The following is a 57,671-nucleotide window of genomic DNA, read 5'->3' on the forward strand; positions in this document are numbered from 1 at the left end:
CGGCCGATACCGTGTTCGCCACCAATGCGGTTCAGGGTCGCCAGCACGGTAGCCGGGGTCATTTCGACACCGTCCAGCGCGACGATATCGCCGTTGCGGTAGGTCAGTTCCAGGTACTGCGCCTTGTCAGGAGCCTTCTCCGGGGAGACGGTCCATTTCCACATGTCTTCTTCGTGCTCGGTCCAGGTGTCTTCCAGCACGCCGCCTTCATAGGAGATGTGCAGCAGGTTGGCATCCATCGAGTACGGGGATTTTTTCTTGCCGTGACGCTCGATCGGGATGTTGTGCTTTTCAGCGTAATCCATCAGCTTTTCACGGGACAGCAGGTCCCATTCGCGCCACGGAGCGATGACCTTCACGCCTGGCTTCAGGGCGTAGGCGCCCAGTTCGAAACGCACCTGGTCGTTACCCTTGCCGGTCGCGCCATGGGAAATGGCGTCAGCGCCGGTTTCGTTGGCGATTTCGATCAGGCGCTTGGCGATCAACGGACGAGCGATGGAAGTACCCAGCAGGTACTCGCCTTCATAAACGGTGTTGGCGCGGAACATCGGGAACACGAAATCACGCACGAATTCTTCGCGCAGATCGTCGATGTAGATTTCTTTTACGCCCATGGCCTGAGCCTTGGCGCGGGCCGGCTCGACCTCTTCGCCCTGACCCAGGTCAGCGGTGAAGGTCACGACTTCACAGTTATAAGTATCCTGCAGCCACTTGAGGATCACCGAAGTGTCCAGGCCGCCGGAATACGCCAGAACGACCTTGTTTACGTCCGCCATGCCATCACTCCACGGGGTTCTACGGAAAGCCGTCAAGTCTACCGGTCATGCAGAATAATTTACAGAGGCGCGACAGCTTATGACGACGAAGCGACAGATTATGTCAAGCGAGCGACGATCACAGCCCGTTCAGGACGTCGATGCCGCGCTCGCCGTCGCCGTGGCGCGGGGGGACGGTTTTTCGGTCGGCGCCACCCGCGCGAGATGGACATTGACCCGACGGTTCTTCGCCCGGTTGGCGGCCGAGGTGTTGGGCGCCAATGGATAACGTTCGCCGTGGAAGCGCAGGGTAATCTGCGACGCCTGAACACCGTTGGCCTTGAAGAACTCCATGACCGCCAGGGCCCGGCGCCGCGAGAGGTCCCGGTTGGTCAGGCGGTTGCCGCTGTTGTCGGAATGACCATCGAGCTCGATGTGATTGACTGTCGGGTCGGCCTTCATGAACGCCAGCATCATTTGCAATTGTGCCTTGGCCTGCGCGTCGAGATCGATGCCTTCGCCGGGGAAGCCGATCCGGGATTGCCTGACCTGCTCGAAATTCTTCGGCAGCAGCTTCGCTACACAGCCCTGGTATTCGTTGAAGGCCTTGCTGAACTTGACCGGCAACAGACGCACTTCCGATACCCGGCCATCGCCCGAATAATGCCGCACCACCGGACTGCGGCCGTCCATCAAGCCATTGATCAAGCGCCCGGCCTGTACGTGCGAGCTGTTGAACAGCACATTGCCACTGCCGATTTGCACGGCACCGAGGTTGATGTCGCCACGCCCCGGCTGCCATGGCGCCGCAGCCGCCAGCAAGGTCGCTGAACCGCCGCCGATCATCGCGATATCAGCCTTCAGCCGAAACGTCGCCTGCTCACCGGCGCGGCGCACGAACTCACCCGAACCAAAATCGGTGATCGGCTGAGTCAGGCGGCATTCGAACTTGTCACCTTCCACCGTCCACTCGATGCTCTCCAGGCGAGTCTGGAACGTGAGCGCCATCGCAGGAAGGCTGGCGAACACACTGAGCAAGACTAAATAACGCTGGCGCACGGGAGGCTCCACTGGCTTCTACAACAAAAAGACCGACACACAAATGTTCACGGCAGACCTGTTGGATATCGGAAGCTTCCCGCAAAACTTGATAGCGAGTGCCTGGAAGAGTCTTTTCCGGTAGCATTCCCCAGAGTTTGACCCGCCTGGAATCCCCTCATGTCCGACCGCCTGACCCTGCTGCGTCCCGACGACTGGCACATTCATCTTCGCGATGGTGCCGTGTTGACCAATACCGTTGCGGATGTCGCGCGCACCTTTGGTCGCGCCATCATCATGCCCAACCTGGTACCTCCGGTGCGCAACGCCGCTGAAGCCGACGGCTATCGCCAGCGGATTCTCGCTGCACGCCCGGCCGGCAGTCGTTTCGAACCGTTGATGGTGCTGTACCTGACCGACCGTACCCAGCCCGAAGAAATTCGCGAGGCCAAGGCCAGCGGTTTCATTCACGCCGCCAAACTGTACCCGGCCGGCGCGACCACCAATTCGGACTCTGGCGTCACCAGCATCGACAAGATTTTCCCTGCACTCGAGGCCATGGCCGAAGTCGGGATGCCCCTGCTGGTCCACGGTGAAGTCACCCGTGGCGATGTCGACGTGTTCGATCGCGAAAAAATCTTCATCGATGAGCACATGCGTCGTGTGGTCGAGCGTTTCCCGACGCTCAAGGTGGTGTTCGAACACATCACCACCGCTGACGCCGTGCAGTTCGTCAATGAGGCCTCGGCCAACGTCGGCGCGACCATCACCGCCCATCACCTGCTGTACAACCGCAACCATATGTTGGTGGGCGGGATTCGGCCGCACTTCTACTGCCTGCCGATCCTCAAGCGCAACACGCACCAGGAAGCGCTGCTCGACGCCGCCACCAGCGGCAGCGACAAGTTCTTCCTCGGCACCGACTCGGCGCCCCATGCCCAGCACGCCAAGGAAGCCGCATGCGGCTGTGCCGGCTGCTACACCGCTTATGCCGCGATCGAGATGTACGCCGAAGCCTTCGAACAGCGTAACGCGCTGGACAAGCTCGAAGCCTTTGCCAGCCTCAACGGCCCGCGCTTCTACGGCCTGCCGGTGAACACCGATCGCATCACCCTGGTCCGCGAAGAGTGGACCGCCCCGACCAGCCTGCCATTTGGCGAGTTGACTGTAATCCCGCTGCGCGCCGGTGAAAAACTGCGCTGGCGCCTGCTGGAGGAACACGCGTGAGTGAAGACCATTTCGACGACGAACAGGACGGTCAAGGCGGCGGAGGTGGCTCGCGCCACCCGATGGCTGAGCGCTTCCGTGGATACCTGCCCGTTGTTGTCGACGTTGAAACCGGGGGTTTCAACTCTGCCACTGACGCCTTGCTGGAAATTGCCGCCACCACCATCGCCATGGATGAAAAAGGGTTTGTTTACCCTGATCACACCTACTTCTTTCGCGTCGAGCCGTTTGAAGGCGCGAACATCGAAGCAGCCGCCCTGGAATTCACCGGGATCAAACTCGATCACCCGCTGCGCATGGCCGTGAGTGAAGAAGCGGCGCTGACCGATATCTTCCGCGGTATCCGCAAGGCCCTGAAGGCCAACGGTTGCAAACGGGCGATTCTGGTCGGGCACAACAGCAGTTTCGACCTGGGTTTTCTTAACGCAGCGGTTGCGCGTCTGGACATGAAGCGCAACCCGTTTCATCCGTTCTCCAGTTTCGATACCGCCACCCTCGCAGGCCTGGCTTACGGTCAAACCGTTCTGGCCAAGGCCTGCCAGGCCGCCGACATCGACTTCGACGGTCGCGAGGCTCACTCGGCTCGTTATGACACTGAGAAGACGGCCGAGCTGTTCTGCGGCATCGTCAATCGCTGGAAACAAATGGGCGGCTGGGAAGATTTCAACGACTGATTACACCCCCCCCTGTAGGAGCTGGCTTGCCAGCGAAGGTCGTCAACGATAACGCTGGATGTCTGACACCCCGCGGCGGTCTTGAGTCCATCGCGAGCAAGCTCGCTCCTACAGGGGGCGACTTCCTTTATCCAGCCCCATAAAAAAACCGGCCACCAGGGCCGGTTTTTTTATGCCTCGAACCTGCCTTACAGCGCAGCAGCGTTCTCGGTCAGGTAAGCCGCGACGCCTTCGGTCGAAGCGGTCATGCCTTTGTCGCCTTTTTTCCAGTTGGCAGGGCAAACTTCGCCGTGCTCTTCGTGGAATTGCAGAGCGTCGACCAGACGGATCAGCTCTTCGATGTTACGGCCCAGCGGCAGGTCGTTGATGATCTGCGAGCGGACAACGCCTTTGTCGTCGATCAGGAACGCGCCACGGAACGCCACGCCGCCTTCGGACTCAACGTCGTAGGCCTTGGCGATTTCGTGCTTCAGGTCGGCCGCCATGGTGTAGCGGACTTCGCCGATGCCACCATTGTTGACCGGGGTGTTGCGCCAGGCGTTGTGGGTGAAGTGCGAGTCGATCGAAACCGCGATCACTTCAACGTTGCGTGCCTTGAAATCGGACATGCGGTTGTCCAGAGCGATCAGCTCGGACGGGCAAACGAAGGTGAAGTCCAGTGGGTAGAAGAACACCAGGCCGTATTTGCCTTTGATGGCCGACGACAGGGTGAAGCTGTCTACGATTTCGCCATTGCCGAGTACGGCCGGTACGGTGAAGTCAGGGGCTTGCTTGCCTACGAGTACGCTCATTGGATATCTCCTGGTGTAAAAACGTGAAGTTCCGGGTTTGCGCCAGCCTGCCACCTTCAGGCGACAGCCCTGTGACACGCACCCGCTTCATAAGGACCGGCCATCATACACTGCGCGTTTGAGCTGTCCTTAACGGTTTTTCGCAGACAGGTTAAAAATGCTTCGTGGCGCTTACTGGCACATTGCTTTGGAAAAAACCGTTCGTCAGTCGCGCCCACTTATAACGCGAAGCTGTCAGAAACCACTTTGACAATCATTCTCGTTAACATTAAGATCCATCGCAATTGAGTCACAACCAGCGACGGTTTTCACTTATGTATGTCTGCCTCTGCACTGGCGTCACCGACGGCCAAATCCGCGATGCAATCTATGAAGGATGCTGCAGCTACAAGGAAGTCCGCCAGGCTACCGGTGTTGCCAGCCAATGTGGCAAATGCGCCTGCCTTGCCAAGGAAGTGGTCCGCGAAACCCTGACCAAAATACAATCGGCCCAGGCTGCGATTCCCTATCCTGTAGAATTTACCGCTGCATAAATACCGTATTTCAAAGAACCGGACTGATGTCCGGTTTTTTTATGCCTGAAAATCAATCGTTTACGCTCTAGACGCGGAACACAAACATTCTTATTCCGATTAATTTTCATTTAACTTTCAATAACTTAGGTTTGACACTCTTAAGTACGCGGCTCAAACTCTGCCTTATAGACAGCTAATACAGGGCAGGACCCCATCATGAAAGGCGACATTACAGTCATCCAGCATCTCAACAAGATCCTTGCCAATGAGCTGGTCGCGATCAATCAATACTTTTTGCATGCGCGCATGTACGAAGATTGGGGTCTGAACAAGCTCGGCAAGCACGAGTACCACGAATCCATCGACGAGATGAAGCACGCGGACAAGCTGATCAAGCGCATCCTGTTCCTCGAAGGCCTGCCTAACGTCCAGGACCTGGGCAAGCTGCAGATCGGCGAACACACCCAGGAAATGCTGGAGTGCGACCTGCGTATTGAAAAAACCGGGCATGCCGATCTCAAGGTGGCGATCGCGCATTGCGAAACCGTTGGCGACTTCGGTAGCCGTGAATTGCTCGAAGACATCCTTGAGTCCGAAGAAGAACATATCGACTGGCTGGAAACCCAACTGGGCCTGATCGATAAGGTTGGTCTTGAGAACTATCTGCAATCGCAGATGGGCGAAGAGTAAGAACTGTGTAGGCGCCGGGTTGCGCCGTGTAGGGGCTGTGTAGGAGCTGTCGAGTGCAACGAGGCTGCGATCTTGGCGATGATGGCAGCGTCGCCATCGACATCGACGTCCACACCGGCATCCACATAACTTATCAAGCGCAATAAAAAGCCCCGCTCCTCTTTCGAGGGGCGGGGCTTTTTAGTTGCTGAAGATCAAAAGATCGCAGCCTCGTTGCACTCGACAGCTCCTACACAGCTCCTACACAGCTCCTACGCAGCGCCTACACAGCGCGCCGACGGGAGGAGCCAAGCGGATCAGGCTTCGGTCTTGTTCGCAGCAGCAGCAGCTTCGACAGCAGCCTTGATGGTAGTTTGCAGCGAACCGTCGGCAGACATCTCAGTCATGATGTCACTACCACCGACCAGCTCACCACCGACCCACAGTTGCGGGAAGGTTGGCCAGTTGGCGTATTTTGGCAGGTTGGCGCGGATTTCCGGGTTCTGCAGGATGTCCACATAAGCAAACTTTTCACCACATGCCATCACGGCCTGCGCAGCTTTCGCGGAGAAGCCACACTGCGGGGCATTTGGCGAACCTTTCATGTAAAGCAGAATGGTGTTGTTGGCAATCTGCTCTTTAATCGTTTCGATGATATCCATGGAGCACCTCGGCTGAACTTTCCGACTCAAGGGTCGGCACGGTAGCGCATTGTAACGGAAACCCGAGCGCCATGCTCGGCCTCCCCACAGACTTGATCAAGCCGCCGCTACAGTGACCGGCACTCCGTTCAACGCTGCATTGCCCGACAACTCATCGAGCTGACATTCATCCGTCAGGTCGTTGGCACTGGCGCCCGGCTGGCCACTGGCAATCGTCATCTGCACACCCGGCCGCGCATGGCCCCAACCGTGAGGCAGGCTGACCACGCCTTTCATCATGTCCAGGCTGCTTAGCACTTCAACTTCGATTACGCCGACCCGCGAACTGACCCGCACTCGCTGCCCGTCGTTGAGCCCCCGACTGGCCAGATCGTCCGGGTGCATCAACAATTGATGGCGCGGCTTGCCCTTCACCAGGCGGTGATAGTTATGCATCCACGAGTTGTTGCTGCGTACATGACGGCGGCCGATCATCAGCAACTCATCCAGGGCCGGGGCTCGCAGGGCGGCGAAACGCGCCAGGTCGGCAAGCAGCGCCGCCGGTGCGGCCTGAACTCGCTGGTTGGCGGTTTTCAGACGTGGCGCCAGGTTGGCTTTCAGCGCCCCGAGATCGACCCCGTGCGGGTGATCGAACAAAGTCGCCAGCGACAGCTGGTGTTCCGACGCATCGCCATACAACCCCGCCCGCAAGCCGCGATCAATCATCTGCGCTGGCGGGACCGTCGGCTTCAATTCCTTGCCGGTCTTCGCGGCAAAGGCCTTGGCCAGCCCCACGAAAATTTCCCAGTCATGCAATGCACCTTCCGGTTTGGCCAGAATCGCGCGATTGAAACGCGTCACGTTACGTACCGCGAACATATTGAAGGTGGTGTCGTAGTGATCGTTTTCCAGCGCCGAGGTCGACGGCAGGATCAGGTCGGCATAACGCGTGGTTTCATTGATGTACAGGTCGACGCTGACCATGAACTCCAACCCGTCCAGCGCCTGTTCCAGCTGGCGACCATTGGGAGTGGAGAGTACCGGATTGCCAGCCACGGTGATCAGCGCCCGGACCTGCCCTTCCCCTTCGGTGAGCATCTCTTCGGCCAGCGTCGACACCGGCAGTTCGCCTGCGTACTCGGGACGCCTGGACACCCGGCTCTGCCACAGATTGAAGTGCCCGCCCGACGTCGACGCCACCAGGTCCACTGCAGGTTCGGTGCACAACGCCCCGCCCACGCGATCGAGGTTGCCCGTGACCAGATTGATCAGTTGCACCACCCAATGGCACAAGGTGCCGAACGCCTGGGTCGAAACACCCATGCGCCCGTAGCAAACCGCTGCCTGCGCAGCCGCGAAGTCCCGCGCCAGTTGGCGGATCTGTTCGGCCGGCACGGCGCACAGCGGGCTCATGGCCTCGGCAGTGAAACTCGCGACGGCGGCACGCACTTCATCCACACCGTCCACAGGCAAATGACTGCCTGTGGTCAGCCCTTCAGCGAACAGGGTATTGAGCAGCCCGAACAACAAGGCCGCATCGCCACCCGGACGCACGAACAGATGCTGGTCGGCCATCGCCGCCGTTTCGCTGCGGCGCGGATCCACCACCACCACTTTGCCGCCCCGGGCCTGAATGGCCTTAAGGCGTTTTTCCACGTCCGGCACGGTCATGATGCTGCCATTGGAGGCCAGTGGATTGCCGCCCAGGATCAGCATGAAATCGGTGTGATCGATGTCCGGGATCGGCAACAGCAAACCGTGGCCGTACATCAGATGGCTGGTCAGGTGATGGGGCAACTGGTCGACCGATGTCGCGGAAAACCGGTTGCGGGTTTTCAGCAGGCCGAGAAAGTAGTTGCTGTGGGTCATCAGCCCGTAGTTGTGCACGCTTGGATTGCCTTGATAGACCGCCACCGCGTTCGGGCCGTGATGTTCCTGAATCGCTGCCAGGCGTTCGGCGACCAGGCTGAAGGCCTCTTCCCACTCGATAGGCAGCCATTCACTGCCGACCCGCCGCATCGGCTGGCGCAGGCGATCCGGATCATTCTGAATATCCTGCAGCGCAACGGCCTTGGGACAGATATGCCCGCGGCTGAAACTATCCTGGGCATCCCCCTTGATCGAGGTGATCTGCACGCGGCCTTCGGCCTCGGTGGTTTCGATGGTCAGGCCACAGATGGCTTCACACAGGTGGCACGCACGGTGATGGAGAGTCTTGGTCATGGCCAGTCTCTGTCTTGTTCTGGGCGGGCAATATCAGCCGCGGGAACAAAACTATGGCGCGTGACCCGGCGTCGCGCCAGCGAGGTTCGTCTTGTGAATCGGTGACCATCAGGCCAGCCGATGGCAACCCGCAATCAGTTTGGCGGCAGGCCGGGCGGCGCCTGCAACTGAATCTCCTGGACGGTTTCGATCTGTTCCTGTGCGAGATGCACGCCGGTGAGTTCGCCGATCAGTCGCCAGTGCTCGTCGAGACCGGTGCTGATGGTCGCCATGCGGTCGATCATCCGCCGGCCGGCTGCCTTGGTGACCTCGTCGTTACTGCGCATCAGCTCGAAGGACATCGAGGTCATGGACGCGGTGAGATGAGTCAGAGAGCGGGCCGTGAGGCTGAGTAATTCCGTTAACTGCTGTTCTTTCGATTCCATTCCAAAGGCTCCCTGCGTCGCTTGAATCTTAGTTATAACCCAGCCCCCTGCTTTATCAAATGTTTCAGTCCGCAAAAGCGGCCAATGGCCAGCAGAAAACCGACCGTCGCCATGCCCTCCCCGCCCTGTTTTATTGCAAAGCCCTGCGGGCCCAGTGTACAAATGACCGGCTGCTGTCAGGAAACAGGCTTCAAAAGCGCTACTGCGGTCACCCCGTAGCCCCTCTGGAATCCCCTAAAACCGTAGCCCCTATTGGTAAGACGCGACATTTAATTATAAGATCGCGCCTTCCCCTATTTCGTCGCCCCGTGCGGCTTACGCCGCAGGTCTCGCCCGTTTTTCAGTTAAACAAGGCTTTGAGTATCTGCGGTCTGTTGCAAAAAGGTAGTCAATGATGAGCGCAAGGCACTTTCTCTCCCTGATGGATTGCACGCCCGAAGAGCTGGTCAGCGTGATCCGTCGAGGCGTTGAGCTCAAAGACCTGCGTAACCGCGGCGTACTGTTCGAGCCCCTGAAAAACCGCGTGCTCGGGATGATTTTCGAGAAGTCCTCGACCCGCACCCGTATTTCGTTCGAAGCCGGCATGATCCAGCTCGGTGGCCAGGCGATCTTCCTGTCGCCGCGCGACACCCAGCTGGGCCGTGGCGAGCCGATCGGCGACTGCGCCATCGTGATGTCGAGCATGCTCGACGCGGTGATGATCCGTACCTTCGCCCACAGCACCCTGACCGAATTCGCCGCCAACTCCCGCGTACCGGTGATCAACGGCCTGTCCGATGACCTGCACCCGTGCCAGTTGCTGGCCGACATGCAGACGTTCCTCGAACACCGCGGCTCGATCCAGGGCAAGACTGTGGCCTGGATCGGCGACGGCAACAACATGTGCAACAGCTATATAGAGGCGGCGATCCAGTTCGACTTCCAGTTGCGCATTGCCTGCCCCGAAGGCTTTGAGCCCAACCCTGAATTCGTGGCCAAGGCCGGCGATCGGGTGACCATCGTCCGCGATCCGAAGGAAGCCGTACGCGGCGCCCACCTGGTGAGCACCGACGTCTGGACCTCCATGGGCCAGGAAGAAGAAACCGCCAAGCGCCTCAAGCTGTTCGCGCCGTTCCAGGTCAATCGGGCCCTGCTCGATCTGGCCGCGGACGATGTGCTGTTCATGCATTGCCTGCCCGCCCACCGTGGCGAGGAAATCAGCCTCGACCTGCTGGACGACGAGCGCTCCGTCGCCTGGGATCAAGCGGAGAACCGTCTGCACGCACAAAAGGCCCTGCTCGAGTTTCTGGTCGAGCCGGCGTACCACCACGCATGAGCCATTCCTTACTGCTTAACCTGCGCAACCTCGCCTGCGGCTATCAAGACCAGCGGGTGGTACAGAACCTCAACCTGCATTTGAATGCCGGCGATATCGGTTGCCTGCTGGGCTCTTCGGGCTGCGGCAAGACCACCACCCTGCGGGCGATTGCCGGTTTCGAACCGGTGCACGAAGGTGAAATCCAGCTGGCCGGGGAAACAATCTCCCGCGCCGGCTTCACCCTCGCTCCGGAGAAGCGCCGGATCGGCATGGTGTTCCAGGACTATGCGCTGTTCCCGCATTTGAGCGTGGCCGAAAACATTGCCTTCGGGATCCGCAAACATCCGCAGAAGAATCGCGTCACCGAAGAGCTGCTGGAACTGGTCAACCTGAAAAACCTCGGCAAGCGCTTCCCCCATGAGCTGTCCGGTGGCCAACAGCAGCGTGTCGCCCTGGCCCGGGCCCTGGCGCCGGAGCCGCAATTGCTGCTGCTCGACGAACCCTTCTCCAACCTCGATGGCGAACTGCGACGCAAGCTCAGTCACGAAGTGCGCGACATCCTCAAGGCTCGCGGCACCAGTGCGATTCTGGTGACCCATGACCAGGAAGAAGCGTTCGCGGTGAGTGACCATGTGGGGGTTTTCAAGGAGGGTCGCCTGGAACAGTGGGACACGCCCTACAACCTGTATCACGAACCGCTGACACCCTTTGTGGCCAGTTTCATCGGCCAGGGTTACTTCATTCGCGGCCTCCTGAACAGCCCGGAGTCGGTGCAGACCGAGCTGGGTGAGTTGCGCGGCAACCGGGCTTACACCTGGCCGATCGGTGGCGCAGTGGACGTGCTGCTGCGTCCGGATGACATCGTTTATGCGCCGGACAACGGTTTGAAGGCGAAGATTGTCGGCAAATCTTTCCAGGGGGCGTCGACCTTGTATCGCCTGCAGTTGCCGACGGGCGCGCAGCTGGAGTCGATTTTTCCGAGCCATGCCGATCATCAGGTGGGTGCAGAAGTCGGCATTCGTGTTGCGGCTGAACATCTGGTGCTGTTCCAGGCATCCGGCAGTACCGCGGCGCAGATTCCGGTGGTCGAGCCCGGTGTCCGCCGCTACAGCACTGCCAGCTGATACACACGGACCAAATGTAGGAGCGAGCTTGCTCGCGATGGTGTGTCAGCTGACGTCAATGTAGCTGATACACCATCGCGAGCAAGCTCGCTCCTACAGTGGATTGGGGTCAACCAACATCAGCGTTCCGCTCGCAACGAGCGTCGCACTCCCGCCCAGCGTCACCCGATCCCCTCCAGCTTCCCCCCACAACCGGCAGAACAACTCCCCGCGCCGACCCCTTTGTAGACCGTCAGGCGCGACCGATCTCGGCGAACTGCGCCTGGGTGTGCTCGGCCAGCACGGCAGGTGCCAACTCGACTTCCAGACCACGACGACCGGCACTGACAAAAATGCTGGCAAAAGGCTGGGCCGATTTATCGATAAAGGTGCGCAAGCGTTTTTTCTGTCCCAGCGGGCTGATGCCGCCCAACAGGTAACCGGTGGAGCGCTGCGCAGCCGCCGGGTCGGCCATTTCGACTTTTTTCACGCCCGCCGCGTGAGCCAGGCCCTTCAAGTCGAGACTTCCGACGACCGGCACCACCGCCACCAACAATTCACCCTTTTCACTGGACGCCAGCAAGGTCTTGAACACCTGCGCCGGGTCCAGTCCCAGTTTCTCCGCGGCCTCCAGCCCATAGGACGCTGCCTTGGGATCATGTTCGTAACTGTGCACTCGATGTTCGGCACGAACTTTTTTCAACAAATCCAATGCGGGGGTCATGGCAGCTCCAGACTGGGCGACAGAAGAAAAATCCTGCGCTGGATTTTAGGACATTGATCGACAAATGGCTCTATTGCGGTGGCGTTTCAATGACTTGGCGCTGCCTTGCGCCGTTCGTCCATGTTCAGCCCGCAGCGTGAACGAAGTGGTCATTGACGTGACTAATAGTTCGATTGTGACTGACGGTTCACTTTCGACCTTTGACAGCAGCGTTTCTTGTCTATATTTTTTCGAATACGAATATAGTACAAATGTCTCACCGCAGTACCCGGCAGTAAACCGAGGATCAGGATGGGGATTCTGCCTCGGTGAAAATCGCGCTTTGAAAAAGCGCCATACAACAACAATAAACGAGGTTTTCAATGACAACTGCTTTACAACAACCGTCGCTCTCGAGCCAATGCATGGCCGAATTCCTGGGTACTGCGCTGCTGATATTTTTTGGTACCGGCTGCGTTGCCGCGCTCAAGGTTGCGGGTGCCAGCTTTGGCCTGTGGGAAATCAGCATCATCTGGGGCGTCGGCGTGAGCATGGCAATCTATCTCACCGCAGGCGTTTCCGGGGCGCATCTTAATCCCGCCGTCAGCATCGCCCTGAGCATTTTTGCCGATTTCGAAAAGCGCAAACTGCCCTTTTATATTCTCGCCCAGGTTGCCGGTGCGTTCTGTGGAGCGTTGCTGGTGTACACGCTGTACAGCAATTTATTCTTCGATTACGAACAAACTCACCATATGGTTCGTGGCACTCAGGCCAGCCTCGAATTGGCGTCGGTGTTCTCCACCTTTCCCCACCCGGTCTTGTCCACCGCCCAGGCCTTCCTGGTTGAAGTCATCATCACTGCCATCCTGATGGGCGTGATCATGTCCCTGACCGACGACAACAATGGCCTGCCGAAAGGCCCGCTGGCGCCATTGCTGATCGGCTTGCTGATTGCCGTGATCGGCAGCTCGATGGGCCCGTTGACCGGTTTCGCGATGAACCCGGCACGTGACTTCGGTCCCAAACTGATGACTTTCTTTGCCGGCTGGGGTGAAATTTCCCTCACCGGCGGGCGCGATATCCCGTATTTCCTGATTCCGATTTTTGCACCGATTGTCGGTGCCTGCCTCGGTGCTGGTGCCTATCGCGGGCTGATTGCCCGTCATCTGCCCAGCCCCCTACCTGCTACAACGGACGCAGCACCGGCCATTGACGGCAAACCAAGAACTTCTTGATAGCGTTGGCGTGCGATCCTGCCCATTCGATCCCGCGCCTGATCCCACTCCCTTATTTCGTCCAAGGCAATCGACATGACCGACATTCAGAATAAGAACTACATCATTGCCCTCGATCAGGGTACGACCAGCTCCCGCGCGATCATTTTCGACCGCGACGCCAACGTGGTCTGCACCGCACAGCGCGAATTCGTCCAGCATTACCCGCAACCCGGCTGGGTCGAACATGACCCGATGGAAATCTTCGCCACCCAAAGCGCGGTGATGGTCGAGGCCCTGGCTCAAGCCGGCCTGCATCACGACCAGGTGGCAGCCATCGGCATCACCAACCAGCGCGAGACCACCGTGGTCTGGGACAAGATCACCGGCCGCCCGATCTACAACGCGATCGTCTGGCAGTGCCGGCGCAGCACCGAAATCTGCCAGCAGCTCAAACGCGATGGCCACGAGCAATACATCAGCGACACCACCGGCCTGGTCACTGACCCATACTTCTCCGGCACCAAGCTCAAGTGGATCCTCGACAACGTCGAAGGCAGCCGCGAGCGCGCACGCAAGGGCGAACTGCTGTTCGGCACCGTCGACAGCTGGCTGATCTGGAAATTCACCGGCGGCAAGGTGCACGTCACCGACTACACCAACGCCTCGCGCACCCTGCTCTTCAACATCCACACGCTTGAGTGGGACGCGAAGATGCTGGAGGTGCTGGATATCCCGCGCGAAATGCTGCCGGAGGTTAAGTCGTCATCAGAAATTTATGGCCACACTAAAAGCGGCATCGCCATCGGCGGTATCGCCGGCGACCAGCAGGCGGCGCTGTTCGGCCAGATGTGCGTCGAACCCGGCCAGGCAAAAAACACCTACGGCACCGGCTGCTTCCTGCTGATGAACACCGGCGACAAAGCCGTGAAGTCCAAGCACGGCATGCTCACCACTATCGCTTGCGGCCCGCGCGGCGAAGTGGCTTACGCGCTGGAAGGTGCCGTGTTCAACGGCGGCTCTACTGTCCAGTGGCTGCGCGACGAACTGAAGATCATCAACGACGCCCACGACACCGAGTACTTCGCCAACAAGGTCAAGGACAGCAACGGCGTGTACCTGGTACCAGCCTTTACCGGCCTTGGCGCTCCGTATTGGGACCCGTATGCCCGTGGCGCGCTGTTCGGCCTGACCCGCGGCGTGCGTGTGGACCACATCATTCGTGCCGCCCTGGAGTCGATTGCCTACCAGACCCGCGATGTACTCGACGCCATGCAACAGGACTCCGGCGAACGCCTCAAGTCCCTGCGTGTGGACGGCGGCGCGGTGGCGAACAACTTCCTGATGCAGTTCCAGGCCGACATCCTTGGCACTCAGGTCGAGCGTCCGCAAATGCGCGAAACCACGGCTTTGGGCGCCGCTTACCTGGCCGGCCTGGCCTGTGGCTTCTGGGGCAGCCTGGACGAGTTGCGCGGCAAGGCGGTGATCGAGCGCGAGTTCGAACCGACCCTGGAAGAAAGCGCCAAGGAAAAACTCTACGCCGGCTGGAAAAAAGCCGTCAGCCGCACTCGCGATTGGGAACCGCACGAAGGCGCCGAATAAGCCAAGCCCGGTACTCGTATCGGTATGTCCAACCAGCGTGAAGCGTAGCGAGCGAAGGCAAGACAAGGCAAAAACAGGCGAGGACCGGCTGGGGTCGCACCCGACTTTACGAGGTTGTAAATGAGCAGTCCGAGCCTGTTTTTAACGCAGGATTGCTTGCGTAACGCCGAAGGCGTCCAGCACGAAGTAGCTTTCACGTTGGTTGGAAACTGGTAGGGAGCAGATTCCTGCGTCATCATGGGCAAATTTTGCACGGCAGCCCAAAGGACGCCCCATGAATCTGCCTCCCCGTCAGCAGCAAATCCTCGAACTGGTCCGCGAACGCGGCTATGTCAGCATCGAGGAAATGGCTACGCTGTTCGTCGTTACACCGCAAACCATCCGCCGCGATATCAATCAGCTCGCGGAAGCCAATTTATTGCGGCGCTACCATGGCGGCGCAGCCTACGATTCCAGCGTCGAAAACACCGCCTATGCCATGCGCGCCGACCAGATGCGCGATGAAAAACAGCGGATTGGCGAAGCCATTGCCGCGCAGATTCCCGATCACGCCTCGTTATTCATCAATATAGGCACCACGACCGAATCGATCGCCCGCGCGCTGCTCAACCACAATCACCTGAAGATCATCACCAACAACCTGCACGTGGCTTCCATGCTCAGCGCCAAGGACGACTTCGACGTGCTGCTGACCGGCGGCAACGTGCGGCGCGACGGCGGTGTGGTGGGCCAGGCCAGTGTCGACTTCATCAACCAGTTCAAGGTCGACTTCGCCCTCGTGGGCATCAGTGGTATCGACGAAGACGGCAGCCTGCTGGATTTCGATTATCAGGAAGTGCGGGTGTCCCAGGCGATCATCGCCAACGCTCGGCAGGTGATCCTCGCTGCCGACTCCAGCAAGTTCGGGCGCAATGCCATGATTCGCCTGGGGCCGATCAGCCTGATTGATTGCCTGGTTACGGATCAGCAGCCTGTGCCGGCCCTGGCGCAGTTATTGAGTCAGCACAAGATAAGGCTCGAAGTCGTCTAACCCGCCCCCCATCTTCGGCGCCTGTCCTGCCGCCATCGCGGGCAAGCCCGCTCCCACAGGGAATTGAGTCGACCACAGAATTTGTGCACGCCAAATATCACTGTGGGAGCGGCGGTGCGACGATTCGGCTTGCCCGCGATGGCGGCAGTACTGACAACACACCTCTCGCGCTCTTGCGCGCCTTTGAATGTTCGAAAATTTTCCTTTCCTAGCCCTTCGATCAGTATTTTCAATCGAAGTTAGCTGGCTGTGGGCGCGTTTATGGGCTACCATTTTCGCAAATGAACATTAATGTTCGAAATCCAATACAGAACATCAAAAAAGCCCGAGGCCAGCCGATGCCCACTTCTACCTTGCCTACGCCCCCTCTCGCCGAGGTCTACGATATCGCCGTCATCGGTGGTGGGATCAATGGCGTGGGGATCGCAGCGGATGCCGCCGGTCGCGGTCTTTCGGTGTTCCTTTGCGAAAAGGATGACCTGGCCAGCCACACCTCGTCGGCCAGCAGCAAGCTGATCCACGGCGGCCTGCGCTACCTCGAACATTACGAATTCCGCCTGGTGCGCGAAGCCCTGGCCGAGCGCGAAGTGCTGTTGGCCAAGGCGCCGCATATCGTCAAGCAGATGCGCTTCGTGCTGCCCCACCGCCCGCACCTGCGTCCAGCCTGGATGATCCGTGCCGGCCTGTTCCTTTATGACCATCTGGGCAAAAGGGAAAAACTCGAAGGCTCGAAGAGTCTCAAGTTCGGCCCGGACAGCCCGCTGAAAAGCGAAATCAGCAAAGGCTTCGAATACTCCGATTGCTGGGTCGATGACGCGCGTCTTGTCGTACTCAACGCCATGGCCGCCCGCGAGAAAGGCGCCCACGTTCACACCCAGACCCGCTGTGTCAGTGCTCGTCGCACCAAGGGTCTGTGGCACCTGCATCTGGAACGCGCCGATGGCAGCCTGTTTTCGATCCGTGCCAGGGCGCTGGTCAATGCGGCAGGTCCGTGGGTCGCCAAGTTCATCCGTGACGACTTGAAAATGGAATCGCCGTACGGTATCCGCCTGATCCAGGGCAGCCACCTGATCGTGCCGAAAATGTATGAAGGCGAACACGCGCACATTCTGCAAAACGAAGATCAGCGTATCGTGTTCACCATTCCGTACCTGAACCACTTCACCCTGATCGGCACCACCGACCGCGAGTACACCGGCGACCCGGCCAAGGTGGCGATTACCGAAGGCGAAACCGATTACCTGCTCAAAGTGGTCAACGCCCACTTCAAGAAGCGCATCAGCCGCGACGACATCCTGCACAGTTATTCCGGCGTTCGTCCGCTGTGCAACGACGAATCCGACAACCCGTCGGCCGTCACCCGCGACTACACCCTGGCATTGTCGGGCACTGGCGAAGAAGCGCCGCTGCTGTCGGTGTTCGGCGGCAAGCTGACCACCTACCGCAAACTGGCCGAGTCGGCGCTGGCGCAACTGGCGCCGTATTTCAAGGACATCAAGCCACGCTGGACGGCCACGGCGACCCTGCCGGGCGGTGAAGACATGACCACCCCGCAAGCCTTGTGCGCGAAAATCCGCGACACGTTCGACTGGGTGCCAACCGAGATCGCCCGCCGCTGGGCCACCACCTACGGTAGTCGCACCTGGCGCATGCTTGAAGGTGTGCAGAACCTGAGCGATCTGGGCGAACACATCGGTGGCGGTCTCTATACCCGCGAAGTCGATTACCTGTGCAGCGAGGAGTGGGCGACCACGGCGCACGACATTCTGTGGCGTCGCAGTAAGCTGGGGTTGTTCACCACTCCGGCAGAGCAGCAGAAGCTGGCGGACTATCTGAGCAAGGTCGAGCAGAACCGCAGCAAGATTGAAGCGGCCTGATCGGGAAACCGGTTAAACGAAAGCCCCTGATTCTCACGATTCAGGGGCTTTTTTGCATTCTGGACAACACCACCGCCCCCTGTAGGAGCTGGCTTGCCAGCGAAGAGGCCCTTGAATTTTGAATTGATCTCGGGGACGCCTTCGCTGGGTAGGAGCTGGCTTGCCAGCGAAGAGGCCCTTGGATTTTGCATTGATCTCGGGGACGCCTTCGCTGGCAAGCCAGCTCCTACAGGGATTTGTGGAGATCGTCGGATTGCATTCGGTTTTCCGAACGCGACCTGTCGGTCAATTCGGTTTACCGGATATTTCGTTACAAAAAACCAGGCCATAAATAATTAATACGCTTATAAATCAATGGCTTGACCTATACGGCCTGGCCTGGCACGAGTCATGCTCTACACTCTTGGACGAATGCCTGTTGCGCGGACACTTCAGTAGCCGACAGCCATTCGAAGCACAAAAGGGCCGATGAACTGGCTCCATAAAAAAAACAATGTCGAGGAAAATTTGATGCGCATCGTTCCCCATATCCTGGGCGCAGCCATTGCTGCCGCTCTGATTAGCACTCCAGTTTTCGCTGCCGAACTCACCGGCACACTGAAGAAGATCAAAGAGTCCGGCGTCATCACCCTCGGGCATCGTGACGCATCCATTCCGTTTTCCTACATCGCGGACGCTTCCGGCAAACCGGTTGGCTACTCCCACGATATCCAGCTGAAAATCGTCGAAGCCATCAAGAAAGACCTGGACTTGCCGAACCTTCAGGTCAAATACAACCTGGTCACTTCGCAAACCCGTATCCCGCTGGTGCAGAATGGCACCGTGGACGTCGAGTGCGGTTCCACCACCAACAACGTCGAGCGTCAGCAGCAAGTTGCCTTCTCCGTCGGCATCTTCGAAATCGGTACCCGCCTGCTGTCCAAGAAAGGCTCCGCGTACAAGGATTTCGACGACCTTAAAGGCAAGAACGTCGTAACCACCGCGGGCACCACGTCCGAGCGCATCCTCAAGTCGATGAACGCCGACAAGCAAATGGGCATGAACGTCATCTCCGCCAAAGACCACGGCGAGTCGTTCCAGATGCTGGAAACCGGCCGCGCTGTTGCCTTCATGATGGACGACGCCCTGCTGGCCGGTGAAGCAGCCAAGGCCAAGAAGGCCGACGACTGGGCCGTTACCGGTACTCCGCAGTCCTACGAAATCTACGGCTGCATGGTCCGCAAGGGCGACGAGCCGTTCAAGAAGGCGGTCGACGACGCTATCGTGGCGACCTACAAGTCGGGCGAGATCAACAAGATCTACGAAAAATGGTTCATGGCGCCAATCCCGCCAAAGGGCTTGAACCTGAACTTCCCGATGAGCGACGAGCTCAAGGCCCTGATCGCCAATCCGACCGACAAAGCGGCTGACGACAAGAAGTCCTGATTTCTGACTAACCTTATCTCCTGAGAGGGCCTCTGCCCTTTCAGGGATGGTCACTCCCTGCTGGCATTTTTGGAAACACTCGAACCGGTGGCTGTCGAGCCGCTCGTGTGTGCCTGATCTTCAATCGGGCGGGAACGGAGTTTCCCCAGGCGGGCATTTGTACATCGAACGATCTGAGGGGAGACCCTAATGAATTACAACTGGGACTGGGGCGTATTCTTCAAGTCCACCGGCGTGGGCAGCGAGATTTATTTCGACTGGTACCTCTCCGGTTTGGGCTGGACCATCGCCATCGCCGTCGCTGCCTGGATCATCGCGCTGCTACTGGGCTCGGTTCTGGGTGTCATGCGTACGGTGCCGAATCGCATCGTATCGGGCATCGCGACCTGCTACGTCGAGCTCTTCCGTAACGTGCCGCTGCTGGTGCAACTGTTCATCTGGTACTTCCTGGTACCCGACCTGCTGCCGCAAAACCTGCAGGACTGGTACAAACAGGACCTGAACCCGACCACCTCGGCCTTCCTCAGCGTCGTCGTGTGCCTGGGCCTGTTCACCAGCGCACGGGTTTGCGAACAAGTGCGTACCGGTATCCAGGCGCTGCCCCGCGGCCAGGAATCTGCCGCTCGTGCCATGGGCTTCAAGCTGCCGCAGATCTACTGGAACGTGCTGCTGCCCCAGGCTTACCGGATCATCATTCCGCCGCTCACCTCGGAATTCCTGAACGTGTTCAAGAACTCCTCCGTGGCCTCGCTGATCGGCCTGATGGAGCTGCTGGCGCAGACCAAGCAGACCGCCGAGTTCTCCGCCAACCTGTTCGAAGCGTTCACCCTGGCCACGCTGATCTACTTCACCCTGAACATGGGCCTGATGCTGCTGATGCGCGGCGTCGAGAAGAAAGTTGCCGTGCCGGGCCTGATCTCCGTAGGGGGTAAATGATGGAATTCGACTTCTCGGGCATCATCCCGGCCCTGCCGGGCCTGTGGAACGGCATGGTCATGACCCTGCAACTGATGGCGCTGGGCGTCATCGGCGGGATCATCCTCGGCACGATCCTGGCCCTGATGCGCCTGTCCCACAGCAAGCTGCTGTCGAACATCGCCGGCGCCTACGTCAACTACTTCCGCTCGATCCCGCTGCTGCTGGTCATCACCTGGTTCTACCTGGCGGTGCCGTTCGTACTGCGCTGGATCACCGGCGAAGACACGCCGATCGGCGCATTCGCCTCGTGCATCGTGGCGTTCATGATGTTTGAAGCGGCGTACTTCTGCGAAATCGTCCGGGCCGGCGTGCAGTCGATTCCCAAGGGCCAGATGGGTGCGGCCCAAGCCCTGGGCATGAACTACAGCCAGATGATGCGCTTGATCATCCTGCCGCAAGCGTTCCGCAAGATGACCCCGCTGTTGCTGCAACAGAGCATCATCCTGTTTCAGGACACCTCGCTGGTCTACGCGGTCGGCCTGGTGGACTTCCTCAATGCCTCGCGGGCCAGTGGCGATATCATCGGCCGCTCCAACGAGTTCCTGATCTTCGCCGGTTTCACCTACTTCATCATCAGCTTTGCCGCCTCGCAGCTGGTCAAGCGTCTGCAAAAAAGGTTCGCCGTATGATCTCTATCAAGAACGTCAACAAGTGGTATGGGGACTTCCAGGTACTGACTGATTGCAGCACCGAGGTCAAAAAAGGCGAGGTGATCGTGGTGTGCGGGCCGTCCGGCTCAGGCAAATCCACCCTGATCAAATGCGTCAACGCCCTGGAACCCTTCCAGAAAGGCGACGTGGTGGTCGATGGCACTTCCATCGCCGACCCGAAGACCGACCTGCCAAAACTGCGCTCGCGCGTGGGCATGGTGTTCCAGCATTTCGAACTGTTCCCGCACCTGAGCATCATGGACAACCTGACCATCGCACAGGTCAAGGTGTTGGGTCGCAGCAAGGAAGAGGCCTCCAAAAAAGCCCTGCAACTGCTCGAGCGCGTCGGTCTTTCCGCCCACGCCAAAAAGCATCCCGGGCAACTTTCCGGCGGTCAGCAACAGCGCGTGGCGATTGCCCGTGCGCTGGCGATGGACCCGATCGTCATGCTGTTCGACGAACCGACCTCGGCGCTCGACCCTGAAATGGTCAACGAGGTGCTGGACGTGATGGTGCAACTGGCCCACGAAGGCATGACCATGATGTGCGTGACCCACGAAATGGGCTTCGCTCGCAAAGTGGCAGACCGGGTGATCTTCATGGACCAGGGCAAGATCATCGAAGACTGCAAGAAAGAGGAGTTCTTCGGCGATATCAGCGCCCGCGCCGAACGGACACAGCATTTCCTCGCCAAGATTCTGCAGCACTAAGAACGGGCACCGCTCCCCCCTGTAGGAGCTGGCTTGCCAGCGAAGGCGGTCTGTCTGATACACCGCGTCGCCTGGTTCGCCAGCAAGCCGGCTCCTACAGAAGCGGAAGCGGTCTGTCTGATACACCGCGTCGCCTGGTTCGCCAGCAAGCCGGCTCCTACAGGGGCCGGCGGCGATTCACAAGCAAGTGTTGTGGTTGACCCAAGGCATCTGTGATGAAATGCGACCCCACTCGTTACCGCGCCGCGCCGCCATCACTCGCCGTGAAACCTCGTCTGATTCGCCATCTGTTCCTGCCGCCGCTGGTCATCGCCTTGATGATCGGGTTGGGTTACCTCGGCTTCTGGATCAGTGAGCACTACGGGATTCGCAGCCTCAGCGAGAACGGCCAGCGTCAGCTGGAACTGCACGCCCGCGCCGTCGAGAGCGAGATCAGCAAGTACACCTACCTGCCCAGCCTCCTGGAACTCGAATCCAGTGTTTCCAGGCTGCTGGACGACCCGTCGCCGGAACACCGGCAGGCGGTCAATGAATACCTCGAGGGCCTGAACCGGCGCAGCCGCAGTCGGGCTATCTACGTGATGGACACCACTGGCCGCGTCATGGCCACCAGCAACTGGCGCGACGTCGACAGTTACCTGGGCGAAGACCTGTCCTTTCGCGCTTACTTCCAGAACGCCGTTCGTGGCGAGCCGGGACGCTTCTATGGCATCGGCAGCACCAACGGCGAGCCGGGTTACTACCTGGCCCACGGCCTGGAAGAACGCGGCAAGATCATCGGTGTGGCGGTGGTCAAGGTCCGCCTCGAAGCCATGGAAGAACGTTGGCAGCGGGCGCGCCTGGAGGCCTTCGTCAGCGACGAGAACGGCATCATCATCCTTTCCAGCGATCCGGCGCGGCGCCTGAAGTCGGTGATACCGCTCAGCGAAGAGACCAAGGAAAAACTGGCCCGCAGCCTGCAGTACTACTGGTTCCCGCTGAACGAACTGCAACCGCTGGCCCGGGAAAAACTGGCTGAAGGCGAGGAAAAACTGACCTTCCCGGCCAACAGCGAGCTGGAGTCCGAAGAAGAAAACATCAGTTACCTGTCGCAAACCCGACCGCTGAGCGACACCCCATGGCATTTCACCCTGCTCACCCCCCTCCAGGATTTGCGGCGTGAAGCGATCAATCAGGGGATTCTGGTAGCGGTGGCGTTTGCCCTGGTGGCGTTCCTGCTGATCGCCTGGAACGAGCGGCGCAAAGTGATCGCCACCCGCCTCGCCGCCCGGGAAGCCTTGCAGGAAGCCAACAATCAACTGGAGCGTCGGATTACCGAACGCACCACCGACCTGCGCGCCAGCAACGAACGGCTCAAGGGCCAGATCCGCGAACGCCGGCAGGCCGAAGAGACCTTGCGCCGCGCCCAGGATGAACTGGTGCAGGCCGGCAAACTCGCCGCCATTGGTCAAATGTCCACCAGCATCGCCCACGAACTGAACCAGCCGCTCGCCGCCCTGCGGACCTTGTCCGGCAACACCGTGCGTTTTCTCGAGCGCGGTCAGCTGGACGTCGCCAGCACCAACCTCAAGACCATCAACGAACTGATCGACCGCATGGGCCGGATCACCGCCAGCCTGCGCTCCTTCGCCCGACGGGGCGACGACAAAGGCCAGGCCAGCCTCGGCAAGGCCGTGGACGCCGCGCTGCAAGTGCTCGGCAGTCGAGTGGAAGGCGCGCACCTGCAACTGCATCGCGACTTCGCCGACCTGCAGGTGCAGATCGACCAGACCCGACTGGAGCAGATCCTGGTCAACCTGATCGGCAATGCCCTCGATGCCATGCAGGCACAACCGTTGCCAGCGCTGTGGCTCGAAGGCGAGGTGTTCGACGGCAAATATCGCCTGCGAGTGCGCGATAATGGCCATGGCATCGACGTCGAGACGCGCAAGCATCTGTTCGAACCGTTCTTCACCACCAAACCCGGCGAACAGGGCCTGGGCCTTGGCCTGACGCTGTCGGCGAGCCTGGCCGCGGCCACCGGCGGACACCTGGGCGTCGAACACCCGGCCAGCGGTGGTACCTCCTTCGTCCTCAGTTTACCGTTGGTAAGCCCCCTTTACGCCGAGCCAATATGAACAACGACCTTAGTGTGCTGATCGTCGAAGACGATCCCCATGTCCTGCTCGGCTGCCAACAGGCGCTGACCCTGGAAGACATTCCCTGTGTGGGCGTGGGCAGCGCCGAAGAAGCGCTGGAGCGCGTCGGTGACAACTTTGCCGGGATCGTCATCAGCGACATCCGCCTGCCGGGGATCGACGGCCTGGAACTGCTGACCCGACTCAAGGCCCGGGATCGCAGCCTGCCGGTGGTGCTGATCACTGGTCACGGCGACATCTCGATGGCGGTCGGCGCCATGCAGAAAGGCGCCTACGACTTCATGGAGAAACCCTTCTCTCCCGAGCGTCTGGTGGATGTGGCCCGTCGTGCGCTTGAACAACGCAGCCTGGCGCGGGAAGTCTCCTCGCTGCGCCGACAACTGGCCGAACGAGATTCCCTCGAAGGACGGATCATCGGCCGCTCGCCGGCCATGCAGAAACTGCGGGAATTGATCGCCAACGTCGCCGATACCTCGGCCAACGTGTTGATCGAAGGCGAAACCGGTACCGGCAAGGAACTGGTCGCGCGCTGCCTGCACGATTTCAGTCGTCGCCATACCCGACAATTCGTCGCGTTGAACTGTGGCGGCCTGCCGGAAAACCTGTTCGAGAGCGAGATCTTCGGCCATGAAGCCAACGCCTTTACCGGTGCCGGCAAACGGCGGATCGGCAAGATCGAACACGCCGACGGTGGCACGCTGTTCCTCGACGAAGTGGAAAGCATGCCCCTGCCCTTGCAGATCAAACTGCTGCGGGTGCTGCAGGAACGCACCCTCGAACGCCTCGGTTCGAACCAGAGCGTGGCCGTGGATTGCCGGGTGATCGCGGCGACCAAGTCCGACCTGAACGAATCGAGCAAGGCCGGCGAATTCCGCAGCGACCTGTATTACCGCCTGAACGTGGTGACCCTGGAATTGCCGCCGCTGCGCGAGCGGCGTGAAGACATCCTGCAACTGTTCGAACACTTCCTGCAGCAGTCGTCCCTGCGTTTCGACCGCGCGGTGCCGGAGCTGGACAACCAGACCCTGTCGAACCTGATGAGCCATGACTGGCCAGGCAACGTGCGTGAACTGCGCAACGTCGCCGAACGTTTCGCGCTCGGCCTGCCGGCCTTCAAGAAGTCCGGTACCAGCAGCAACAATCAGGGGCTGGCCTTCGCCGAAGCCGTCGAAGCCTTCGAACGCAACCTGCTCAACGACGCCTTGCAACGCAGCGGCGGCAACCTGACCCAGGCCAGCCACGAACTGGGGATGGCCAAGACCACGCTGTTCGACAAGGTGAAGAAGTACGGGCTGAGTCACTGAGGGATCGGGGTGTAAGCAAATCCTGTGCCCGGCGAAGTTCAACTGTAGGAGCTGGCTTGCCAGCGAAGAGGGCGTGTCAGGCAATAATGATATTGAATGTGCCGGCCCCTTCGCTGCGGTGCGGCGACCCGACAAGCCAGCTCCTACAGGGGGTTCCGGGGTTACAGGAGATTTGGTGCCGGCAGCGGATCGATCTGCGCCCAATGCGAAGTATCTTCGCGATGGGCCTGCAAGTACGGCAACACCGCCGCCAGCAACGGCGTCTTGAACGCTTCCTGAAAGCGATGGGCCAGGCCTGGAATCAGCTTCAACTGGCTGCCGCGGATATGCGCCGCCAGGTGCACGCCATGCATGACCGGCAACAACGGATCGGCAGTGCCATGCACCACCAGCGTCGGCAAGCGCAATTGGTTGAGCAGCGCCACCCGGCTCTGCTCGGCGAGGATCGCCATGATCTGGCGCTTTACGCCCTCGGGGTTGAACGCCCGGTCGTAGGATTGAGCGGCCTGCTGCAGCAAGGCCTGCCGATCATCGCTGACCGCCGGGCTGCCCAACGCTGCCAGCAAGTCGGCCTGCTGCTCGAGCGCCACCTCGCGATTCGGCGCCCCCCGGCGCGACAGGAGCTGCACCAGCGCCGCGCTCGGCGCCGGCAAGCCTTCGGCACCGGAGCTGGTCATGATCAGGGTCAGGCTCTCGACCCGTTGCGGCGCCATGGCCGCCATATGCTGGGCGATCATTCCGCCCATGCTCGCGCCCAGCACGTGGAATTGCTCGACGTGCAAGGCATCCATCAGCCCAAAGGCATCGTCAGCCATGTCGGTCAGGGTGTAGGGCGCCGCCACCGGCAGACCGAGTTTGTAGCGCAGCACTTCGAAGGTCAGGTTGGCATCGACAGGCGGTTGCCGCCAGGTGGACAGACCGACATCGCGATTGTCATAACGGATTACCCGAAAACCCTGCTGACACAGGGCAACCACCACCTCGTCCGGCCAATGAATCAACTGCCCGCCCAGGCCCATCACCAGCAGTAACGCCGGATCCGATGCGCGGCCGATGCTCTGGTACACCAGGCTCACCTGCGCCAGATCGACCCGTTCGGTCGGAACATTCACTTCACAACGAGATGCCGCCACGGACGGCAGGCTGAACAGCGCGACCAGAAAAATGGCCGCTGATAAAAACAAAGCACGCATGAAAAAACACCAAAACGCAGAACCCCAGTAGAGCGCGAGTCTGATGATATTTGTTCAAGCGCGCTGCCACAGTTGCGTGACAGTTTGATGAAGATCGCTGAATGGTGGGTGCGGTAACTATGTAGTGCCAATGCCCCGCCGGAGTTTCCTTAAATGGCTCACCCAAGGAGTAGATCCACTGCTCCCCCGCACACCGAGCCATTCTGCCATGACCCATAGACCTCCCTTCGACCTCCCCTTCCCGGAGCCGACTGTCATACCACCCGCATCCCCATTGCCCCCCGCCCACGACACAAGCCTGTTTCTGACGGCATCGGCACGCTGGAGCGAAAGCATCCAGGGCCTGCGCCAACTGGCTAAAGCCAGTCCGGGCGTGCGCGACACACTCAATCAACTCCTGAAAAAGGAACTGGATCTGGACGGGGAACAAGCCGGCTTGCTCTTCGCCGCCAAGGATGAGCATCCGGAACGTTTTGTCAGCTTCACCGATGCCTGCGCCTTCGTCCTGCAACATCCAACGCTGGAGACAACGCTTGACCAACAATGTCGAGTGACGGGCCTGAGCCAGGCCCATCCGCTGTCCACTCTGACACCGCTGCAAATGCTCCAACGACTCAAGACACTCAACCCGGAACAGGCGCACGGCGAGCGCTGGCTAACCTTTTGGGACTCGCGGGCCCCCGGCACTGCGGTATCGCGCCAAGAGCGAGTGAAACAGCTTTACCGCAATCATTTCGAGGCTGCGGCCCAGCTGGCATTGGCCCAGAAAACCCTCACGGCAGATCAGCTCAAACCCTTGCAGCTGATCATCGATCCACCCAATGGGGCACTGGCCCTGAACGACCAGCCCATCAACACCGAGCAACTGGCGCTGGTGTTGAGCAACCAGGCCAGGGTCAAACTCACAGGCGCGTGGGTCATTACCCTGGGAGACGCGGCCAGCGCCAGCCAATTGCTGTATCTGCCCAGCCGGCCCGTCGCAATCCAGGTGTTCAGTCAGCGCAGCGACATGCAAGACTGGCTGTCTAAACAGGGACTGGTACCGACCGGTTTGCCCTCTGATAACGTGCGCGTTGAGTACACCGCCAAAACCGACCCGTTGTTTGTCGGCGCAAGCGAGTTGTTTGCGGCTCACCAGCAGTCTCAGATCACCGCATTACGCTACGCAACCCGCGGCAAGCACGGGTTGGCGGAGCATGGTGCGCAATCCCTGGTCCAGGCCGACCAGGTGGATAAACAGCGCAGCAACGCCATTGTTTTCGCTTCTCCACCCAGGCTGGAAGCCGCCGATGGCGACGCCGAGACCGATGCACCGTCACTGTTCGGCAACCTGTATGCCGATATCCCCTTGTCCTCGCGCCAGGCTGCGCTGACCACACAGCGCAATGCGCTTGAAACACTGGTAAAAGAAGTTGGCGAGGGCGAGGGTCTGCAACCGTTCAAGGACTCGCTCAAGGCCCTGGAAACCGCGGAAGAAGCCGCCGACAAGGCTGCCTCTGGCTTGCTGAACCGCTCGCGAACCCTGGATATTGTAATTTTCCAGCAAGAGTTTACCGCGCTGCACAGTGCCCACGCAGCCGGACTGGGTGCCGAGGCTGCGCTGCAACTGGCCCTCAAGCAACTGAATGACGATGAGTGCGGTCTGCTCAAATCCCTGCTGGATACTCCCCACGCCCCCGGCCCCGACGCGGTGGCGGCCAGCCTGACCCTGTCGATGACTGAACAGGACGGTGACACATCCACGGTCACCGTCCAGGAGCTCAAAGGCGCATTAATCATGACCCACGCGGATGCGCTCGCCGACGCCGACTCGCCGCACAGCGTGCTGCTCTACTGGCTCGGCACGGGTGGTGGCCTGCAACGGTTCGCCAACCGTCGCGAGCTGGAACACCAGCTATTCAAGGTTCACGATCGGAGCGAAGGGCTGTCGGTACAGCTGAAAAAAATCACTGGCGACGCGCTCCTGTATGGCTTGAACCAACTGACCAGCGACTTCGAAGAACAGGCCGGCGCGATACGCCAGCGTCACGCCGACCCTGGCGAAGCTGCGCAACGTGCCGAACAGCTGGACATTTTGCGCAAACGCACCCTCGCGACCTTGCAGGTTCCGGTACATGCCGCCAGAAGCCTGGCCGCCGCCCATCTGCTGGAGCAGGACCGCAGCGCCACCCTCGCTTCCAACCTGCCGGACTGGCTCGGTAAACTGACTGTGGCTGACCGTACCCAGCTCAAGAACCTGATCGAGGCGTACATTGCTGCAATGCATCGCAGCCACAAAATCATGACCGTGGCCCTGGAACCGCGCGACGACTTCACCCGCAAACACTTGAACACCCGTCTGGGCAAAGACTTCTCGATCAAGGGCAGTTTCGAGGTGAAGCTCGATTTGCCTGACTCGGTGAAATGGCAAAAGCAGCTCGACCCCGCTGCCGGGCACTCCGGCTACGTAAATGTGCTCATCCCCAGTACCACGCGCAGTAAAATGTCCCTTGAAGAGTTGGCCCAGCTCAACATCGACAACACCCCGTCGATGAACCTGGAGCCGCTATCACTGCGATTGGGCTTCATGCAGGTAGAGGTTACCGCGACGGACGAGTCCGAACGCCAGACCCTGACGACAGGCATCACCCGTGCTTATCTCAAACGTATCCTGCCGGAACTGGATCTGCCCAAGGTCTACGAACAGCTGATCCGCGACACCTTCATGGGAACGGCTACCGAGTCTGTCTTTGCCAGGGAGCATCGCCGTGAAAGCCTGGTCGAGCCGTGGGGCCTGATGCTCAAATTGCAGGGTGAGTTCGCGCGCCTGCAACGACAGATCGACCAAAACGAATTGCAGATCCTGAACATCGCCATTGCCGCCAACACTCCCGATGCCTGGTGCGTCGATGGCAAGCGCATCGTATTGCTGCCAGCCTATTTGAGCCCGGGTGGCGAGGACACGCCCAATAAAGGACCCGTCACCTTGTCGGGCGTGACCTTCATCGAAGAACAGATCAGCGGGATCACTCTGCTGTACCTGCCCGACAGCCCCGATGGCCAATTCCTGCACCACTACAACAGCCTCGAAGCCGCGCGCAAGGGCCTGGTCAATCTGTGCCTGCATGAAAAATGGGTCAGCTACATAGCCAGCCGAGCGTTGCAGGGCAGCGTTCGAGCCCATGAAAGCCGCATCAATCAGGCCATGCTTAAACACTTCGACGCCTTTATCGGTGTTGGCGAGCGCTGGCCAGCCACGACCTCGCTGGCCGCGCACCTGCTCAATGCCCATATGGGACGCCTGATCGAAGCCCATCGCGGTACGTCCCGCTCCAACGATGCACTGTATATGGAGCGCTACGCACTGAAAGGCCCGCGCGCCTTCAACTACATCAAAATGGCCATGGGAATGTTGCCTTTCATTGGCAGCGCTTTCGCCCTCTACGATGCCTGGACCAGCGCGAATCTGGCGGTGGCCGCCTTTTTACGGGGTGAGGTGGGGGATGGCCTGGCGGAGATCGAGTCAGTGCTGTTGTCGCTGATCGACGCAGCCATGGACCTATTGCCTGGCGAAGCAGCATTCTCGGTAGGTACCAGGTTGGCTCGCTCCCTGACACGCGCTCGCCAGCTACATCGTTTGGCCAGGCAGGTGGCCGCGATGCATGGCAGCTCACAGCGACAAGCCCGACATGTAGTAGCACGCTTCGCCGGTTACGAATATGAAAAACCGATCTCTCTGTCAGGTTTGCAGCCGGCCACTCACGGTAAATACCGTGGCATTTACCGCCATGTCGATGGAGACTTCATCGTCCGCCAGGGCCGCATCTTTCTGGTGGAACTGAGCAAGGACTCACACAACTGGCGTTTGTCCGGCAATTCCCGAAAAACCTACAAGCAGCCCATTGCCCAGGATGAAACAGGTCATTGGGACACCTGGTACGGCGTCCACGGAACCACCTTCGAAGGCGGCGGACTCGGCGGCGGACAAGTGCTCGGGCAACTGGCCGATACGCTCGACCCCCTCTGGCCATTGGTTATTCGTGATCGATTGCCGAACTGGTGGACCCAGCGGAGGTTACGCCGCATGGGGCAGCTGCGGGTAACAGCGGATGATCTTGGCCGTCGATATAATGTCCAACTCCGGCAAACCGATGCGGCGATGAAGGAGTTCCACAAAACAAAGAATGCTTATCAGCTTGCCCGTCGACAAAACGCCGATAGCAATGCTGCACTCGAGCCACTCAGCGAAGTTCAGCAAACAGAACTGTCCAAACTTGCACAGGCTGCCGAAACGGAGTGCATCCGCGATATCGAACTGGCCATCCCGCGATACGAAGCAGTGGATGAATTGCACAAACTGGCCGAGGGCAATACGAAAACCAAAGCGGCCCTCGCGCGAAGCGAGTGCGCCTGGTTAGCGGCTGACCGATTCAAGCTGCGCGCACATTTTACCAATGAACGAATTGATTCATTGACGGATCAGGCTAATAACCTGATTCGCAAACTGGAAGACTTGCCGGAAGGGCTCGATGGGTATCTGAGCGTCATGGAGGATTTGCGTAAAGCACGGGTAAAAATCGTCAACGAAGTGGATCAGATCGAGGAGTTTATAGACAAGGCGGACCAATGGTTCCCTCTGATCACCCGCCCCACAAAACACACCCCCCCGACGAAAGTAGAAACAAGTTACACAAACCTGCGAAAGGATATTGAATTATTCAAGTCAATGAGGAATGACGTCGCGGATTTCATAAGAACCGAACATCTGTTGGAAATCACCAAGCGTGTTGGCACTACCGATAACAGGTCCTGGCTCGACCTGCAAAAGCAGACGAAGAGCTTGCGCAAGATGATGTACGAAACCCTGACCAATCATCAAAATCTGGCGGAAGTCAGCGTTACCCGAGAGCAGCGCAACCAGATACTCCAGGCCTGCCTCGATGTTTACACGCAATACCATAAAGGCCTGCGAGGCTGGTCCACCAGTTATCCTCAATATTTCCATCCGGAAGCCATTGAGCCGCTGCTGATCAGTGTCAAGAAGTTGGCCGAACGAGCCCGCAAAGGCATCGGCAAAGCCAAGCCCGAAAAACCGACCGGGACGATCACGAAAAAAATCTTCACCTCCGAGGACGATCGATTGCTTATCGGGGAGCAATGGTTAAGTGCGACTCAAACGCAACAATACGTCATCACCGGACCGGGTGGATCCAGGCAAGTCTGGGAGCAAGTCAGCAATGGCAAGTTCCGCCTGTTGAACCCCTCCGACGAGCTACCGGCGCCGACCCACACGGATCTCGCCACCCTGGTCAGCGATGCCAGGCAACGCCTGGATGACCTGCCGGCACATCAAGCCAGGGTTCAGGGCTATGCCAGGCCGGACAGCCCTCCCGTCGACCTGGAAGACATGATGACATTCGAGGCGGACGTGCTGACCCGCAGCGCTCTGCGCATCGAAGAGTTGGATGCTGCCAACCCCATCATTCAACTACTGCGCAACAAGGCGGCCGAACACAAAACGATGGGCCGGCAAATGCGTACCACGCAATCACTGGCCAGTAAAAAGCCTACCGATGGCATGCTCGACGACCTGATCGGTCAAGAAGCGGTGGAGATCCATAAGTCCGCGCCGATCAAAAACTTGAGTAAACCGAAAAAACGCGCCGACTATATGCAGGAATACGAAGTCTGGGACCTGACGCAGACCCCACCCGCACTGCTCTGGTACGCCCACTTCCATTATTCAAAGGCCGCACCGGTGTTCGGCGAATTCGAAAAAGCCCACTTGAAGCTGCGGGAACACCGTTTTCAGACCCATGCTGACGACGCCGACCTGCCTTACGCGGACATCGGCAGACAATCAGCCGTGCTGCCGCATTTTGCCAAGCTCTGATGCGTGCCAGGAGCCCGCTTGCGTAACGCAGTAAGCGCACTCTCTGTGGGAGCGAATTCGCTCCCACAGGTTTCGCACTTCAACCGCCACGCTTGGAGTGACCCACTCCTTGCTGGTGCTTTACGCCAACTGGCTTCGCAGCTGTCGCGCCGCCGCCACCATGTTCACCAAGGCGGCCTCGGTCTCAGGCCATGCGCGGGTTTTCAGACCGCAATCCGGATTGACCCATAGCCGCTGCGCCGGAATGCGCTTCACCGCTTTCGTCATCAACTTGACCATCTCGGCCGTGTCCGGCACCCGTGGCGAGTGAATGTCGTAGACCCCCGGGCCGATATCGTTCGGGTAGTCGAAGGCTTTGAAGGCCTCCAGCAATTCCATGTCCGAGCGCGAGGTCTCGATGGTGATCACGTCGGCGTCCATGGCCGCGATGGACTGGATCACGTCATTGAATTCGCTGTAGCACATGTGGGTGTGGATCTGGGTTTCGTCGCGCACACCGCAGGCACTCAAGCGGAACGCTTCCACCGCCCAGTCCAGGTACTCCTGCCATTGCGCCCGGCGCAGTGGCAGACCTTCACGGAAAGCCGCTTCGTCGATCTGCACGATCTTGATGCCGGCGGCTTCCAGGTCCACCACTTCGTCACGCAGGGCCAGGGCCAGTTGCTGTGCCTGGATTTTGCGCGAGACGTCTTCGCGGGGGAACGACCACATCAGCATGGTTACGGGACCGGTCAGCATGCCTTTCATGACTTTGTCGGTCAGGCTCTGTGCATAGGTGATCCAGTCAACAGTCATGGCACTCGGGCGGCTCAGGTCGCCGTAGATGATCGCTGGTTTGACGCAGCGCGAGCCGTAGCTCTGGACCCAGCCGAAACGGGTGAACAGATAACCCTCCAGCTGCTCGGCGAAGTACTCGACCATGTCGTTGCGTTCGGCTTCACCGTGCACCAGCACGTCCAGGCCCAGGCGTTCCTGGACTTGCACGGCGTGGCGGATTTCGCTGTGCATGGCGTCGGTGTAATCGTTGGCCGACAGCTTGCCTTGCTTGAAAGCCTGGCGTGCCAGGCGGATCGAACCGGTCTGCGGGAACGAGCCGATGGTAGTCGTGGGGAACGCCGGCAGTTGCAGGCGAGCGCGTTGCAGCTCGATGCGCTTGGCAAACGGCGATTGACGTTGGCTGTCCGCGGCGCTGATCGCTGCAATACGCGACTGCACGTCGGCTTTGTGAATACGTGGCGACTGGGCGCGGCTGGCCTGTATCGCACGACTCTCGGCCAGGGCGGTTTGCACCTTGGGCGATTGCGGGTCGTTCAAGGCGTCACGCAGCACGGCGATTTCACCGCATTTCTGCACGGCGAAGGCCAGCCAGCTTTTCAGTTCCGGATCGAGTTTGTCTTCACGTTCCAGGTCCACCGGGCTGTGCAGCAGCGAACAGGAACTGCTGATCCACAGGTTGTCGCCGAAACGTTCCTGGGCAAATTGCAGTTGGGCCAGCACGGGCTCCAGCTCACAACGCCAGACGTTGCGCCCGTTGACCAGGCCCACCGAGAGAATCTTGTAGGTCGGCAGGCGATCGAGCACGTGCAGCAGTTGATCGGGGGCACGTACCGCATCGATGTGCAGGCCTTGTACCGGCAGGCCGACCGCCAGGCCGAGGTTGTCTTGCAGGCCGCTGAAGTAGGTTGCAACCAGCTTTTTCAGTGGCGAGTACTGCAGGATGTGATAAGCGCGTTCGAAGGCGTTTTTCCAGTCCTGTGGCAGGTCGAGGGTCAGGATCGGTTCGTCGATCTGCACCCACTCCACGCCCTGTGCGGCGAGGCGACCGAGAATTTCACCGTAGACCGGCAGCAGGCGTTCCAGCAGGTCGAGTTTGTCGAAGTCGTTGCCTTTAGCCTTGCCCAGCCACAGGTAAGTCAGCGGGCCGATGATCACCGGTTTGACGTTGTGGCCCAGGGCCTTGGCTTCGTCGACTTCATCGAACAGCTGTTCCCAGCTCAACTTGAATTGTTGGTCAGCGCTGAACTCCGGGACCAGGTAGTGGTAGTTGGTGTCGAACCACTTGGTCAGTTCCTGGGCGGATTGCGCTTTGGCATGTTCGCCACCGCAGCAGCTTGCGGTAGCGCCACGGGCCATGGCGAACAGGGTATCAAGAGTCGGCAGGCCGCCTTCATCCTTGACGCTGTCGAAACGCTCGGGAATCACGCCGAAGGTCAGGGAGTGGGTCAGCACCTGGTCGTACCAGGCGAAGTCGCCCACCGGCAGCAAATCGATGCCGGCATCTTTCTGCAACTGCCAGTGGGTGGCGCGCAGTTGGCGGCCAACACTTTTCAGCGCATCCTGATCGAGATCGCCTTTCCAGTAGGATTCGAGGGCTTTTTTCAGTTCGCGGTCGGCGCCGATGCGTGGGAAACCAAGTGTGTGTGCCAGAGCCATGATGAAAATTCTCTCCATAAAAGATGCTGTAAAACATGGCGCCATTGTCGACACTCAACCCAACATGAGACAAACTCAACCTTTTCGTGTTGATCACAAGTTTTCCTCATGGAGCCCCCGGTGCTTGAAATCCGTCACCTGAAGACCCTGCACGCCTTGCGCGAAGCCGATAGCCTGGTGGATGCCGCCGACCGGCTGCACCTGACCCAGTCGGCCCTGTCCCACCAGTTCAAGGAGCTGGAGGAGCGCATGGGCATGCCGCTGTTCGTGCGCAAGACCAAACCGGTGCGTTTCACCAGCGCCGGCTTGCGCCTGCTGCAACTGGCCGACGCCACCCTGCCGCTGCTGCGTGGCGCCGAGCGCGACATCGCGCGACTGGCCGGTGGCACCGCCGGGCGTTTGCACATGGCGATCGAGTGTCACAGTTGCTTCCAGTGGTTGATGCCGACCATCGACCAGTTCCGCGATGCCTGGCCGGAAGTCGAACTCGACTTGGCCTCGGGATTCTCCTTCGCCCCGCTGCCGGCCCTGGCCCGAGGCGATCTGGACCTGGTGGTGACCTCCGATCCGCTGGAACTGGCCGGAATTACCTATGTGCCGCTGTTCACCTATGAAGCGATGCTCGCGGTGGCCAACCAGCATCGTTTGGCGGGCAAGGCGTATATCGTTCCGGAAGACTTGATGACGGAAACGCTGATCATCTACCCGGTAGAACGTGATCGACTGGACATCTTCACCCGCTTCCTGGAACCGGCCGACATCGAACCGGCCCAGGTCCGCACCTCGGAACTGACGGTGATGATGATGCAACTGGTGGCCAGCGGCCGCGGGGTGTGCGGCATGCCGCATTGGGCGCTGCATGAATACAGCTCACGGGGTTATGTGAAGGCCAAGCGCCTCGGTGAGAAGGGGTTGTTTGCGACCTTGTATGCGGGGATTCGTGCCGACATGCTGGACGCGCCCTACATGCGCGATTTCCTGCTGACGGCCAAGGACACCTCGTTCTCGACCCTCGATGGCGTCAGCGCCGTCCGATAGGAGACATATCCCCTGTGGGAGCGGGCTTGCCCGCGATGGCGGCGGTAGGTCCAACATGTAGGTGACAGATAGACCGCTATCGCGGGCAAGCCCGCTCCCACAGGGATTTTCCGTGGCCACAGCTTTTGTGATCAGCAAAGGAAATTGCCGTGGCTTCAGATCTCGCGCCACATATGGAGCTTGTCGAAGTACTCCTCGCCCACCCGCACCGCCAACGGTTCGAGGCCGAACTGGATGAAGCCGCAACGCTTGTACAGGTTGATCGCTGCATCGTTCAGTGCCCGATAGTCCAGGGCATGACTGGCATCCAGCCGTTCAATCCACATGGTCAAGCCGCTCTGCGTTGCTCGAGCATCAGCCGCACGGCCAGCGCAGCCAACACAAAACCCATGAGATAACGCTGCACCGCCAACCAGGTCGGGTTGTTGACGAACCAGGACGCGATGCCCGCCGCAAAAATGGCAATCAACAGATTGACGCAGAAACTGACGCTGATCTGGGTCAGGCCGAGGATGATGCTCTGACTGAATATCGAGCCGTGTTCAGGCGTGATGAACTGCGGAAACACCGACAGGTAAAACACCGCGATCTTCGGATTCAGGGCGCTGGTCAGAAAGCCCATGGTGACCAGTCTGCGCGACGAGTCCGGCGGCAATTGCTGCGCCTCGAAGGGTGAACGCGCGCCCGGCTTGACCGCCTGCCAGGCCAGCCACATCAGGTACAGCGCGCCGGCCCACTTCAGCACTTCATAGGCCATCGGCACCGCGAGGAACACCGCGGTCAAACCGGCAGCCGCCGCGAACAGGTGCACGAAGAATCCCGCGACCACGCCGAGCAACGAAGTCACTCCGGCCTTGCGCCCCTGGCAGATCGATCGGGAGATCAGGTAGATCATGTTCGGCCCCGGTGTCAGCACCATCAGCAACGCGGCGGCGGCGAAAATCAGCAAGTCTTGAAGCGGGATCATGGCGGGTCCTTGGCATGAATGTTCAGGCGATCGCTGTCAGCGAGGCTCGATAAAACGGCAGGATCAGGTCCCGTGTCAATGGCGCCAGGATGAGATCGCCGTCGGTGGCCGGGTCGATCCAGCACACCTCTTCGATCTCCGCCGCCGGGGATACGTCTGAATCGATAGTCAGCTTGAAGAGTTCGGCCTGGACGACAAAACCCGGCTCGTTGGCGGCCGGTGCCGAAAATTGCCCCAGGTAGGTGGCGTGCGCCGGATCGATGACCAGGCCCAGCTCTTCATCCAGTTCTCGGGCCAGGGCGTGAACCGGTCGCTCATGGGCTTCGATCTTGCCGCCCGGCTGCATGAAGGCTTCGGTGCCGCGCTTGCGGACCAGCAGGGTGCGGCCGTCGGGGCCGATCAACAGGGCGGCGGCGATGCGGATGATGTCGGGCGAAGCGGCGGATGCAGGTGTCATGGATCAATAATGGCCTTGAATGCAAAGGCGCAAGGATCACATGAGGGTGGGTGCCGGGCAACCCATGAACAACGCAGCCCCCTGTAGGAGCTGGCTTGCCAGCGAAGAGGCCCTTGAGGATTGCATTAGCCTTGAGGCTTGCGCTGGCCTTGAGGTTTGCGTTGGCTTGCGGACGCCTTCGCTGGCAAGCCAGCTCCTACAGGGATCAATGCAGGGCTGGGGCAACCTTGTCCGCCTTGAGAATCGCGCCGTTCAGATCCTCAGGTATCTTCACAAAAATGGCGTACTTCGCCCCCTCCATCGCTTCGAAAGCGATCAGCTTTTCCACCAGTGCCCCGTTCAACACCTTGCCGGCATTGAGCAGCAACATGCCGTTGTCGGCATTGAGGTTGCGCGCCAGGATCATGCCCGCCGCCACGTCCCGTGTGGTCAACACCTTGACTAAAGGATCGGCCAAAGAGACATCGCTCAGGTACGCAGCACACACCTGAATGAAATCCTCCACCATCCCGGGATCATAGAGCCGCCCGGCATAGTTGCGGATATAGATCAGTGCTTCATCGCTGTTCATCTGCCGCTCAAGGATCAGCCCACGCTGCAGCTCGATGAAATCCACCGCCAGTTTCAGCAGCCGTGAACCGAACGGAATCGCCTCGCCCTTGAGCCGGTCGGGAAAGCCATTGCCATCCCAGCGCTCCTGATGGTGAAGAATCAGCCGCGCCGCATCCTTCATCGGCTCGAGCGTCATCAACAGCGACTCGCTCTGTTTCGGATAGCCGCGGTAGCGTTCCCGATCGTTGTGATGCAGCAGGTCCGCCGGCGCGGTCATCATGCTGTCGGTCCAGCTCAGCTTGCCAATGTTGTAGAGCGCAGCGGCCATGGTCAGGTCGCGACGGGTGCCTTCGTCCAGGTCATGCCGTTGGCAGTAGACCCGTACCAGCTCGATGATCTGGCGGTTGGTCTGTTTGGCCGGCGACAACCGCAGGTTGGCCAGCAGCGAGAACACCTCGGTGCTGGTGACGTAGCTGTGCTTGAGTTCTTCGTAGGCCAGGTCGAGCATGTCGGCGGTCTGCTGCAGCTCGGCGGTACGGGAGGCGACGTGTTTCTCCAGGGTGGCATTGAGCAGCTTCAATTGCTCGTTCTGATCCCGCGTCTCCTGCACCAGACGCAAGCGTTCACGCTCGGAGTGCTGGTAGGCCAGGGATTGTCGCAACGTCAGCAGCATCTCCTCATCGTGCCAGGGTTTGCTGATGTAACGATGAATCTGCCCTTCATTGATGGCTTTGATAATGACCGACGGATCGGCGTAACCGGTCAGCATGATCCGGGTGGTGTCGGGGTAGCGCTGATGGATATGGGCCAGCAGCGTGGCGCCGTCCATATTGGGCATGCGCGCATCGGTCATCACCAGGTCGATGGACTGTTGCGCCATGATGTCCAAGGCCTGGGCACCGCTGGTGGCCAGCAGCACGTCATAGGCCTGGCCGCGCAACAGACGACGCAGGCTGTTGAGGATCGACTCCTCATCATCGACCAGCAGCACTTTGGGTTTATCGGTCAATGTCGTGGGGAGTTGCTCTTCCATGGCGTCACCTCGAGTGAAACGGCTGTATTGCAGTCAGGACCCGAACAAACATTCCCTATTGTCGGAGCCTGAGCTTCAGGCTAGATGATTTTGCAGCTGATCCGGAAATGATTCGGTTGATTCAGTAGCGCGAAGTGCCGGACAGAGGTCTATGCTCAGCTGACTCGGATCCATATCTGTACGTTCGGCCAGGTGATCAGGGAAAGGATGCCCCGCTATGGACACACCCCACCCTAAAGCTGCCGGTCCCGGCGCATGTCGATGAATTCATTGCTGGCGCGGACCAACCGGCGAATTCTGATCGTCGACGATACTGCTTCGATTCATGCCGACTTCGCGAAGATTCTCAGTCCGGCCTCGTTCGACGACGACCGTCTGATCAGCGCCGAAAATGCCCTGTTCGGCACCTCCGCGGCGATTTCACTGCAAAGTTTCCTGCTCGATTCGGCGTTTCAGGGCCTCCAGGCACTGGACAAGGTCGAGACCGCGCTGGCCAACGACCTGCCCTACGCCATGGCCTTCATCGACATGCGCATGCCACCGGGCTGGGACGGGCTGGAGACCATCGAACGGCTGTGGCAGGTCGATCCCAAGCTGCAGGTGGCGCTTTGCACCGCCTATTCCGACTATTCCTGGGAAGACATCGACGAGCGCCTGGAGTTGGGCGATCGCTTGCTGATTCTGAAAAAACCCTTCGATGCCATCGAAATCCGCCAGATGGCGAGCGCGTTGACCGCCAAATGGCAGATGACCGAAGACGCGGCGTTGAAAATGTCACTGCTGGAGCAGGCCGTCGAGGAACGCACCCGGGAGCTGTCCGATGCCAATATCATCGTGCAGAACAGCCCGACCATCCTGTATCGGTTGCGGGGCGAGCCATCGTTTCCGTTGATGTACATCTCCCACAACATCACCAAATACGGGCACATTGCCGCGGCGCTTGTGGCGTCGGCCAACTGGGCCCAGGAGCTGATCCATCCCGACGATCAATCGAAAGTCGACACTGCCATGGCCCGGGTGCTCGACCGCCATGCGGCGGGCGCCTCCATCGAGTTCAGGATGCGCACCGGCAAAGGCGCCTGGCGCTGGGTGGAAAACCGCTACATCCCGGTGCGCGACAATGAGGGCCGCTTGCTGGAAGTCGAAGGCATCATCATCGACATCACCGAGCGCAAACTGGCCGAGGAGAAAATCGCCCTGCTGGCCCGCACCGACGGGCTGACCGGGCTGGCCAACCGCGCGACGCTGATCGAGCGGCTGCACCAGGCGTTCGCTGCCGCGCGACGGGGCGCCGCCACCTTCGCCATGTTTTACCTGGACCTGGATCACTTCAAACGCATCAACGACTCCCTGGGTCACCCGATGGGCGACCTGCTGCTGCAAGAGGTTGCCCGCCGGATCAAGGCCTGTGTGCGGGAAAACGATGTGGTCGCACGCCTGGGTGGTGACGAGTTCGCGATCTTGCAACTGGAGGTCAGTGACCCGACCCAATCCGCAGGGCTGGCCGCCAAGGTCCGGGATGCGCTGGTGTTGCCCTACTCCCTGGCCGGCAACGATGTGCGGGTCTCGGTCAGCATCGGCATCAGCAGCTACAGCCCGGCCAGCACCAGCGCCGACGGCCTGCTGACCCAGGCCGACATGGCGCTGTATCGCTCCAAGGAAAAGGGGCGCAACCAGTACCACTTCCATTCCGAGGAGATCAATCAGGAGGTGGTCGAGCGCATGGCCATCGCCAGCGACTTGAGAGCAGCCATCGAACACGAGGAACTGGAACTGCATTACTGGCCGGAAGTGGACCTGAGCAGCGGCAAGATCCTCGGCATGGAAGCACAGGTCCGCTGGAACCACCCGAAACGTGGGCTGCTGGAAGCGTCGGCATTTCTGCCCGCAGCGGAAAAGACCGGCACCATCGTCGCCCTCGGTCACTGGGTGCTGGATCGTGCGTGCCGGCAAATGCGCCAGTGGCGCGACGACGGCATGGCACCTCCGGTGATCGCAATCAAGCTGTCCCTGGCCCAGCTCAAGAGTGGTCCCGAACTGATCTACGACGTGCTGCGCACCACCGCGCGCTGGGAACTGTGCCCCTGGGACTTGCGCTTCGATGTCACCGAAGCGACGCTGGCCCAGACCAAATGGACCCACAACGATGTGTTGCCACGCCTGCGTGAGCTGGGGGTGAAGATCGCCATCGACGACTTCGGCACCGAATATTCCTCCTTCGACTACCTCAAGACCTACCAGGTCAATCACCTGAAACTCGCCCAGGCCTTCATCGACACCGCGGCCCGCGACCCGGCCAGCGCGAACACCTTGCGCGCCATCATCAACTTCGCCCGGGAGGTAGGGATCGGCATCATTGCCGAGGGCGTCGAAACCCAGGAGCAGCGCAACTCGCTGATGGCCACCGGCTCGCCGATGAACGCCCAGGGCGATTACTTCAGCGAAGCCGTCAGCAGCCAGCAGGCCGCCGAGCTGCTGAAGGCCGGCAGTATCGCGCCCGCGAGCCACGACCTGGGGCCGATGCACGACAACCCGCGACGCGCCACCGGGGACAAAGGATGAAAACCCCTTTCGTGCGAACCAACCGGCGCATTCTGATCATCGACGATACGCCCTCGATCCATGAGGATTTTCGCAAGATCCTGGGCACGCAAAGCGAAAATGAACAAACCCTGGCCGGCACCGAAGAAGCCCTGTTCGGCACCGTGCAGCAAGATCGACTGTCGTTTCAGCTCGACTCGGCCTACCAGGGTTCGCAAGCCCTCGAACGGGTCCAGTGCGCACTGGCCGAAGGTCGACCTTATGCCATGGCCTTCATCGACATGCGCATGCCACCGGGCTGGGATGGCCTGGAGACCATCGAACAGCTGTGGAAGGCCGACCCGCACCTGCAAATTGCCTTGTGCACCGCCTATTCCGATTACAGCTGGGAAGACATGGCGGAGCGGCTGGAATTCGGCGACCAGCTACTGGTGCTGAAAAAACCTTTCGACAGCCTGGAAATCCGGCAGATGGCCAGTGCCCTGACCTGGAAGTGGCAGATGGCTCAGGACGCGGCCATGAAAGTCCTGAGCCTGGAGCAGACCATCGAGGCCCGGGTCCTCGAACTGCTCAAGGTCTCGCATCTGTTGCAGTACGACGTCCTGACCGAGCTGCCCAACAGTACGTTGCTCGGTGACCGCTTGAACCAGTCACTGGCGCTGTCCCGGCGCCATGACAAGCAGCTGGCGGTGATGTTTCTGGGGCTCGACCGCTTCAAACGCATCAACAACGCACTGGGCCATCCGGCCGGTGACCAGATGCTCAAGCAGGTCGGGCGCAATCTGGTGGCCTCGGTGCGTGAGTCCGACTCGGTGTTTCGCTACGGTTCGGACGAATTCGTGGTGATCCTCGCCGACATCCGCCACCCCCAGCAGACCACGGGCATCGCCGAAAAACTCCTCAAGGCTATCCGTGCGCCCCAGCACATCGCCGGCCACGACCTGAGCGTCACCGCCAGCCTGGGCATCAGCGTTTATCCCGACGACGGCTTCGATGCCATCTCGCTGATCAAGAAAGCCGAAACCGCGATGCGCAACGTCAAGGAAAGCGGCCCGAACGATTTCAGCTTTTTCATCGACGAAATGAACCAGCGCGCCCGGGATCAGCAAAGCATCGAGACCGGCATTCGCCTGGCGCTGGAGCGCAACGAATTTGTCCTGCATTACCAACCCAAACTGGACCTGGCCAGCGGTCAGGTAGTCGGTGCCGAGGCCTTGATCCGCTGGCATAAACCGGGGCATGGCTGCGTCTACCCGACAGATTTTATCGGCGTGGCCGAAGACAGCGGCCTGATCGTCCCGTTAAGCAAATGGGTGCTGGCCCAGGCCTGTCGACAAGCCTGCTTGTGGCAGGCGGCCGGGCTGCCGAAGATCTGCATGTCGGTCAATGTATCGGCCATCGATTTTCGCCAACGGGACTTTGTCGACGGCATCGAACAGGTACTCAAAGACACCGGTCTGGAGCCGGCCTTGCTCGAACTGGAAATCACCGAAGGTGTGTTGATGCAAAACATCGATGCCACCGTCACCGCCCTGAACCGGATCAAGGCATTGGGGGTGCGACTGGCCATCGATGACTTCGGTACCGGTTATTCCAGCCTGAGTTACTTGCGACGCTTTCCCGTCGACGTGCTGAAAATCGACCAGTCGTTCATTCGCAGCTTGGGCAGCGACAGCAATGACGCCGCGCTGGTCAGCGCCATCATCAGCCTGGGCCGCAGCCTCAAGCTGACCATCATTGCCGAAGGGGTGGAAACCCTTCAACAGCTGGATTTCCTCAAGGCCCATCAATGCGAGGAAGGCCAGGGCTACTACTTCAGCAAAGCCGTGGAGCCGGAGGCATTCGTCCGGTACCTGCGATCGGTGCAGCCCTCTTCCTCCGTCGCCACGTGAACGATGCGCAAAGACACTCAGGCCTCAGGCCAAGGAATCATCAGATGTCGCCCTTCTTTCACCACCTGCTTCTGGTGCCGTTGTTCGGGCTCTGTCTGAGCGCCGGCGCCGCCCCTTTGGATGAACCGCTCAAACCATTGCCGGCAGTGCCCAGGCAGGATCCACTGCGGGTCGAACTCGGTCGCCAGTTGTTCAACGAACCACGCCTGTCGGTCAACGGCTCGTTATCCTGTTCAAGCTGCCACCAGCTGGAAAACGGCGGTGCCGACAACCAGGCATTTTCCATCGGTTTCGCCGGTCTTCCGGTGGCGCTCAACACCCCCAGCGTGTTCAACGCCAGCCTGAATTTTCGGCAATTCTGGAACGGTCGGGCCGACACCCTTGAAGCCCAGATCCACGAAGTGGTGCAGAGCCCCAGCGAAATGGGCAGCAACTGGGAGCACGTCGTGCAGACGCTGTCCGCCGATTCGGCTTATCAGGCCTCATTTGCCAACGCCTACCCGGACGGCGTGACCATGAGCAATGTGCAAAACGCCCTGGCCACCTACGAACGCACGCTGCTCAGCAAAAACTCACGCTTGGACCAATACCTGCTGGGTGATACCGACATGCTTACCCGGGAGGAGAAATACGGTTACCAGCGCTTCAAGGAATACGGCTGCATCGCCTGTCATCAAGGGGTGAACATCGGCGGCAACATGTTCCAGAAGTTCGGGGTGATGGGCGATTACTTTCAGGTTCGGGGCCAGCCTGTGGAATCCGACCTGGGCCGTTATCTGGTGACCCGGGACGAAGAGGATCGCAATGTGTTCAAGGTACCCAGCCTGCGCAACGTCGCCGTGACCGCGCCGTACTTTCACGATGGCTCGGCCAGCACCCTCGAAGACGCGGTAGACGTGATGTTCAAGTTCCAGCTCGGGCGCGTTCCTTCCGCCGAGGACAAAAACCTGATCATCAAATTCCTCAAGACCCTGACCGGTGAATGGGAAGGCAAACCCTTATGAGGATCTCTCGCCGCCGCAACCTGGCGCTGTTGGGCATCGTCGCCCTGATGCTGGCCTCTACGCTGATGTTCCTGTACCTCAAATCCAACTCGAACCAGACCACGACCTACGCCGAGTCCCGGGACCTGATCGGGCGGATCAAACAGTTGAATGCCCAGTGGGAAACCGAGATTCTCAAGGCCAGGATCGCCATCAGCCACAACTACGACCCGCTGGTCGCACCGCTGACCGAGATGACAGACCTGTGGCAACGGTTCGATACGATGGCGTCCAGCCACGGCCGCAACGACTCGCCGACCTGGCGCGCCAGCCATGACGCTTACCAGAAAACCCTCCAGGAAAAGACCCGGCTGGTGGAGCAGTTCAAGTCGCACAATGCGGTGCTGCGCAACTCGCTGGCGTTCCTGCCCACTGCCGAGGACGACATTCAGCAACAGCTGGCGCAGTTGGGGGACGGCGACAAACTGCAACTGCAGAACATCGCTACCGACACCTACGACTTGCTGCTCAGCAGCCTGGAGTTCGCCCAGCTCACCTCCAACGACAAGGCGGCCGACATCCTGCTCGGGCTGAGCAAACTGGCGGTCAACAAAGAGCGTCTGCCTGAGCAGTTCCACAGTCCGATCGATATTTTGAGCAGCCACATTTCACTGATCCTGCGCGAGCAACCGGTGGTCAATCGATTGCTACAAGACATTGAAGCCATCCCCGTGGCCGAACGCCTGGACGACATCACCAGCCTGCTGAACACGGATCAGTTGCGGGCCGATTCGGTCGACCAGCGCTATCACTTCTACATGCTGGTGTTTTCAGTCCTGCTGGTGCTGTTGCTGGTGTACCTGGCGATTCAGCTGATGCGCAGTTTCACGGTGATCCAGCGCGTCAACAAAGCCCTGCAATCGGCCAACGACGATCTTGAACTGCGGGTGGAAGAACGCACCCGCGAGCTCAAGGACACCCAAAGCGAACTGCTCGACACTGCGCGCCAGGCCGGCATGGCCGAAATAGCCACCAACGTGTTGCACAACGTCGGCAACGTACTCAACAGCGTGAACATTTCCGCCGACCTGGTCTTGCGCAAACTGCGCGCCAGCAAGGCCCAGGGCCTGGGCAAGGCCATGCAGCTGATCAACGGGCATCCAGGCGACCTCGGTACCTTTCTCACCCAGGACGAGAAAGGTAAATTGCTGCCCGGCTATCTCAATCAACTGGTGGACGCGATTGCCCTGGAACAACAAGGCATGACCGAGGAACTGGCGCAGCTGAGCAAAAGTGTCGATCACATCAAGGACATCGTCGCCACCCAGCAATCCTATGCCGGCGCCAACAACCTGATGGAACCGCTACACATCAGCGAATTGCTCGAAGACGCCCTGCGCATGAATGCAGGCGCCTTGACCCGGCATCACGTCAAGGTGATCAAGGAGTACAGCGAGGTGCCGCAGGTCATGGGCGACAAGCACCGGCTGCTGCTGATCCTGATCAACCTGATCAGCAATGCCAAGTACGCCATGTCCGATCTGGGCAATCGCCCGCGGCAAATGACCCTTGGGGTAAAAATAGTCGAGGATTCGATCCTGCAAGTCAGCGTCAAGGATGACGGCGAAGGCATCGCCGAGGAGAACATGACGCGCATCTTTGCCCACGGTTTCACCACCCGCAAGGAAGGCCATGGTTTCGGCCTGCACAGCTGTGCCCTGGCTGCCATCGAGATGAACGGCCACCTCACCGCCCATAGTGACGGCCCGGGCAAAGGCGCGCTGTTCACCTTGCAGATCCCGCTTAAAATCGTTCCGGAGTATGCATGAGCGAGCGTTCGAACCGGCGTATTCTGCTGATCGACGATACACCGTCCATTCATGTGGATTTTCGCAAGATACTCATGCCAACACCGGCGCCGACCGTCGAACTGGACGAAATGGAAGCGGCGCTGTTCGGCAGTGAAGTCAAAACCGCCGGCGCCCTGTTCGAGCTGGACTCGGCGTACGGCGGGCAGGAGGGGCTCGGAAAGCTCAAATGGGCGCTGCAGGAGAACCGTCCTTACGCCCTGGCCTTTGTCGACATGCGCATGCCCGAGGGCTGGGATGGTGCGCAGACCATTGAATACCTGTGGCAGCAGGACCCGCGCCTGCAGGTGGTGGTCTGCACCGCCTATTCCGACTATTCCTGGGATGAGTTGCTCGATCGCTTGCACGCCCACGACCGCTTGCTGATTCTGAAAAAACCGTTCGACAATATTGAAGTGCAGCAGATGGCCAACACCCTGCTGACCAAATGGGACATGACCGAACGGGCCAGCATGCAGGTCGACCACTTGGGGCGGATGGTCAAACGCCGAACCCGGCAGCTCACGGAAACCAGCGTTGAGCTGCAGCGGGAAATCGATGAACGCAAACAGCTTGAATCGCAACTGGTGCAATCGGAAAAACTCGCCTCGCTGGGGCAACTCGCGGCGGGCGTCGCCCATGAAATCAACAATCCCATCGGCTTCATTTCTTCCAACCTTGGCACCCTCGATGGCTACTTCAAGCAGTTGCAGGAAATGCTCGACGCCTATCGGGATGCCGAAGAGGCCATCGGCTCCAGCGAGCTTATCGAGCGCTTGCAACAGCTGCGCGAACAGGTCGAACTGGAGTTCCTGCGCGATGACATTCCGCTATTGATCAAGGAGTCCAAGGACGGGATCAACCGGGTCAGTCAGATCGTCAAGGACCTCAAGGATTTCTCCCGCGTGGACGCCAATCAGGAATGGCAGTGGGTCAACCTGCAACAGGGCATCGAGTCGACGCTGAACATCGTCGCCAATGAACTCAAGTACAAGGCCGATGTGATCAAGGAGTATCAGGAGCTGCCTGACATCGAGTGCCTGCCTTCGCAGATCAACCAGGTGATCATGAACCTGATCGTCAACGCCTCTCAGGCCATCGGCCCGGAACGCGGCACCCTCACCCTGCGCACCGGGCATGAAGCTGAAAAGGTGTGGATCGAGGTGCAAGACACCGGCTCCGGCATCGCGCCGCAGAGCCTGCAGAAAATCTTCGACCCGTTCTTCACCACCAAGCCGGTGGGCCAGGGGACGGGGCTGGGCTTGTCGCTGTCGTATGGCATCGTGAAGAAGCACCGGGGGGAGATTTCGGTGCGCAGTGAGGTTGGCGCAGGGACCACGTTCAGGGTCGAGTTACCCATATACCAAACAAAACCGGCTGCCTGAAACACGCTCCCCCCTGTAGGAGCTGGCTTGTCGGATCGCCGCACCGCAGCGAAGACATCCTCAAGAACGGCGCAAATCTTGAGGGCCTCTTCGCTGGCAAGCCAGCTCCTACGGGGATCTTCGGTGGACAGACATTTTGCGAACGACCGAAATCACTGTGGCGGCACCGGCCGGGAAAAGTCGCTCCCAGGCTAGATAATCCTTTTCAGCTGAGTGGGTTCACTCCTTGGGGCATCACCCTTCACGACACTTCTGACCACATACCTGGGCCGGTGCTTGGTTTCCATGTAAATCCTTCCGATGTATTCCCCCATGACGCCGATCCCGATCAGTTGCACCCCTCCCAGAAACAGTATCGCCGTGATCAGCGAGGGAAAACCGGGCACTTCGTTCCCATACAGAAATTTGTCCAGCAGCATATAAGCCGCACAGGCCAGCGCCAGCAGCGAAATGGCGCTTCCAACGTAACTCCATAACCGCAACGGCACCGTACTGAACGAGGTAATGCCTTCCAGCGCCAGGTTCCACAGCTTCCAGCCGTTGAACTTGCTCTTGCCCTGCGCTCGCGATACTCGGTCGTACTCAATGACCACCGTGCGAAAACCGGCCCAAGCCAACACACCTTTCATGAATAGCTGCTGTTCGGGTAGTGTCTTGATGACATCTACCACCTTGTGGTCCATCAATCGAAAGTCACCGACGTTTTCTTCGATGGGCGTGAAAGAAATCCGTTTGAGCAAGTGATAGAACATCGCCGCGCCATGGCGTTTGATATAACTGTCGCAATCACGACTGCGGCGTTTGGCCAACACCACTTCAGCGCCGTTTTTCCATTCTGCGATGAGTCGGGGAATAACGTCGATCGGATCTTGAAGATCCACATCCATGGGGATAATCACATCGCCACTGGCGTATTCCAGACCCGCGAACAACGCCGGCTCCTTGCCAAAGTTGCGCGAGAAATTGATCAATATCACGTCGCTGTCGGCCAAGGCGATCGCACGGACCAAGTCGGATGTTCCATCCGTGCTGCCATCGTCGATGAACACGATTTCAACCTGATACCCGCGCAAGTCCGGGTCCTGGCGCACGGCCTGATAGAACACCCCGATGGCCTTCTCTTCATTGAAGACTGGAACGATCAACGAAACCTTCATGCTTCGCGCTCACGAAGCAGTACAAGGGTGTAGCTGGAGAATCCTTTCCATAAGTCCTTCATGCCGCTTCCCGGTCTGGCTTGCAGGAACTAAGGGTAAAACCGGCGCGAATGCCGGTCTACTGTCACAAATGACAGGTAGGCAAGCGTTTCAGGTCAACGCTGATCGGGCGATCGAGTTGCGAGCCACTGACCCTTGTGCTTCACCAGTGCAGCACCTTGATCGGGACGGGCTCTTTCATGACGATAAACCCGTAGTCGCCCAGCAGATAAATCCGGTAGTACTGGTTCTCCAGCAACGGTGTGTAACCCTGATACCCCACCCGGGTTGCGTTGCGTCGATCCCGCTCGGACACCACGTTGGTGATGCCCAGTTTCGGCAGGCTTTCGGCCAACACCAAAAAGTCGATGTTCAGCAGGTAGTGCAACACCGGCATCTGCTTGAACGAGCCCGCAGCCCCCACCAGCCAGTGAGCGGAATAGGTCACCGACAGGTAGATGCGCTTGGCCTCGCGCAGTTCTCGACGGGATGCAATATCGTACGCCAAGCTGGATGCCGCGCTGGCAGCGAAGACTTTCTGCACCGTCAGCACCCGGCCATAGGCATACGACAACGACAGCATCGCCAACAGGGGAATCACCAGCAGCAGCGGCATCCGCTCATGGATGTGTACCAACCCCAGGTGGCCCAAATAGAACAACAACAGCAACAGGACCGCGAAGCCCATCAGCGTCCTCGCCCCTTCGTTGAAATCGCGAAAAAACAGCGCCATCCCCGACACCAGCAGCATCACCACCGGCACCGTCAGCACACAGACCAGGCCGACCAGCAGGTTCTTCCCCGGGCTGTCCTGACGCGTCGCGACCTTGAGCCCCAGCCGAATCGCGCCGGCCACGGCACACAGCAACAACCCGGCGGACACCCAGGTCAATCCGCCGTGAAACAGCAGCATGACTTTTTCCAGCACCCGGCCGATGTTGATGTGCAGTTGCAGCAGCGGCTCCGCCGACCAATTCAGCAGCGACGTGCGATTGTGTTGGGTGAACGGATAAGCACTGACGCCGTAAATCAGGCAGCCAAGGATCGCCTGAGCTATTTTCCAGCCAAGCAGACCGCACCACTGCGGCCAGGCCAGTCTGTCATTGGCGCCTTTGAGTGCCTCGAGGCAACACAACCCTACAAACACATTGAAGCTCACCTGGTACAGCCCCAGCGCCAGCGCAACCAGGAAGGACGGCACCAGCCACTGCACAATGCGCGAGGGGTGTCGAAAGGTGATCGCGTAGATCACCGCCACCAGGCTCAAGGTCATGGCGGGGCCGTCGTATTGATAGGACAGGTTTTGCAGGAAGAAGGGGTTGTACCAGAGCGGCAACACCACCAGGCAGCAGGCAAGCGTCGGCTGCGGGTAGTAATGAAAGGTCAGGCGGGTCAGCGCCGCGCCCATGGCCAGCGTGGCAATCAACAGCGGCAACGGAAACAGGTTCGGCGCGCTGCCGCTGAACGTCAGCAGGTTGTAAAACAGCTCGGTAAACAATCGCCCCTGCTCCAACCAGGCCATGCCCGCCGAGAGCGAACGCCAGTTATCGTCGATATACGGATAGTCGGCGAGGATCAGCGGCAGGACGTACACCAGGATTGCGAACAGAAAAAACAGCCAGACCTGACGGCCTCCAAGTTCTTCGCTGACCAGTCGCTTGAACCGGCCCATGCTAAAGCCCGAGCCGGTCTTTGCCACCGACGATGTCCTTGACCACATAGCGCGGCCGATGCTTGGCCTCGATGTAGATGCGGCCCACGTACTCGCCGAGGATGCCGATGCCGATCAGCTGTACGCCGCCGAGAAACAGGATCGCGGTCATCAACGACGGGTAACCGGGGACGCTGTTGCCGAAGAAAATCTTGTCCAGCACCATGTAGACCGCGTACAGCACCGCGAAGATCGAAATGCCGCCACCGATGTAGGTCCACAAACGCAAGGGCACCGTGCTGAAGGAGGTCACGCCTTCCAGCGCCAGGTTCCACAGTTTCCAGCCATTGAACTTGCTGCTCCCCGCCACTCGCCCGGCGCGCTCGTACTCCACGACCACCGTGGTGAACCCGGCCCACGACAGCACGCCCTTCATGAACAACTGATGTTCCGGCAGTGCGCGAATCACATCGACCACCTTGCGGTCCATGAGTCGGAAATCACCGACGTTTTCTTCGATCCGGGTATAAGCGATACGGTTGAGCACCTGGTAGAACAGCGCCGCGCTGAGGCGTTTCAGGACGCCGTCGGCGGTGCGATCGCGGCGTTTGGCGAGCACCACATCGGCGCCCTTCTGCCATTGTTCAATCAACCGCGGGATGACGCTGATCGGATCCTGCAGGTCGACATCCATCGGGATCACCGCATCGCCGCTGGCATATTCCAGGCCGGCGAACAGCGCTGGCTCCTTGCCGAAATTACGCGAGAAGTTGATCAGCAATACCTGTTCATCGGTCAGCGCCAGCGCCTTGATCTGCTCAGCCGTGCGGTCGGAACTGCCATCATTGATGAACACGATCTCGAACTCGACCTGTTCAAGTTGCAACTCACGCCGCACAGCTTGATAAAACAGGTCGATCGCCTGTTCCTCATTGAATACCGGGACGATCAACGAGATTTTCATTGCTCACGCTCGCGAAACACCACGTATTTCGAAAACAGAAAACCCAGCACCAGGCTCAAGGCTGAAAACAGGGCCACTGTCAGCAGACCATGAAACCGCCACACGTCACCGGCATGGCCGACGCCCAGGCTCAGGGCCCCCATGGCTCCCAAGAATAGAAGATAACCGCCGAACGAGGCCTTGGCATCGAAGGTGTACAGCGCGTTCATGTAAAAGGAGAAAGAGGCGGCAACGCAGAAGGCTGCCAGGTTGCTCAGGGCCTGACTGACGTCGGCCGCCACACTCAGCAGGAAGAAGATTTGCCAGTGGATCAGCGTGTTGGCGACCCCGATCACTGTGTAACTGGAAAATCCTTTCCATAAGAGCCTCATGGTGCCCCTCCGTTTCACGTCATAAAGCTTTGAACCTGTCTACTGTCAGAAATCACAGGCCCGACGTTCTTTCGGACCAGCGGTTCCTTGCACTGAAGCTGAACGCTGAAAATCAAAAGCCCCCTCCTGGAATGCAAAAGCCCCGATCTCTCGACCGGGGCTTTTGCATTTCATGCATTACGACTCAGGAAGCCGAACGCACCGCACCTTGCGACACATTGGTCGGTTGCAGCTTGAACACGTAGAACAATACCGTCAGCAACACCAGGAACGCAGGTCCCACATAGAGTGCCACGCGGGTGTCCGGGAAGTAGGCCATCAGCCCCACCACCAGCACCAGGAACGCCAGCGCCAGGTACGAGCTGACCGGGAACAGCCACATTTTGTATTTCAGGCCGGCACGTTCGCTGGCGCTCAGGCCTTTGCGGAACTTGAGCTGGGCCAGCAGGATCATCACCCAGGTCCAGATCGCGCCGAAGGTGGCAATCGCGGTGACCCAGACGAAGACCTTCTCCGGCACCAGGTAGTTGAGCAGCACGCCCAGCAACAAGGCACCGATCGACAGCAGCAGCGCCCGACGCGGCACGCCGTTGCTGGAGGTCGTGGCAAAACCGGCGGGGGCCTGGCCGTTCTGCGCCAGGCTGTAGAGCATGCGCCCGGTACTGAAGATGCCGCCGTTGCAGGACGACAGTGCGGCAGTGATCACCACGAAATTGATGATGCCGGCGGCGGTTTTGATGCCCAGACGCTCGAAGGTCATCACGAACGGGCTGCCCTGGGTGCCGATTTCGTTCCACGGGTAGATCGACAGGATCACGAACAACGCGCCGACGTAGAACAGCAGAATCCGCCAGAACACCGAGCCGATCGCGCTGGGAATGGTCTTCTGCGGGTTCTTCGCTTCCCCGGCAGTCAGGCCGATCATCTCGACGCCGAGGTAGGCGAACATCACCATTTGCAGGGACATCAACACGCCTTGCACGCCGTTGGGCATGAAGCCGCCATGGGCCCACAGATTGGAAATCCCCAGTGCGACGCCGTCGTTGCCGAAGCCGAATGCAATCACGCCGATACCGCCCACCACCATCGCAATGATGGTGACGATCTTGATCAGGGCGAACCAGAACTCGAATTCACCGAAAGCCTTCACCGCGATCAGATTGATCGAGCCCATGCTGATCAACGCCGCGAGTGCCCAGATCCAGCGTGGCACGTCGGGGAACCAGACGCCCATGTACACCGCCACCGCAGTGATTTCCGCAACGCAGGTCACCAGCCACAGGAACCAGTAGTTCCAGCCGGTGAGGAAGCCCGCCAAGGGACCGAGGTAGTCTTGGGCATAACGGCTGAAGGAGCCGGCGACCGGGTTGTGTACGGCCATCTCGCCGAGGGCGCGCATGATCACCAGGATCGCCAGACCGCCGATGATGTAGGACAGCATGATGGCCGGGCCGGCCATTTCGATGGCCTTGGCCGAACCGAGGAACAGGCCGACGCCGATACAGGCACCGAGCGCCATCAAGCGAATATGCCGTTCGCCGAGTTCGCGTTTAAGCGGGCCGCCCTGAGCGGTCTCGCCGTGGGGCAGGTGATTGCCGACTGGCATAGGGGTACAACCTCGTCTTGTTATTGGATATGACCACCGAATTTCGAAGCGCTGACCGATAAGCCATTGCTTGCTTGAAACCGGACCTGCTTCGTGGGCAGAACCGTCTTGCAGGACAACACCTGCAAGATCCGCGGGGCGTGCAGTATAAAAAGCTTCGCGCAGGGGTTTTCACTCTATAAACCACAACATTCAGCGAGAACTCTCGGGAAAATGGCGGTTTGCGGAGGAATATTACCTGGCTTGTGTAGGATTAATCGCTGTAAAAACGGCGAGGAGTATCGCACGATAATGGTGCATCGTCATGGCAAAATCCAGACAGTATTTCCCCTTTAAGACGTCTAGAACAACACTTACAGGCTGTTGAACCCCCTGTGGCGAGGGAGCTTGCTCCCGCTCGACTGCGCAGCAGTCGCAAATCAGAGATCCGTTTTTCAGCCAAATTTTCGATAACACAATTGGGGCTGCTGCGCAGCCCAGCGGGAGCAAGCTCCCTCGCCACCAGTAAAAATGGATCCATGACATTTGGGTGTCCACAATTTTTCCACCAACGCCAACCACCGTCTAAGCTTCAAACAAGTCCGATCAATCTGCGGGAATGGATCAGTCGACTATGGGCGCGTTATGGGAAACCGATTCGAGTAAAACTGTGGTTCCGACTGAACGAGTGGATGAAGCGCCTTTACCTGAGAAACCTGGTCGTTCCCGGCACGGCTGGGGAGCGTTCTGGTTGTTGCTGCTGATTATCGCGATCGTCGTGGGGCTGGCGGCTGCCAAGGAAATGCGCACCTCGAAGTTTCAATCCAGGGAAGTCAGCAAATTTGCCTCGTCCCTGAAATATGACCTGCAACCCGGCCCCAGCGACGCCATTCACTACCCCGGCGCCGGGCCTTTCGATCTGCGTCTGGGCTACAGCGCTCTGGATGAGTTCCTGCCACGGCTGCTCAAGCGTGACTACGTCATTGCCTCGCAAACCCGTTTTTCCGAGGCGCTGATGAACTACAGCCACAAGGGCTTTTTCGTACCCTATCCAGAGAAAATCCAGGCGGGATTGTCGATCACCGATTGCCGTGCAGCACCGCTTTACCAGTACAAATACCCGCAACAACTTTACTCAAGCTTTCAGGCGATCCCGCCGGTGGTGGTCAGCAGTCTGCTGTTCATTGAAAACCGCTTCCTGCTCGATCCTCGCCAGCCCCAGGCCAACCCCGCCGTGGATTGGCCTCGGTTCGGCATGGCGGCATGGTCCCAGGTCGCTAAATTGCTGCACCTGCCGGGCCAGTCGGCGGGGGGCAGTACCCTGGCGACGCAGCTTGAGAAATACCGGCACTCGCCCGATGGCTTGACCGTCTCGGGCGCGGAAAAAATTCGCCAGATGATTTCCGCCAGCGTGCGCGCCTATCAGGCCGGACCGGATACGCTCGTGGCCCGACAGAATGTGATTCGCGATTACCTCAACAGCGTGCCCCTGTCAGCCGTACCGGGTCACGGTGAAGTGCATGGCATGGCCGAAGGTTTACGCGTCTGGTATGGCGCCGACTTCAATGAGGCCAACGAACGGCTGACCAGCGCCGCGACAGATCCGCAAAGCATGGCGGAAAAAGGCCTGGCCCTGCGGGAAATGCTGTCGCTGATGATTGCCCAGCGCCGCCCTTCCTATTATTTGACCAAGGGCCATGAAGAACTGGCCGACCTGACCGACAGCCACATTCGCCTGCTGGCCCAGAATGGCGTGATCGATGCGCCCCTCGCGACAGCGGCATTGGCCAGCAAGGTGACCTACCGCGATTGGCAGACCCAGCCCACTATCCAGCCGATCGAAACCAACAAGGGCATCAGCGTGGCGCGCAGTCGTCTCGGCGGGTTGCTCAATCGCCCGCTGTACGACCTCGATCGCCTCGATCTCTCGGCGACCAGTACCTTGCAAGGCGAGCTGCAGGCCCAAGCCACCGAGTACCTCAAGCACCTGGCCGACCCGGCCTTCGCGGCACAGATCGGCTTGATCGGTGAACGCCTGCTGACCCCCACCAGCACCACGCAGGTGCGCTACAGCTTCACCCTGTTTGAACTGACGCCAGACGGCTCACGGGTGCGAGTGCAGACCGACAGCACCGACCAGCCGTTCGACATCAACGAAGGCAGCAAACTGGAATTGGGCTCTACGGCAAAAATGCGTGTGCTCACCACCTACCTGCAGATCATCGCCGAGCTGCACGATAAATACGCAACGATGACCATCCCGGAACTGAAGAAAGTCGACGTCCCGGACCAGGACCGCCTGAGCCGCTGGGCGGTCGACTACCTGATCCAGAATAAAGACCGCAACCTGTCGGCCATGCTGGGCGCCGCGCTGGACCGCAAATACTCCGCCAGCCCGGGGGAAGCTTTTTTCACCGGTGGCGGGCTGCACACCTTCGTCAACTTTCGCAAGGAAGACAACGGCCGCCTCCCGACGCTGCGCGATGCCCTGCGGGAGTCGATCAACCTGCCGTTCATTCGGCTGATGCGTGATCTGGTGCGCTACACCACTTATTCAGGTCCCAACAACAGTGCCGAACTGCTCAAGGACGACAGCGACCCGCGGCGTCAGGAATACCTGGCCTCGTTCGCCGACCGTGAGGGCACCTCGTTCCTGCTCAAATTCTGGAAGAAGTACAAGAACAAGGACACCCGGGCGCGGCTCGAGACGTTCCTCGACGGCATGCGCCCGACCCCGATTCGCATGGCCGCCGTGCATCGTTATCTATTCCCCCAGGCCAATCAGGAAAGCTTCAACAGCTTCGTGCGCTTGCACCTCAAAGGCGCCAAGCTCACCGAAAAACTCACCGACGAACGTCTTGAGCGGCTGTACCTGAGTTACGGACCCGGCTCTTATGACCTGCCCGACCAGGGCTTCATTGCCAAGGTGCACCCGCTGGACTTGTGGCTGATCGGCTATCTGTTGAACAACCCCGATGCCAAGTTCAGCCAGATCGTCAAAGCCAGCCAGTTCGAACGCCAGGAGGTCTACAGCTGGCTGTTCAAAAGCCGGCACAAGGGCGCCCGCGACAGTCGCATCCGCACCATGCTGGAGATCGAGGCGTTCCTCGACATTCACCAGCGCTGGCAGAAAGTCGGCTACCCCTTCGATCACCTGGTGCCGTCACTGGCCACCGCCATCGGCAGCTCGGGCGATCGCCCGGCGGCGTTGGCCGAACTGATCGGCACCATTCTCAACGACGGGGTGCGGATGCCGACACTGCGCATCGACAGCCTGCACTTCGCGGCAGACACCCCGTATGAAACCCGACTGATCAGTAATCCGGATGCTGGCAAACGGGTCATGCCGTCCGAGGTGGCCACGGCCATGCGCGAAGCCTTGTCGCAGGTGGTAGATGCCGGCACGGCCAAGCGTGTCTCCGGCAGCTTCATCACCCCCGATGGCAAACCCTTGGCCATGGGCGGCAAGACCGGTACCGGCGACAACCGCATCGAAGCCATCGGCTCCGGCGGGCGGATACTCAGCTCGAAATCGATCAACCGTACCGCGACCTTCGTGTTCTTCATCGGCGATACCCACTTCGGCACCATGACCGCGTTCGTGCCCGGGCGCACGGCCGAAGCCTTCAAGTTCACCTCGGCGTTGCCGGTGCAGGTGCTCAAGGGCATGGCGCCCATTCTGACGCCGTATTTGCAACCAGGCAGCGCTTCACAATGCCACCCGGTGGAAGGTTCGTCCCTGGCGGCGGCCACCCCGAAATCGCAACCCTGAGTTTTCCGTGCGGCAGGCGGTAATTAATTATTTTTCAGATTCGAATATTCAACGGTTTGCCCGCAAAAAACGCCGATTGAACGCAGATATTCAGACTTTTTTTTTGAGCCTCGTCCGATAGGCTGATCATCCCTGAACACAATCAAGGATGATTGCCATGACCGACTCCACCACGCCTGCCCAAACCACCGATACAGGCCGGCACTATGCGTTCATCAAGAACACCACCAGCGACCACTTCAAAACCGCGACCCTCAGCCGGGGACTGGCCCTGGCGGGCACGCCATTGAAGATGCAGCCGTGGTACACCACCGCGCCCGCCTCCCTGCACACCAAGCTCAAAGCCGCCAACCTCACGGCCTGGGGCTCGCAAAACCAGGTCGACAAACTGTTCAAGAATCTGCAGGACGCTCGTTCGTTTGCCAAGCCCCTGCTCCAGGCGAAGCTCAAGGAACGCTACGCAATCGAGCATGACGTCAGCAAGACGTACCTGCGCCTGTACCTGCCCAAGGATTTGCCCTGGTATACGATTGACGTGTCGGGCGGTGCCACTACCCGAACCGTCTCCCTGCTGGATGCGGCGCTGCACAACTTCGCCGAGTCCGAAACTGTCCTTGCCGACTCGCAATACATCACCAAACCCGACGAACGCGAGCACTTTGATGTCATTGCGCTCAAGGACAAAATGACCATCAGCCAGTTCCAGGCACTGTGCCGGGAGCTGGACATCGGCGCGCAATACAAGAAGCACCTGGAAAGCTATCTGCTGACCGGCGAACCCGTGGCCGAAGCCGTCATGAAACTCAAGGTGACCGAAAGCCTGAAAGACGCACTCAGCGTCGCCGCGCAGTTGGCGTTGACGACCGGGGATATCCAGTACGATGCCTACAAGCTGATCCTGAGCCTGGCCAAGGACGAACCGCTACCGCAACTCGATGGCAGACAAATGC

At 59.6% G+C, this 57,671-nt stretch carries 42 protein-coding genes and 1 pseudogene (2 of these 43 running past the window's edge); 25 read left to right on the forward strand and 18 right to left on the reverse strand.

Features of this window, described 5'->3' with window-relative positions; genetic code table 11:
• Positions 1–776, reverse strand: the 5' portion of a protein-coding gene (locus ACA062_RS26970) for an argininosuccinate synthase (RefSeq protein WP_007898502.1). Its footprint begins 442 nt before the window's first position; 776 of the gene's 1,218 nt are visible here — the first part of the coding sequence; it begins with the start codon at positions 774–776; its stop codon lies off the left edge, out of view.
• Positions 777–905: 129 nt separating this feature from the next.
• Positions 906–1,814: a flagellar protein MotY gene (locus ACA062_RS26975; protein WP_497453767.1), complete on the reverse strand. Its 909-nt coding sequence runs from the start codon at positions 1,812–1,814 to the stop codon at positions 906–908.
• Between the two features lie 159 nt (positions 1,815–1,973).
• Between ACA062_RS26975 and pyrC the strand changes: the two genes are divergently transcribed.
• Together pyrC and rnt are read left to right on the forward strand one after the other, a co-directional pair.
• Positions 1,974–3,020: a dihydroorotase gene (pyrC, locus tag ACA062_RS26980; protein ID WP_138968976.1), complete on the forward strand. Its 1,047-nt coding sequence runs from the start codon at positions 1,974–1,976 to the stop codon at positions 3,018–3,020.
• Complete coding sequence (gene rnt / locus ACA062_RS26985) at positions 3,017–3,694, forward strand: ribonuclease T (RefSeq protein ID WP_064679478.1); 678 nt, start codon at positions 3,017–3,019, stop codon at positions 3,692–3,694. The genes pyrC and rnt overlap by 4 nt, the downstream gene beginning before the upstream one ends.
• A gap of 188 nt (positions 3,695–3,882) precedes the next feature.
• On the opposite strand, the gene ACA062_RS26990 is transcribed toward rnt, so the two are convergent.
• Complete coding sequence (locus ACA062_RS26990) at positions 3,883–4,485, reverse strand: peroxiredoxin (RefSeq protein ID WP_064679479.1); 603 nt, start codon at positions 4,483–4,485, stop codon at positions 3,883–3,885.
• A gap of 314 nt (positions 4,486–4,799) precedes the next feature.
• Here ACA062_RS26990 and ACA062_RS26995 point away from each other — a divergent pair, with 314 nt between their 5' ends.
• Together ACA062_RS26995 and bfr are read left to right on the forward strand one after the other, a co-directional pair.
• Entirely contained in the window at positions 4,800–5,018 is a 219-nt protein-coding gene (locus tag ACA062_RS26995; RefSeq protein ID WP_064679480.1) for a bacterioferritin-associated ferredoxin, read from the forward strand.
• A gap of 198 nt (positions 5,019–5,216) precedes the next feature.
• Positions 5,217–5,690: a bacterioferritin gene (gene bfr / locus ACA062_RS27000; RefSeq protein WP_064679481.1), complete on the forward strand. Its 474-nt coding sequence runs from the start codon at positions 5,217–5,219 to the stop codon at positions 5,688–5,690.
• Positions 5,691–5,986: 296 nt separating this feature from the next.
• Here the strand turns inward: bfr and grxD are convergent, their stop codons facing one another.
• From grxD to plzR, 3 genes are all read right to left on the reverse strand, one after another.
• On the reverse strand, positions 5,987–6,331 hold the full coding sequence (grxD, locus tag ACA062_RS27005) for a Grx4 family monothiol glutaredoxin (RefSeq protein ID WP_497453768.1): 345 nt from the start codon (positions 6,329–6,331) through the stop codon (positions 5,987–5,989).
• Positions 6,332–6,427: 96 nt separating this feature from the next.
• Complete coding sequence (locus ACA062_RS27010; protein ID WP_497453769.1) at positions 6,428–8,533, reverse strand: molybdopterin oxidoreductase family protein; 2,106 nt, start codon at positions 8,531–8,533, stop codon at positions 6,428–6,430.
• Positions 8,534–8,667: 134 nt separating this feature from the next.
• Positions 8,668–8,958, reverse strand: a complete 291-nt coding sequence (gene plzR, locus ACA062_RS27015) for a PlzR type 4 pili assembly inhibitor (protein ID WP_497453770.1) — start codon at positions 8,956–8,958, stop codon at positions 8,668–8,670.
• Between the two features lie 394 nt (positions 8,959–9,352).
• On the opposite strand from plzR, the gene argF reads away from it, so the two are divergent.
• A complete protein-coding gene (gene argF / locus ACA062_RS27020; protein WP_497453771.1) occupies positions 9,353–10,273 on the forward strand; it encodes an ornithine carbamoyltransferase in 921 nt (306 codons plus the stop codon).
• The gene (locus tag ACA062_RS27025; RefSeq protein ID WP_497453772.1) at positions 10,270–11,379 is read left to right on the forward strand and encodes an ABC transporter ATP-binding protein; all 1,110 of its coding nucleotides are present in this window, start codon (positions 10,270–10,272) and stop codon (positions 11,377–11,379) included. The genes argF and ACA062_RS27025 overlap by 4 nt, the downstream gene beginning before the upstream one ends.
• Before the next feature lie 232 nt (positions 11,380–11,611).
• On the opposite strand, the gene ybaK is transcribed toward ACA062_RS27025, so the two are convergent.
• Entirely contained in the window at positions 11,612–12,082 is a 471-nt protein-coding gene (gene ybaK, locus ACA062_RS27030; protein ID WP_497453773.1) for a Cys-tRNA(Pro) deacylase, read from the reverse strand.
• 362 nt (positions 12,083–12,444) lie between these two features.
• On the opposite strand from ybaK, the gene ACA062_RS27035 reads away from it, so the two are divergent.
• The 10 genes from ACA062_RS27035 to aauR all read left to right on the forward strand — a co-directional run bounded on the left by ACA062_RS27035 (position 12,445) and on the right by aauR (position 24,989).
• Positions 12,445–13,296, forward strand: coding sequence for an MIP/aquaporin family protein (locus ACA062_RS27035; protein ID WP_497453774.1), 852 nt, complete (start codon positions 12,445–12,447; stop codon positions 13,294–13,296).
• A 75-nt stretch (positions 13,297–13,371) separates the two neighbouring features.
• Positions 13,372–14,877, forward strand: coding sequence for a glycerol kinase GlpK (glpK, locus tag ACA062_RS27040; RefSeq protein WP_497453775.1), 1,506 nt, complete (start codon positions 13,372–13,374; stop codon positions 14,875–14,877).
• Between the two features lie 274 nt (positions 14,878–15,151).
• On the forward strand, positions 15,152–15,907 hold the full coding sequence (locus ACA062_RS27045) for a DeoR/GlpR family transcriptional regulator (protein WP_007916700.1): 756 nt from the start codon (positions 15,152–15,154) through the stop codon (positions 15,905–15,907).
• Between the two features lie 338 nt (positions 15,908–16,245).
• Positions 16,246–17,784: a glycerol-3-phosphate dehydrogenase gene (gene glpD / locus ACA062_RS27050; RefSeq protein WP_497453776.1), complete on the forward strand. Its 1,539-nt coding sequence runs from the start codon at positions 16,246–16,248 to the stop codon at positions 17,782–17,784.
• A 510-nt stretch (positions 17,785–18,294) separates the two neighbouring features.
• Positions 18,295–19,209 carry a glutamate/aspartate ABC transporter substrate-binding protein gene (locus ACA062_RS27055; protein WP_497453777.1) on the forward strand — a complete coding sequence of 305 codons (915 nt, stop codon included), beginning with the start codon at positions 18,295–18,297 and terminating at the stop codon, positions 19,207–19,209.
• A 189-nt stretch (positions 19,210–19,398) separates the two neighbouring features.
• Entirely contained in the window at positions 19,399–20,145 is a 747-nt protein-coding gene (locus ACA062_RS27060) for an amino acid ABC transporter permease (RefSeq protein ID WP_497453778.1), read from the forward strand.
• Positions 20,145–20,816: an amino acid ABC transporter permease gene (locus ACA062_RS27065; RefSeq protein WP_497457502.1), complete on the forward strand. Its 672-nt coding sequence runs from the start codon at positions 20,145–20,147 to the stop codon at positions 20,814–20,816. Before ACA062_RS27060 ends, ACA062_RS27065 begins: the two co-directional genes overlap by 1 nt.
• Positions 20,813–21,547, forward strand: a complete 735-nt coding sequence (locus tag ACA062_RS27070; protein WP_128872636.1) for an amino acid ABC transporter ATP-binding protein — start codon at positions 20,813–20,815, stop codon at positions 21,545–21,547. Before ACA062_RS27065 ends, ACA062_RS27070 begins: the two co-directional genes overlap by 4 nt.
• A gap of 215 nt (positions 21,548–21,762) precedes the next feature.
• Positions 21,763–23,664, forward strand: coding sequence for a two-component sensor histidine kinase AauS (aauS, locus tag ACA062_RS27075; protein WP_497453779.1), 1,902 nt, complete (start codon positions 21,763–21,765; stop codon positions 23,662–23,664).
• A complete protein-coding gene (gene aauR, locus ACA062_RS27080) occupies positions 23,661–24,989 on the forward strand; it encodes a two-component response regulator AauR (RefSeq protein ID WP_497453780.1) in 1,329 nt (442 codons plus the stop codon). Before aauS ends, aauR begins: the two co-directional genes overlap by 4 nt.
• 161 nt (positions 24,990–25,150) lie before the next feature.
• On the opposite strand, the gene ACA062_RS27085 is transcribed toward aauR, so the two are convergent.
• Positions 25,151–26,182, reverse strand: a complete 1,032-nt coding sequence (locus tag ACA062_RS27085) for an alpha/beta fold hydrolase (protein ID WP_497453781.1) — start codon at positions 26,180–26,182, stop codon at positions 25,151–25,153.
• A 130-nt stretch (positions 26,183–26,312) separates the two neighbouring features.
• On the opposite strand from ACA062_RS27085, the gene ACA062_RS27090 reads away from it, so the two are divergent.
• Complete coding sequence (locus ACA062_RS27090; protein WP_497453782.1) at positions 26,313–32,054, forward strand: dermonecrotic toxin domain-containing protein; 5,742 nt, start codon at positions 26,313–26,315, stop codon at positions 32,052–32,054.
• Between the two features lie 120 nt (positions 32,055–32,174).
• Here ACA062_RS27090 and metE read toward each other — a convergent pair whose 3' ends face one another.
• The gene (gene metE, locus ACA062_RS27095) at positions 32,175–34,487 is read right to left on the reverse strand and encodes a 5-methyltetrahydropteroyltriglutamate--homocysteine S-methyltransferase (RefSeq protein ID WP_497453783.1); all 2,313 of its coding nucleotides are present in this window, start codon (positions 34,485–34,487) and stop codon (positions 32,175–32,177) included.
• 120 nt (positions 34,488–34,607) lie between these two features.
• Between metE and metR the strand changes: the two genes are divergently transcribed.
• A complete protein-coding gene (metR, locus tag ACA062_RS27100) occupies positions 34,608–35,525 on the forward strand; it encodes a transcriptional regulator MetR (RefSeq protein WP_497453784.1) in 918 nt (305 codons plus the stop codon).
• Between the two features lie 155 nt (positions 35,526–35,680).
• Here metR and ACA062_RS27105 read toward each other — a convergent pair.
• From ACA062_RS27105 to nosR, 4 genes and pseudogenes are all read right to left on the reverse strand, one after another.
• Positions 35,681–35,806 (reverse strand): annotated as a pseudogene (locus ACA062_RS27105) (GNAT family N-acetyltransferase); the annotation flags it as partial.
• A gap of 47 nt (positions 35,807–35,853) precedes the next feature.
• Entirely contained in the window at positions 35,854–36,492 is a 639-nt protein-coding gene (locus ACA062_RS27110; protein ID WP_497453785.1) for a LysE family translocator, read from the reverse strand.
• A 22-nt stretch (positions 36,493–36,514) separates the two neighbouring features.
• A complete protein-coding gene (locus ACA062_RS27115; protein WP_497453786.1) occupies positions 36,515–36,949 on the reverse strand; it encodes an NUDIX hydrolase in 435 nt (144 codons plus the stop codon).
• 205 nt (positions 36,950–37,154) lie between these two features.
• Positions 37,155–38,534 carry a response regulator c-di-GMP phosphodiesterase, NosR family gene (nosR, locus tag ACA062_RS27120; protein ID WP_497453787.1) on the reverse strand — a complete coding sequence of 460 codons (1,380 nt, stop codon included), beginning with the start codon at positions 38,532–38,534 and terminating at the stop codon, positions 37,155–37,157.
• 255 nt (positions 38,535–38,789) lie between these two features.
• On the opposite strand from nosR, the gene ACA062_RS27125 reads away from it, so the two are divergent.
• From ACA062_RS27125 to ACA062_RS27145, 5 genes are read left to right on the forward strand one after another with little or no spacing between them, the layout of a single operon-like run.
• Positions 38,790–41,096 (forward strand): putative bifunctional diguanylate cyclase/phosphodiesterase, encoded by a 2,307-nt coding sequence (locus ACA062_RS27125; protein WP_497453788.1) that lies wholly within the window; start codon positions 38,790–38,792, stop codon positions 41,094–41,096.
• The gene (locus tag ACA062_RS27130; protein WP_497453789.1) at positions 41,093–42,967 is read left to right on the forward strand and encodes a putative bifunctional diguanylate cyclase/phosphodiesterase; all 1,875 of its coding nucleotides are present in this window, start codon (positions 41,093–41,095) and stop codon (positions 42,965–42,967) included. Before ACA062_RS27125 ends, ACA062_RS27130 begins: the two co-directional genes overlap by 4 nt.
• Positions 42,968–43,011: 44 nt before the next feature.
• Positions 43,012–43,971: a cytochrome-c peroxidase gene (locus ACA062_RS27135; protein ID WP_497453790.1), complete on the forward strand. Its 960-nt coding sequence runs from the start codon at positions 43,012–43,014 to the stop codon at positions 43,969–43,971.
• Positions 43,968–45,779 carry a DAHL domain-containing sensor histidine kinase gene (locus tag ACA062_RS27140; protein WP_497453791.1) on the forward strand — a complete coding sequence of 604 codons (1,812 nt, stop codon included), beginning with the start codon at positions 43,968–43,970 and terminating at the stop codon, positions 45,777–45,779. Before ACA062_RS27135 ends, ACA062_RS27140 begins: the two co-directional genes overlap by 4 nt.
• Positions 45,776–47,182 carry an ATP-binding protein gene (locus tag ACA062_RS27145; protein ID WP_497453792.1) on the forward strand — a complete coding sequence of 469 codons (1,407 nt, stop codon included), beginning with the start codon at positions 45,776–45,778 and terminating at the stop codon, positions 47,180–47,182. Before ACA062_RS27140 ends, ACA062_RS27145 begins: the two co-directional genes overlap by 4 nt.
• A gap of 191 nt (positions 47,183–47,373) precedes the next feature.
• Here ACA062_RS27145 and ACA062_RS27150 read toward each other — a convergent pair whose 3' ends face one another.
• The 5 genes from ACA062_RS27150 to ACA062_RS27170 form a co-directional block, all read right to left on the reverse strand.
• On the reverse strand, positions 47,374–48,339 hold the full coding sequence (locus ACA062_RS27150) for a glycosyltransferase family 2 protein (protein WP_497453793.1): 966 nt from the start codon (positions 48,337–48,339) through the stop codon (positions 47,374–47,376).
• A gap of 202 nt (positions 48,340–48,541) precedes the next feature.
• A complete protein-coding gene (locus tag ACA062_RS27155; RefSeq protein WP_497457503.1) occupies positions 48,542–50,050 on the reverse strand; it encodes a glucosyltransferase domain-containing protein in 1,509 nt (502 codons plus the stop codon).
• Between the two features lies 1 nt (position 50,051).
• The gene (locus tag ACA062_RS27160) at positions 50,052–50,993 is read right to left on the reverse strand and encodes a glycosyltransferase family 2 protein (protein ID WP_497453794.1); all 942 of its coding nucleotides are present in this window, start codon (positions 50,991–50,993) and stop codon (positions 50,052–50,054) included.
• Entirely contained in the window at positions 50,990–51,364 is a 375-nt protein-coding gene (locus ACA062_RS27165) for a GtrA family protein (RefSeq protein WP_497453795.1), read from the reverse strand. Before ACA062_RS27165 ends, ACA062_RS27160 begins: the two co-directional genes overlap by 4 nt.
• Positions 51,365–51,548: 184 nt before the next feature.
• The gene (locus tag ACA062_RS27170; RefSeq protein ID WP_497453796.1) at positions 51,549–52,970 is read right to left on the reverse strand and encodes an amino acid permease; all 1,422 of its coding nucleotides are present in this window, start codon (positions 52,968–52,970) and stop codon (positions 51,549–51,551) included.
• Positions 52,971–53,583: 613 nt separating this feature from the next.
• Here ACA062_RS27170 and ACA062_RS27175 point away from each other — a divergent pair.
• Together ACA062_RS27175 and ACA062_RS27180 are read left to right on the forward strand one after the other, a co-directional pair.
• A complete protein-coding gene (locus ACA062_RS27175) occupies positions 53,584–56,721 on the forward strand; it encodes a transglycosylase domain-containing protein (RefSeq protein ID WP_497453797.1) in 3,138 nt (1,045 codons plus the stop codon).
• Between the two features lie 157 nt (positions 56,722–56,878).
• On the forward strand, positions 56,879–57,671 hold the 5' end (the start) of the coding sequence (locus ACA062_RS27180) for an NEL-type E3 ubiquitin ligase domain-containing protein (protein ID WP_497453798.1). The gene runs 4,271 nt beyond the window's last position; the window shows 793 of its 5,064 coding nt (coding positions 1–793); its start codon is at positions 56,879–56,881; its stop codon lies off the right edge, out of view.

This window comes from Pseudomonas sp. LBUM1679 (genome assembly GCF_059695565.1).

What these genes read in the sequence shown, in the direction of transcription:
- ACA062_RS27060 (WP_497453778.1), top strand. Translation starts at nt 19,399, where the DNA reads ATGAATTACAACTGGGACTGGGGCGTATTCTTCAAGTCCACCGGCGTG.
- ACA062_RS27155 (WP_497457503.1), bottom strand. Translation starts at nt 50,050, where the DNA reads ATGGGCCGGTTCAAGCGACTGGTCAGCGAAGAACTTGGAGGCCGTCAG.
- ACA062_RS27115 (WP_497453786.1), bottom strand. Translation starts at nt 36,949, where the DNA reads ATGACACCTGCATCCGCCGCTTCGCCCGACATCATCCGCATCGCCGCC.
- ACA062_RS27130 (WP_497453789.1), top strand. Translation starts at nt 41,093, where the DNA reads ATGAAAACCCCTTTCGTGCGAACCAACCGGCGCATTCTGATCATCGAC.
- plzR (WP_497453770.1), bottom strand. Translation starts at nt 8,958, where the DNA reads ATGGAATCGAAAGAACAGCAGTTAACGGAATTACTCAGCCTCACGGCC.
- ACA062_RS27165 (WP_497453795.1), bottom strand. Translation starts at nt 51,364, where the DNA reads ATGAGGCTCTTATGGAAAGGATTTTCCAGTTACACAGTGATCGGGGTC.
- ybaK (WP_497453773.1), bottom strand. Translation starts at nt 12,082, where the DNA reads ATGACCCCCGCATTGGATTTGTTGAAAAAAGTTCGTGCCGAACATCGA.
- ACA062_RS27045 (WP_007916700.1), top strand. Translation starts at nt 15,152, where the DNA reads ATGAATCTGCCTCCCCGTCAGCAGCAAATCCTCGAACTGGTCCGCGAA.
- pyrC (WP_138968976.1), top strand. Translation starts at nt 1,974, where the DNA reads ATGTCCGACCGCCTGACCCTGCTGCGTCCCGACGACTGGCACATTCAT.
- ACA062_RS27035 (WP_497453774.1), top strand. Translation starts at nt 12,445, where the DNA reads ATGACAACTGCTTTACAACAACCGTCGCTCTCGAGCCAATGCATGGCC.
- grxD (WP_497453768.1), bottom strand. Translation starts at nt 6,331, where the DNA reads ATGGATATCATCGAAACGATTAAAGAGCAGATTGCCAACAACACCATT.
- glpK (WP_497453775.1), top strand. Translation starts at nt 13,372, where the DNA reads ATGACCGACATTCAGAATAAGAACTACATCATTGCCCTCGATCAGGGT.
- ACA062_RS27175 (WP_497453797.1), top strand. Translation starts at nt 53,584, where the DNA reads ATGGGCGCGTTATGGGAAACCGATTCGAGTAAAACTGTGGTTCCGACT.
- ACA062_RS26995 (WP_064679480.1), top strand. Translation starts at nt 4,800, where the DNA reads ATGTATGTCTGCCTCTGCACTGGCGTCACCGACGGCCAAATCCGCGAT.
- ACA062_RS27145 (WP_497453792.1), top strand. Translation starts at nt 45,776, where the DNA reads ATGAGCGAGCGTTCGAACCGGCGTATTCTGCTGATCGACGATACACCG.
- ACA062_RS27025 (WP_497453772.1), top strand. Translation starts at nt 10,270, where the DNA reads ATGAGCCATTCCTTACTGCTTAACCTGCGCAACCTCGCCTGCGGCTAT.
- ACA062_RS27150 (WP_497453793.1), bottom strand. Translation starts at nt 48,339, where the DNA reads ATGAAGGTTTCGTTGATCGTTCCAGTCTTCAATGAAGAGAAGGCCATC.
- ACA062_RS27140 (WP_497453791.1), top strand. Translation starts at nt 43,968, where the DNA reads ATGAGGATCTCTCGCCGCCGCAACCTGGCGCTGTTGGGCATCGTCGCC.
- ACA062_RS26990 (WP_064679479.1), bottom strand. Translation starts at nt 4,485, where the DNA reads ATGAGCGTACTCGTAGGCAAGCAAGCCCCTGACTTCACCGTACCGGCC.
- bfr (WP_064679481.1), top strand. Translation starts at nt 5,217, where the DNA reads ATGAAAGGCGACATTACAGTCATCCAGCATCTCAACAAGATCCTTGCC.
- glpD (WP_497453776.1), top strand. Translation starts at nt 16,246, where the DNA reads ATGCCCACTTCTACCTTGCCTACGCCCCCTCTCGCCGAGGTCTACGAT.
- metE (WP_497453783.1), bottom strand. Translation starts at nt 34,487, where the DNA reads ATGGCTCTGGCACACACACTTGGTTTCCCACGCATCGGCGCCGACCGC.
- ACA062_RS27090 (WP_497453782.1), top strand. Translation starts at nt 26,313, where the DNA reads ATGCCCCGCCGGAGTTTCCTTAAATGGCTCACCCAAGGAGTAGATCCA.
- ACA062_RS27065 (WP_497457502.1), top strand. Translation starts at nt 20,145, where the DNA reads ATGGAATTCGACTTCTCGGGCATCATCCCGGCCCTGCCGGGCCTGTGG.
- ACA062_RS27135 (WP_497453790.1), top strand. Translation starts at nt 43,012, where the DNA reads ATGTCGCCCTTCTTTCACCACCTGCTTCTGGTGCCGTTGTTCGGGCTC.
- ACA062_RS27160 (WP_497453794.1), bottom strand. Translation starts at nt 50,993, where the DNA reads ATGAAAATCTCGTTGATCGTCCCGGTATTCAATGAGGAACAGGCGATC.
- nosR (WP_497453787.1), bottom strand. Translation starts at nt 38,534, where the DNA reads ATGGAAGAGCAACTCCCCACGACATTGACCGATAAACCCAAAGTGCTG.
- ACA062_RS27010 (WP_497453769.1), bottom strand. Translation starts at nt 8,533, where the DNA reads ATGACCAAGACTCTCCATCACCGTGCGTGCCACCTGTGTGAAGCCATC.
- ACA062_RS27125 (WP_497453788.1), top strand. Translation starts at nt 38,790, where the DNA reads ATGTCGATGAATTCATTGCTGGCGCGGACCAACCGGCGAATTCTGATC.
- ACA062_RS27085 (WP_497453781.1), bottom strand. Translation starts at nt 26,182, where the DNA reads ATGCGTGCTTTGTTTTTATCAGCGGCCATTTTTCTGGTCGCGCTGTTC.
- ACA062_RS27070 (WP_128872636.1), top strand. Translation starts at nt 20,813, where the DNA reads ATGATCTCTATCAAGAACGTCAACAAGTGGTATGGGGACTTCCAGGTA.
- aauR (WP_497453780.1), top strand. Translation starts at nt 23,661, where the DNA reads ATGAACAACGACCTTAGTGTGCTGATCGTCGAAGACGATCCCCATGTC.
- aauS (WP_497453779.1), top strand. Translation starts at nt 21,763, where the DNA reads ATGAAATGCGACCCCACTCGTTACCGCGCCGCGCCGCCATCACTCGCC.
- argF (WP_497453771.1), top strand. Translation starts at nt 9,353, where the DNA reads ATGAGCGCAAGGCACTTTCTCTCCCTGATGGATTGCACGCCCGAAGAG.
- ACA062_RS27170 (WP_497453796.1), bottom strand. Translation starts at nt 52,970, where the DNA reads ATGCCAGTCGGCAATCACCTGCCCCACGGCGAGACCGCTCAGGGCGGC.
- ACA062_RS27110 (WP_497453785.1), bottom strand. Translation starts at nt 36,492, where the DNA reads ATGATCCCGCTTCAAGACTTGCTGATTTTCGCCGCCGCCGCGTTGCTG.
- ACA062_RS27055 (WP_497453777.1), top strand. Translation starts at nt 18,295, where the DNA reads ATGCGCATCGTTCCCCATATCCTGGGCGCAGCCATTGCTGCCGCTCTG.